This window comes from Kribbella sp. NPDC055071, assembly GCF_053608045.1.
Map to the genome: position 1 here is coordinate 113,278 of NZ_JBSGUS010000001.1, position 56,286 is coordinate 169,563.

Consider the following 56,286-nt stretch of genomic DNA (forward strand, 5'->3'; position numbering starts at 1 on the left):
GTCCCGCGGGGGTGTCTTGTACCTGACAGAATCGGACTTGGTGTACTTCGAGTGACGTGAGGGGAGGGCGTCCTGGCGGGTGAGTGGGTTACAGTTTTGGGCGGACCATGACGGTTACGCTTACGTCGTACTTGCTCAGCCGTTGTGATGCGATGGTGAGTACGTCGCGAATTATCGCTGGAGGATCCTGTGAACAGTCGAGTCTGATTGTGATGGGGCGATCGGCGAGGTGCGGGTGGGCGGCGACGAGTCCGCCGTCGAGAGCGAACTGTGCATAGGTGTTGATCTTCGCCTGCAGTTGCTCGGCTTGGGTTTCGGGTTCTGTCCAAGTGTCCTGTTGGACTATTACCAGCAGGCCGTTCCCATCTTTGTCTTCGGCGATGAGATCAATCACTTCGGGTTCTTGGATGCCGGCCAACTCGGGGCCTCCTGTTGAGTGTGGTTGCGCGATGTTTGTGAACCGAAGGTCGGGGCGCGGCTCGCCTTGTGGCTGGGTCTCACGGCGACAATGCATGATATCGATGTCGATCTGTTGCCTTGGGGGACATGGTGTTCGAACGCTTCAGCGCCGAGTACGCACCTCGCCGTGATGAGGTTGCGGGGGCTGCTCCATGGCTTCCCGAGCGGCTTGTCGCGGTGGATGGGTGTGTCCGGTTCGCCGAGGAGTTTGCCGGAGCGTCGTTCGCTGCCGGCTTGTATCGCGTTCACGACGAGCAGACCGGTCCCGGAGCCCAGGCCTTGATACGCGAGGCCTTTCCTGAGTTGGCCGACAGGATCTGCCCGTTCGGTTACGACTGGCTGGGTCGTCAGTTCGCGGTCGATGCCGGGCGCTGTACTGATGGTGAGCCGCTGGTTCTGCTGTCGATGCAGCGCTGGCTATCGAGTTCTTCGACGACTGGGCCAGGAAGCACCCGGACACGCTGCCTCTACGTCGTGACGCGTGCGTCGGCTACCAAGTGCCGCTCTTCTTGGGCGGCCAAGACGTGACCGAGAACCTCGAGGTGTGCGACCTGGACGTCTATTGGTCGATGCGCGGCCAGCTTCGTCTGGCGGTCCGCGACCTACCGCCCGGGACATCGGTCAACGAGGTATCTGGAGGCAGTTGGTGATGGACGATGATCCGCCGGTTCTTTCGCTGGTCATCGCGATGGTGAAGGAGCTGGGGTGAAGGGGGCATTTCTCGTCTCGAACAATCCCGATGTTTGTCGTGAAGTATGGGCCGCACTTGTTGAGATGGGCGCGGCACCTTTTGAGGGTGCGGTGCAGTTGCGAGACGCTCACGATCGTCTGTTCACGATGTACTCGAGGACGGACCCAGCGAGCGAATGGGAGTGGCGCGAGGGTCCTTTTGTGATCCGTGGTGATGGGCATCCTCCTGACATGGCCGCAGCGACGGCGTGTTTGGTCGAGTGTCGCTGGGAAGGTATGTTTACTCGGATTGTCCATCAGTTGGCGTCAGACGTATCCCAACCCTTATGGGTTCTCGACGGTGATGGAGTTCTGTGGCCGGCATCGGAAGTCGACGAGCGGGAGATCCGGCTTTAGATCGAGATGGAAGACTCAGCGACCAGCTTGTTGACACCCGTAGGCGACCTGAACGGTACTTCCGGATAGCAGATGGTTGGTCGTGGCGGATTCTGAATCTGGGATCGACGACATCGTTGGTCTCTCCTTGGACCAAGGGCGCTCAATGGTTGGCCAGAGGCTGCGGTGTGTTGGGTACAAAGGCTTGGCCGACGTGCGTGAGCTGGTAGTGATCCATGAGGTGGATCAGGCTGTCGTCTTGTCCACTGCCTCGACGACGGTGGTGCTGGAGTGGCGCATTCGCAGCTACGACGAGTTTCTCGGTGTCGTGGATTCTCCTGACGAGGCTGCGACTGCGTCGATCGATGCCGTCGATGTGACTGCTCTGGAGCCGTGGAGTTCCTTGGTCGGATCATCAATCGTTGGGCTTGGTGTGGCAAACGCGGCAGTCTGAGACAGGAAGACTGTTGGTTTGGGCCGTTCGGATCGATTTCGATGGTGGCGGCAGCGTCGTCGTGGCGCTGGGGTGACCTGCGAGATGCTGAACCCAACTATCAGCCGGATGGTCTGCTGGTGATATCGGATCCGGACGTTGCACAGGCCTACCAAGTCCTCGGGTCACCCGAATCCGGCCTGGGGGAGGGATCTTCATCTGCAGGCTTGGAGGGATGGATAACCCTCTTCGGACTGGTCCCTGGTGGTGCGTGGAGGTCTGTGGTGGACGTTGTTGGGGCCGTTCGTGATGCCTACAGGGCTCGGTGGGGTGAGCCTTCTCGGCGAGCCGTGTTCCGTACAGGCTCGTACGAGATGACAGTCCTGAAGTGGGATGCCGCGGTGAACGGAGAAGGTATAGATCTTTACGCGACGCTCGGTGGCAGCGGCGAGGACATGCCGGGCGCCGAGCCGGGTCATCGAGTTGAGTATTTCGTCGGGCTGCAACCCGGTCGGGATGAGATCGCCTCGGCCTTGGCTGCGTTGGGGTTGTTTGCTCGTCGTGAGGGTGTCCTCGTGGATCACGGGCACACGATCCCGGCAGACGGACCGCTGTGGCCGGGAAGCGTCATGAAGACATTCCTTGTCCTGCGTCAGATCAGCGACGTTATGCCCGCGCTGTCGCTGCCCGGCCACCTTCACGTCGACTTCCTCCAGGCTGTTCCGATTTTCGACTCCGAGCGCAGCTTCAAGATCGCCAACGGCCTTGAGGCGTTGCTGCGGCGCTGGGAGCAGCGCAAAACCCCGTTTTGGGACCCGACTCGTCGAGATGGGCGCCTGGATGGTTGAAAGCGTGTCGGACCACCTCGGCCGAGGCGAAGTACGTCGCAGACCACGACTGGGGACGTGTTCGAGGATCGATTGGTTGAGCAGGACCCAGACCTGACCACAGTCGTTCGCAAGCCAATGGTTCTGTAGCCACGGGCGTGGTGTGGTGTGAGGGGTCGACGCGGGCGGTAGCCCGCAGGGGATGTACCGGCGATGAGCCGGGGGGTGGGCGGGAGCGCGCGTAGTGGGCGCGACGGAGGAGCGACCGCTGTAGCACGCGGGGGAGGGCTACAGGGAGCGGATTTGTTCTAGGTAGGGCTTGTAGGCGGTGGTGAAGGGTTCGGTGGTGGTGATTGTGGCGGCTAGGTGGGCGCAGACGGCTTCGGCGGTGGCTACTACCTGGGGTGGGTAGTTGTATTTGAGTTGGTGGGTTTGGAACTCGTCCTCGTCCATGACTCGGATGGTGCCGTCTCGCATCAGGCGGATGTCCAGGTCGAGGTCGATCGTGGTGACGGTGTCTACGCCGAATTCGGCGGGCATGGTGATGTCGCAGTAGATGGCGGTCTGGTGGGGGTCGTCGTTGAACAGGGCGCTCCACCACTGGCCGCGGGGGAAGAGGCGGACTCGGTGGTGGTCGATCGTGGTCCAGCTGCCGTCGGCGCGTTGGCCTTTGGTGCCGGGCAGGGATCCGACCCACAGGCCGTGTTCGTCCTCGCCGAGCCGGATGGCCTCTACCAGGCGATGGGGCTGTCCGTCGTACTTCCGGAACAGCGTGGTCACCAGCTCCATGAGGTCACTCTAAGGCTGACCACGAACAAATTACGCTCAGTGAGCGTCCCAGCGTGTGAGATTTCTCCGGGCAGTGTCTCCGGGTTCGGTATCCGGGGTCGGCGTGAATAGACTCAAGTGTTCGAGGACGACCTGCGGGAGGAGCTCGATGCGCGTGCTGGAGACGGTCGGAGGGCCGGCGGACCTCAAGAAGCTGACCGGTCAGCAGCTCACCGATCTCGCCGCCGAGATCCGGGACGTGCTGGTCGAGACGGTGTCACGCACCGGCGGCCACCTCGGGCCGAACCTCGGGATGGTCGAGATCACGCTCGCCATGCACCGGGTCTTCGACTCACCCACGGACCGGCTCATCTTCGACACCGGCCACCAGACGTACGTCCACAAGCTGCTCACCGGCCGGGCGCCGAAGTTCGACACGCTGCGTCAGCAGGGTGGCCTGTCCGGTTACCCGAGCCAGGCCGAGTCCGAGCACGACATCGTCGAGAACAGCCACGCGAGCACGAGCCTCTCGTACGCCGACGGCCTGGCCAAGGCCTACCGCCTCCGCAAGGAGGACCGGCACGTGGTCGCGCTGATCGGCGACGGCGGCCTCACCGGTGGCATGGCCTGGGAAGCGCTGAACAACATCGCCGCGGCCAAGGACCTCAAGCTCGTCATCATCGTCAACGACAACGGCCGCTCCTACAGCCCGACCGTCGGTGGCCTGGCCACGCACCTGACCAGCCTGCGCACGAACCCGCGGTACGAGAAGATCCTCGACCTGATCAAGAAGAACCTCGGACGTACGCCGTACGTCGGCCCGCCGATGTATGAGGTCCTCCACGGGGTGAAGAAGGGCCTGAAGGACATGCTCGCCCCGCAGGGCATGTTCGAGGACCTCGGCCTCAAGTACGTCGGTCCCGTCGACGGTCACGACCGTCAGGCGATGGAGGACGCGCTGCGCAACGCGAAGGCGTTCGGCGGCCCGGTGATCGTGCACGCGGTGACCCAGAAGGGCTTCGGGTACGCCGCTGCCGAGCAGGACGAGGAGGACAACTTCCACCAGATCCGCCCGGCGAACAAGCCCCGCGGCTGGACCGATGTCTTCGCCGACGAGCTGATCCGGATCGGTCATCGCCGTCCGGATGTGGTCGCGATCACTGCCGCGATGCTGCACCCGACCGGCCTGGCCCGGTTCGCGGAGGAGTTCCCGGACCGCACCTTCGACGTCGGTATCGCCGAGCAGCACGCGGTGACGAGCGCGGCCGGCCTCGCGATGGGCGGCATGCACCCCGTCGTCGGCCTCTACGCCACGTTCCTCAACCGGGCCTTCGACCAGTTGCTCCTCGACGTCGCGTTGCACAAGTGTGGCGTCACGTTTGTGCTCGACCGGGCCGGCGTCACTGGTGATGACGGCGCGAGCCACAACGGCATGTGGGACATGTCGATCCTCCAGGTCGTCCCCGGCCTCCGGCTCGCCGCGCCGCGCGACGGCAAACGTCTGGAGGAGCTGCTGGACGAGGCAGTGGACGTGTCGGACGCCCCGACCGTCCTGCGGTTCGCCAAGGGCGAGGTGTTCCCGGACATCGACGCGATCGACCGGATCGGCACGATGGATGTGCTGAAGCGGTCGGGCACCGACGTCCTCGTGGTCGGCATCGGCGCGATGGCCGCGACCGCGATGGAGGTCGCGCAGCGGCTGGAGGCGCAAGGCATTGGCGTCACCGTCGTGGATCCGCGGTGGATCAAGCCGGTCGACCCGAAGCTGGTCGAGCTGGCGCCGGAGTTCAAGCTCGTGGTCACGATCGAGGACAACGGTCGTGCCGGTGGCTGCGGGTCGATGATCGCGCAAGCGCTCCGGGACGCCGACGTGACGACGCCGGTCCGCGACTTCGGGATCCCGCAGAAGTTCCTCGAGCACGCCAAGCGGGCCGCCGTACTGCAGGAGATCGGGCTGACCGGGCAGCAGGTGGCGCGTGACATCACCGAGCTGATCGCCCGGCACCAGAGCGATGCCTTCAGCGAACCGGATCCGGCCGGCGGCCGCGGCAACGGCTAGTCCAGCACCAGAGCGCCGATCCCGTGACCGAGGCAGGACGTCACAGTGCGCCGCCGCGCAGCAGGCACTCTGCGGCACGACGGCCTAGCCGGCTGTGGCCGTTGCTGCTGTCGCTCGCGCTCGTGGCCGCCGCGGTCGGCGGGGGACTGGCCCTGCACCAGTCCAGCGAGCGTGCCGACGGCGCCGCCACGACAGCGCCCAGTACGCCGGCCATCGACCTCGCAGCCCGTGCCGCAGCCGTCGACAAGCTCTTGAAGAAACGCGCCCAGGCAGTACTCACCGACAACGCGAAAGAGTTCATCGCCGACGTCGACCCGAGCAACAAGGCGCTCGTCGCCCGGCAGCGGACCCTGTTCACGAACCTGCGCCAGTTCGGCTTCGCCAGCCTCGCCTACGAGCAGTTGTCCCAGCAGTACGACGACACGATCACCCGCAAATACGGCCCGTCGACGTACCTGGTCGCGGTCGTGATGGCCTACCAGATCCGCGGCATCGACATGGGCCCGGTCCGCGCGATGCTCGGCTACACGTTCACCGAACGGCCCAACGGCCAATGGATCCTGGTCTCCGACACCGATCTGGACAAGCGGCTGCCGCGCGGATCACACCAAGAGGCGTGGGACACGGGCGAGGTGCTGGTCAAGCGCGCGCCGAGGGTCCTCGTGGTGGTCGAGAAGGGTCAGGAGGCGCTCGCGGCCAGGCTGGTCGGCATGGCGAGCAGTGCGGTGAAGGCGGTCACCAAGAGCTGGCCCGGCAACTGGAACGGCGCCGGCGTGGTGATCGCGCTCGACGACAAGATCGTCCGCGGGGCCGACTACACCCAACCCAAGAACGCCGAGGACGCGCTGGCGATGGCGACCTGGGTCTATCGCACCCTCCCCGGCGAGGCGACCAGCGAAGGCCAACGGGCGGATTCGTACGTCGTCATCAATCCGCACAACCGGGACAAGGTCGACGCTCGGACGCTGGCCCACGAGTTCACTCACGTCGCGACCGCGCCGTACGGGCCGTATGCCCCGCGCTGGATGGTCGAGGGTGCGGCGACGTACATCGAGTTCCTGCCGATGGACGGTGCGAAGCCGCTGGCGCTGGAGCAGTACAAGCGCGACATCCAGGCGAAGTACCTGAGCAAGGCCAAGACTCTGCCCGCCGACGCGACCTTCTTCGCGCACGCCGACAGCTCCTATCCGCTGTCCTGGCTGGCCGTCGAGTACCTCTTCAACCGGTACGGCGACATCGAGGTCAGCACGCTCTACCAAGAGCTCGCGTACTCCGGCTCGACCCAGGCCGAGCGGGACCGGATCATGCTCGAACACATCAACATGACCGAGGCAGGACTGCTCCGAGCCCTCAAGGCCGCAGCGGCGGCGTGAGCCCGTGTAGGGTAGCCGGGCGATTGTCGGGTACTCGGAGGGGAACGACCCGAAGTGAGTGCGAGCACGCCCAAACCCGGACCGCCCAGCGCCGGAGGGGCTAGCGCAGGACCACGCCGTTGGCTGGGCTTGCTGGTGGCGGTAGCGCTGGTCTCCGGCGGCGTTGTGTACACCGTTGAAGAGCGGGAACGCGACGCCCGGGACAGACCGGTCGCCGCGCTGACCCCGAGCATTACCCCCGGGCCGTCCCGCAGCGCGACCGCGATCACCGCGCGGCGGGTCGCGATCGACACGATCCTGCTCCGCCGCGCCCAGGCCGTGCAGACCGGGAACGAGCCGCTGTTCCTGGCCGACGTCGATCCGGTCAACAAGAGGCTGATGGCCGCGCAGAAGATCCTCTTCGCGAACCTGGTCGAGCTCGGCTTCAGCGAGATCGGCTACAGCCAGGCCGAGGAGCGGTTCGACCCCGCGGTCCTGAAGGCTCACGGGCGTACGACGTACCTCGTCCGCGTCCTGATGCGCTACCAGATCCCGAAGGTCGACCAGACGCCGGTCACCACCGAGCTCGGCTACACGTTCGTCAACCGGGCCGGCCACTGGGTCCTGACCGACGACGACGATCTCGACCAGGATCTCGGTCCGGGCGCGCATCAGGAGGCGTGGGACCTCGGCCGGATCGAGGTGCACCGCGCGCCACGCGTGCTGGTCGTGGTCGAGAAGGGCGACAGCAAGCGCGGTCGTGCGATCGCGACCGCGGCCGGCGAGGGTCTGGCCGAGGTGTCGGCGTACTGGCCGCGGAAGTGGCGTGGCTCGGTGCTGGTCATCTCGCTGAGCAAGACCGATGTCCGCGATGCGCGCTTCGCCGACGAGGACATCGAGTCGGCCGCGAGCTCGGGCGCGACGTTCTCCTCGCTGCCCGGACAGGACACCGCCGACGGTACGGTCGCCGGCGCTTACATCGTGATCAACCCGAACGAGCGTGACCGCGTTGACGAGATCCTGCTCTCGCACGAGATCACCCACGTCGCCACCGCCGACCTGGGCGGCTACGAACCACTCTGGCTCGCCGAGGGCGCCGCCGAGTACGTGTCCTGGCGCGGGATCGAGGCGATCAGCGGGCCGGGCGAGGTCGGCAAATGGGAGCAGGAGGTCATCGACGACGCGCTGCCGACGCTGAGCGCGCTGCCGACCGACGCCGGCTTCTACTCGAACTCCGCCGACGTGTACGGCGTCAGCTGGCTCGCCGTCCGCTATCTCGTCAAACGGATCGGGCTGGCGGGGGTCGAGGACCTGTACGAGGACATGGCGGCGCACGGCTTCGACCAGGCATCCCGGGATCGGATCCTGGTGACGCGGACCGGCCTGACCGAGGCGACATTGTGGACGTCACTTCAGTCGTATCACCCGCAACGCTGAGTGGCGGATTGACCTCAGGTGGTCAGGGAGGCAATCTCGAATGGTTCCGTCCATTCGAGGAGGCGCAGATGAGTCTTGTCCGGAAGAAGACGATCGAGCAGTCCATTGCGGACACCGACGAACCGGAGTACCAGCTCAAGAAACGTCTCACCGCGGTCGACCTGACCGTGTTCGGTATCGGCGTCATCATCGGCGCCGGCATCTTCACCCTGACCGGCCGCGCGGCCAAGCTGTACGCCGGCCCAGGGATCGCGATCTCGTTCGTGTTCGCCGCGATCTGTTGCGGGCTGGCCGCCCTGTGCTACGCCGAGTTCTCGTCCACGGTCCCGGTGTCGGGGTCGGCGTACACGTTCTCGTACTTCTCCCTCGGCGAGATCTTCGCCTGGATCATCGGCTGGGACCTGCTGCTCGAGCTGATGCTCGGTGCGAGCGTGGTCGCCCAGGGCTGGTCGACGTACGCCGTGCTGTTCCTCGATCAGATCGGGTTGGGCTGGCCGTCGTCGATAGGTCCGGACAGTCATGTGAACGTCCTGGCGATGCTCCTGGTTCTGGTGCTGGCCACGTTGGCGACGATCGGCATCAAGGAGTCGCTGCGGGTCAACCTGGTGCTGGTCGGGATCAAGCTGTTCGTTGTGCTGTTCGTGATCGTCGCGGGCCTGTTCTACATCAAGGGCTCGAACCTGTCGCCGTTCGTTCCGCCGGGTGTGCCGTCGCCCGACGCGCACGTCGACCTCACCACTCCGCTGATCCAGGCGATCTTCGGAGTCCCGTCGACGTTCGGAGTGATGGGTCTCGTGTCGGGTGCCTCGCTGGTGTTCTTCGCGTTCATCGGGTTCGACGTGGTCGCGACCACGGCCGAAGAGGCGAAGAACCCGCAGCGCGACCTGCCCCGCGGCATCATCGGCTCGCTGGCCATCTGCACGGTGCTCTATGTGCTGGTCTGCATCGTGATCACCGGCATGGTGAAGTACACCGACATCAACGGCGAGGCCGCGCTGGCCGAAGCGTTCCGCTCGGTCGGTCGTGGCGGGTTCGCGACGCTGATCTCGGCGGGCGCCGTCGCCGGTCTGACCACGGTGGTGCTGACGCTGATGATCGGCGCCGCGCGGGTCGTGTTCGCGATGAGCCGTGACCACCTGATGCCGCGTCAGCTCGGCAAGACGCACCCGAAGTGGGGTACGCCGTACCGCCTGACCATCGGGATCGGCATCGTCGTCGCGATCGTGGCCGGGGTCACGCCGATCGGGAAGCTCGAGGAGATGGTGAACATCGGCACCCTGGCCGCGTTCACGCTGGTCTCGATCGCCGTACCGCTGCTGCGCAAGAGCCGGCCGGACATCCAGCGCTCGTTCCGCGTCCCGTGGAACCCGGTGATCCCGATTCTGGCCGCGGTCATCTGCATCTACCTGATGCTCAACCTGTCGCTGGAGACCTGGATCCGCTTCCTGGTCTGGATGGTGCTGGGCTTCCTCATCTACGCCCTCTACGGCTACCGCAGGAGCCGGGTTGGCATCGAGGAGCGCACCGGCGAGGTCACCAAGGCCTGATGCGATCGGCCCTCGGGATGGTCGGCAGACGATAAGATCGGCCGACCATCTCGAGGGAGCTCCATGAACCACCCGAAACGCCTGTACGCGGGCGTTGCCGTGCTCGCGCTTGCCGTGACGGCGGGTGTGGTCGCCGTCCGGTCGGACCACGGCGGGGCTCGTGGTGGGAGTGCCGCGGCGGCCGGGGTCGCGACTCCTGGGGTGCTTACCGATGCGCAGAAGAAGGCCCGCAAGGCCCAGATCGATCTGGTGCTGGCCGGGCGGGCGACGGCCGTACTGAAAGGCGATCTGCGCGGGTTTCTCGCGGCGGTCGATCCGAAGCAGCCGGCGTTGGTTGCGCGGCAGCGGTTGCTGTTCACGAACCTGCGGAAGTTCGGTTTCACGAAGCTGACGTACCTCGCGGCCGACGAGCGTCAGGTGCCGGAGCTGACGAAGTACGGGCCGGGCGCGTTCACAACCCGCGTCATGATGCGGTACCAGCTGGCCGGGCTGGACGCGAAGCCGGTGCAGACCGATCTCGGATACACCTTCGTCCGGCGTGGAGACGCCTGGATCCTGGTCGAGGACAGCGCGATCGACGCCGAGCTGAGTCGCGACGGGCATCGGCAACCGTGGGACTTCGAGGAGGTCGCGGTGGTCCGCCGCGGCAAGGTCGTCGTGGTGGTCGACCAGCGCGAGCGCGCGCTCGGCCAGAAGATCGCGCAGGTCTCGCAGGGTGCGGTCGACGCCGTCCGACGGCACTGGCCGCGACCGTGGAACGGCGCCGTCATGGTGGTCGCGATGGCCGAACCGCGGGTGATGGCAGTCCTGTGGAGCTCGGGCTCCGGGGCCGGATGGACGATCGCCGCGAAGGCCGTCACCTTGTACGACGGAGAGCCCGTCGGGCCCCGCCGTACGACGCCGGTCAGCAGCCGGATCGTGGTGAACCCTGCCGTCCGCAAGCAGCTGGACAAGGATCTGCTGGCGCACGAGATGACGCATGTCGCGACGACCCCGATCGGGAGCTACGTGCCGATCTGGCTGGTCGAGGGGCTCGCAGAGTACGTGCGCTGTGCGTCGATCGAGGACGATCCGCAGTGGACCGTGGATCCTTACCGCAAACAGGTCCGCACCAAGTACCTGCCCGGGATGAAGGTCCTCCCCGCCCAGGCCGAGTTCGACGCAGACGGCGACCGCGCCTACGGCCAGAGCTGGTGGATCACCTCATACCTGGAGTCCAAACTCGGCGAGAAGGGCCTAGCGTCCCTCTACACCGACCTCGCCCAACACAACACGTCAGCCACCGCATACACAACAATCCTGAAGAAGCACACCGGCAAGACCCCAGCCGAGCTGGTCACAGCCGCGAAGAAGTACAAGGGCTGAAACGTGGTGGGCTGGGGGCCGGCGCGAGCTTGGTCTGCGCCGGCCCTCAGCTGTCTCAGAGGCTCGCTACGCCGCGGGGGAGGAAGCGGGAGCCGTTGATCTTCTCGGAGATGCCTGTGCGGTCCAGGTACGGCGTGATGCCGCCCAGGTGGAAGGGCCAGCCGGCGCCGAGGAGGAGGCAGAGGTCGATGTCCTGGGCCTCGGCGACGACGCCCTCGTCGAGCATGATCTTGATTTCCTCGGCCAGAGCCGTGAGGACCCGGGCGCGCAGATCCTCGGCGGTGGAGGGCTTGTCGCCGACGGTGACGAGAGCTTCGACCTCGGGGTCCACCACGGGCTTGCCCTCGGGCCAGACGTAGAACGAACTCTTGCCTGCGGCAACCACCTTGGCGAGGTTCGTCGACACCTCGAACCGGTCCGGGTAGGCACGGTTCATTGTTTCCGCCACGTGCAACGCGACCGGCAGACCGACCAGCTGCAGCAGGACGAACGGCGGCATCGGGAGACCCAGCGCCGACAACGCCTTGTCCGCCGCGGGAATCGGCGTACCTTCGTCCACCGCCGCGCTGACCTCACCGAGGAAGCGCGTCAGCAGCCGGTTCACGACGAACGCCGGCGCGTCCTTCACGAGCACGCACGACTTCTTCAGCGTCTTGCCGACCGCGAACGCCGTCGCCAGCGAAGCGTCGTCGGTCCGGTCGGCCCGGATGATCTCCAGCAGCGGCAACACCGCGACCGGGTTGAAGAAGTGGAACCCGACGACCCGCTCGGGGTGCTCGAGGTCCGCGGCCATCTCGGTCACCGACAACGACGACGTGTTCGTGGCCAGGATCGTGTCCGGCCGGACGATCTTCTCCAGGTCTGCGAAGATCGTCTTCTTCAGCTGCAGCTCCTCGAACACGGCCTCGATCACGAAGTCAGCGTCCGCGAACGCCGCCTTGTCGACCGAACCCGAGACGAGCGCCTTCAGCTGGTTGGCCTTGTCCGGCCGGATCCGCTTCTTGCCCAGCAGCTTGTCGATCTCGGCGTGGACGTAGCCGACGCCACGATCCACCCGCTCCTGGTCGAGGTCCGTGAGTACGACCGGAACCTCGAGCCGCCGGACGAACAGCAGCGCCAGCTGACTCGCCATCAGACCCGCCCCGACCACGCCGACCTTGGTCACCGGGCGAGCCAGCGACTTGTCGGGCGCACCGGCCGGGCGCTTGGCCCGCTTGTTGACCAGGTCGAAGGCGTAGAGACCGCTGCGCAGCTCCTCGCTCATGATCAGGTCCGCGAGCGCATCGTCCTCGGCCGCGAACCCACGGTCGCGATCGTTGTCGCGAGCCGCCGCGATCAGCTCCAGAGCCCGGTACGGCGCGGGAGCCGCGCCACTCACCTTGACATCGGCGAACGCCTTGCCGCGGGCAACGGCCGCGTCCCAGGCCTCACCCCGGTCGATCTCCGGCCGCTCGACCGTGATCTGACCGGTGAGCACCTTCGAGGCCCAGATCAGCGACTGCTCGAGGAAGTCGGCCGAGTCCAGCAGTACGTCGCCGATGCCGAACTGCACCGCCTCCGGCCCGCTCAGCATCTTGTTCTGGTTCAGAGCGTTCTCGACGACGACCTTGACGGCCTTGTCGGCACCGATCAGGTTCGGCAGGAGGAAGTTGCCGCCCCAGCCCGGGATCAGACCGAGGAAGACCTCGGGCGTCGCCAGCATCCCGGCCGCCACCGAGACACTGCGGTAGGTGGCGTGCAGCGCGACCTCCAGGCCGCCGCCGAGGGCGACGCCGTTCACGAAGCCGAACGACGGCTTGCCGCCGTCGACCAGCTTGCGCAGCACGCCGTGACCGATCTTCCCGAGCGCCAGCGCCTGCTCGCGATCGGTCAGCTTCGGCACGCCGGTCAGGTCGGCGCCGGCGGCCAGGATGAACGGCTTCCCGGTGACACCGATCGCGACGATCTCGTCGCGCGCCAACGCCGCGTCCAGAGCAGCGTTCAACGATCCAAGACCCTTGGGCCCGAAGGTGTTCGGCTTGGTGTGGTCGTGCCCGTTGTCGAGCGTGATGAGGGCCATCGTGCCGGCCTTGTTCGGGAGTACGACGTCTCGCGAGTGCGCGAGCGTGACGACCTCGTCGGTCGAAAGCTCCGACGCGCTGTCGATCAGTTCCTGCAGGCTCATGCCGCCGCACCTTCCCAGTTCGGGTTCTCCCAGATGACCGTGCCGCCCATGCCGAGGCCGACGCACATGGTGGTGAGGCCGTAGCGAACCTCGGGGCGCTGCTCGAACTGCTTGGCCAGCTGGTTCATCAGCCGGATGCCGGACGACGCCAGCGGGTGACCGTAGGCGATCGCGCCGCCGTACGGGTTGACCCGCGGGTCGTCGTCGGCGATGCCGTAGTGCTGCAGGAACGCCAGCACCTGAACGGCGAACGCCTCGTTCACCTCGAAGGCCTGGATGTCGTCGATGGTGAGACCGGCCAGCTTCAGCGCCTTCTCGGTCGCGGGGACCGGGCCGATGCCCATCACCTCGGGCTCGACGCCGACGAAGCCGTAGGAGACCAGCTTCATCTTCGGCTTCAGCCCGAGCTCGTCGGCCGCCTCGGCCGACATCAGCAGGGCCGCGGTCGCGCCGTCGTTGATCCCGGCCGAGTTGCCGGCGGTGACCCGGCCGTGCGGACGGAACGGCGTCTTCAGTTTCGCCAGGTCCGCCATCGTCGTGCCCGGGCGCATCGGCTCGTCGGTGGTCGCGTAGCCCCAGCCCTGCTCGGCCGAACGGGTCGCGATCGGGACCAGGTCCGGCTGGATCAGGTCGTTCGCATACGCCTTGGCAGCGCGCTCCTGGGAGGCGACCGCGAAGGCGTCGGTGCGCTCTTTGGTGATCGAGGGGTACCGGTCGTGCAGGTTCTCCGCGGTCGACCCCATCACCAGGGCCGAGGTGTCGACCAGCTTCTCGGAGATGATCCGCGGGTTCGGGTCCACGCCCTCGCCCATCGGGTGCCGGCCCATGTGCTCGACACCGCCGGCGATCGCGATGTCCTGCGAACCGAAGGCGATTCCGGCCGCGAGCGTGGTCACGGCGGTCATCGCGCCGGCGCACATCCGGTCGATCGCATAGCCGGGGGTGGTGTTCGGCAGGCCCGCCAGCAGGGCCGCGGTCCGGCCGATGGTCAGGCCCTGGTCACCGATCTGGGTGGTGGCCGCGATCGCGACCTCCTCGACCCGCTCCGGCGGCAGCGCCGGGTTGCGGCGGAGGATCTCCCGGATGCACTTGATCACCAGGTCGTCGGCGCGGGTTTCGGCGTACTGGCCCTTGGCCTTGCCGAACGGGGTGCGGACGCCGTCGACGAAGACGACATCGCGGATCTCACGGGGCACGAGTGCCCTCCTCTGGAGTCGGAAAACCTACCCCGATGCTACCCGCCAGTAACAGAACCACCAAAGCCCCCCACCCTGTGCGGCGCGTCACGCCACCCGCATCAGCTCCACCACTCGCCGATACCGTCCCAGGCGACCTCGAGTTCGCGGGCGGCGCCGCGCCTGACCAGGTAGCGGGAGACCTCGCGATGGGCGGCGCGCATCTCCCCGACGCCGCCGATGGAGTTCAACTGCACGCCGATCAGTCGCGTGCGCCAGTCAGGCTTCCCGCCGGCCTTGAGGAACGGACGAGTCTCGGCGATCTCGATCAGCTCGCTGATCAGCGAGAGGACGAGCAAACGGTTCGGATCCGGCGGCGGTTCGGCGGGTTGAGGTCGCGCAGGCCTGCGGGCCTCTCGTTCCGCGCGCTCCTTACGCTCCTCTTCCTCCCAGTACTCGCGGATCGCTTTCCGGTCTTGGCGACGTTCCAGGAGGAACGCTTTCCGCTCTTCGAGGCGGCGTTCGCGTCTGGCTTGCAGCTTCTGCCGACAGATCTCCACCCAGCGCAACGCCATCCTGCCTCCCCGGTCGTCGCACCATTATGTTCGAACGGCGGATCACCAGGTTTTCGTAAGGCGTGGCGAAGCGGGGGGAAACGGCGCATGCTGGTGGGAGGTAGCTATGGGGAGCCGTTCAATGAACAACCTTGATCTCACCGTGCCGGTTCTGAGCCGGGGCAAACACCGTAATCCGCGTAAGGGCGCGTGTTTCATGGAGTTCGCGTCGTATCTGGCCGGGGAGCCGTGGTCGGACCACCCCGGCTGCACGGACCCGCTGCTGGCGGGCGTGGCGCGGGACGTCAACGACTGTACGACGGACGCCGGCCGGCCCAGGCTGGCTCCGCTCATCCCATCCGTGATCGGCCTGACGCCCGACGACCCGCATGTCGTGCCACGGGTGACCGCCCGCTGCATCCAGCACGCGCTGCCGGTGGTCTCGCAGGAGCGGCAGTACATCCTGGCCGTGGCTCTGCTCGTGGGTGAGAGGCAGTTGGCCGCCCTCGACGGACGTCCGCTGGACGACATCGAGCCCGAGTCGCTCGCGGTCCTCGAGTCGGTCCCGACGGCGACCAAGTGGGCCCGGTCCTTCACCGCGAAGGCCCGCAGGGGTACGCCGGACTTCGCGCGCCGGACCGCACCCCGGGCCGTGTCCTGCGCGGTCGAGGGCATATCCCAGGCCTGCGTGCCGGATCCGGACGACCGGCTCTACAAGCTGCTGACCGCAGCGATCGCCGAATGCAAGGCCTGGATGCCCGCACCCGTGCCGCAACGCCAACCCAGGGAGCGCGTGGAAGTCCGATAAGCGGCAAGTACTCTTCCCCTGTGACCTTGGAGATCGATACCGGTTCAGGTTTGATGCCGGCGCACGAATGGGGATCCCGGGACAGCACTGCGCCCGGAATTCTGCTCCTGCAGGAGATCTTCGGGGTGTCCGACTACATCCAGCGGCGTGCGACGGACCTGGCTGCCCTCGGGTACTACGTGATCGCTCCGGAGATCGCGTGGCGCCGTACCGAAGACTTTCTTGCCCGTCACCTCCCACCCTCCCAAGGACAAACATGAGCCTGTACGACATCCCTTTGACGACTCTCTCCGGTGGCTCGACCTCGCTCGGTGACTACAAGGGCAAGGCCGTCCTGGTCGTGAACGTCGCGTCGAAGTGTGGTCTGACCCCGCAGTACGAAGGCCTGGAGAACCTGCAGGAGAAGTACGCGGCACGCGGATTCACCGTGCTCGGTGCCCCGTGCAACCAGTTCGGCGGGCAGGAGCCGGGGACGGCCGAGGAGATCGAGACGTTCTGCTCGACGACGTACGGCGTGACCTTCCCGATGCTCGACAAGCTCGAGGTGAACGGCGACGGCCGCCACCCGCTGTACTCCGAGCTCACGCTCACCCCGGACGCCGACGGCGAGGCCGGTGACGTGCAGTGGAACTTCGAGAAGTTCCTGCTCACGCCGGAGGGCACCGTCGCAGCGCGCTTCCGCCCGGGCACCGTGCCCGAGTCCGACGAGATCGTCGGCGCGATCGAGTCACAACTGCCGAGGTAGTCAGTCGAGCGGCTTGGCCGGGGCCTCGGTCGACATCGCGTCGGTCAAGGTCTCGGCCGTGAGCGCGATCTGCCACTCCCGGGCGTGATGCTCACGAAGGAACGCCGTGACCACGTCGAGGTCCAGGTCGGGCGGCGGCGACCAGGCCAGCCGCCGGATCGTGTCGGGGGAGAGCAGGTTCTCGGTCGGTAGCCGGTGAGCTTCGGCGATCTCCGCGACCGCGGCCCGCGCGGCGGACAGCCGGGCGGCCGCATCCGGGTCCCGGTCGGCCCAGGCACGCGCCGGCGGGGGACCGTCGTACCGAGGTCCTTGCTTGGGCAGCTCGGAGTCGGGGAGCCGGCGGGCGTGGTCGATCGCTTCCCACCAGGTCCGCATGTGGCGGTGTGCGCCGCGGCCCTTGAAGGCGGTCAGCTTCTGCAGCGTGTCCCGGTCGGCCGGCATCGCCGACGCGGCCTCGACGATCGCCGCGTCCGGCAGGATGCGGCCGGGGGAGATGTCGGCGGACTCCGCGATCTGGTCGCGGGCCTCCCACAACGCCCGGACGACGGCCAAACTGCGGCGATTACGGACCCGATGCATTCCCGACGTACGACGCCAGGGGTCCGGCCTCGGCTCCCGCGGGGGAGCGTCGAGGATCGCGGCGAACTCCTGCTCGGCCCACTCCCATTTGCCTTCGCGACGCAGCTCCTGCTCGATCGCGTCGCGCAGCTCGATCAGCATCTCGACGTCGAGAGCGGCGTACACGAGCCAGGGCGCCGGCAGCGGTCGCGTGGACCAGTCGGCGGCCGAGTGCTCCTTGCGCATCCGGTAGCCGAGGACTTCGCTGACCAGTGAGGCCAGGCCGACCTTCGGATACCCGAGGAGGCGGCCGGCCAGCTCGGTGTCGAAGACCTCGCGCGGCACCATCCCGACCTCGGCCAGGCAGGCCAGGTCCTGGTTGGCGGCGTGGATGATCCACTCGGTGTCGACGATCGCGTCGCCGAGTGACGACAGGTCACCGAACGGGATCGGGTCGATCAGCGCGGAGCCGGAGCCCACGCGGCGCAACTGCACCAGGTACGCACGGTGTGAGTAGCGATAGCCGGACGCACGCTCGGCGTCGACGGCGACCGGACCGGTGCCGGAGCGGAACGCGTCGACGACCTCGGCGAGCGCGGGGTCGCTGTCGATGACTTCGGAGAGCCCGTCACGAAGCTCCAGCAAAGGGAGCTCCGCCATCGGGTCGGCGGTCGGCCCAGCGGTCGGCCCAGCGGTCGACTCTGGGGGGACAGGCTGCGGCTGCTGGGTCTCTGCTGGGCTCATCGGCCCCGCTGTCCGCGCCGGGTCGGCATCGCGACGACCCCTGGCGGCACCGGCGGAAGTCCGGCCGCTGTGCAGAGCACCTCGCCCCAGGCCTCGGCGTGCCGCGTCACGTCCACGATTCCACCCGGGCCCGGCACCGGGCTCCACGAGGCGCGGATCTCGATCTCCGCGGTCGCGTCGTCGTCAGCCATTCCGCCGAAGCTCTCCGATACCACTCTGGTGACGGTACCGCTCGGCGCCAGGAACTCGGCGCCGCGATCGGCCAGCGCCTCCATCAGCCAGGTCCAGCCCACGCCACCGAGCAGCGCGTCGGTCACCATCTCCGGTTCGACGGCGGCACGCACGTACGCGACACAGCGGAAGGTCGACTGCCAGGCGTCGTTCCCGTCCGGGTCGTAAAGGATGACCAGGCGGCCGGTGGCGACATCGTCACCGTCGACCGTCACGTCGGCGCTGACCGCGGCCGCGTGCGGAGCGATCCGCTGCGGCGCGGGCATCTCCTCGACGAAGACCTCGGGCCGGAACCGAGCTCCGCGCAACTGCTCCACAGCCTCGGTGAACTCCGCGGGTGGCGCGTCGACCTGCTTGCGGGCACCCATGCTTCGCAGCCTACGACTGATTACGCACCGACGCTGCTCTCGACGCGCCGGTAACAACCCGCAGTCAGGTGTTTGCCCCGGGCCCGGGCCTCCCATCACCGCAGTGCGGGGGCCGTGGGATCATCGCTTATGTGCCCTTGACGCAAACCTCGCTCGCTCGGTCCGCCTTTCTGCTCGCTGCGCGGGGTGAGCCTGCGTCGCACACTCCGGTGTGGTTCATGCGCCAGGCCGGGCGCGCGTTGCCCGAGTACCACGCGGTCCGGGCCGGCACCACGATGCTCGAGTCCTGTATGCGTCCCGACCTCGTCGTCGAGATAACGCTGCAGCCGGTACGCCGTTACGGCGTCGATGCCGCGGTCTTCTTCTCCGACATCGTCCTACCGCTCAAGTCGGCCGGATTCGACGTCGAGATCAAGCCGGGGGTCGGCCCGGTGGTCGCCGACCCGATCCGGGACGCGGCCGGGATCGAGCGGGTCCGCCCGGTCACGCGGGCCGACGTCCCCTACACCACCGACTCGGTCCAGCAGCTCGTCTCCGAGCTCGGCGGCATCCCGCTGATCGGGTTCGCGGGCGCTCCGTTCACGGTCGCGTCGTACCTGGTCGAGGGTGGGCCGAGCAAGGACTTCGCGAAGACGAAGGCGCTCATGCACAGCGATCCCAGCCTGTGGCACGCGTTGGCGGACCGGCTGGCCGATGTGGCGATCGCGTATCTGTCCGTCCAGATCGAGGCGGGCGCGTCCGCGATCCAGCTGTTCGACTCGTGGGCGGGCGGTCTCTCACCGCGCGACTACGAGCGGTTCGTGCAGCCGCACTCGGCGAAGGTCTTCGATGCGCTGGCGTCGTACGGCGTGCCCCGGCTGCACTTCGGCGTGAACACCGGCGAGCTGCTCGGCCTGATGAGCGCGGCCGGCGCCGACGTCGTCGGGGTCGACTGGCGGGTGCCGTTGGATGAAGCGGTACGGCGGATCGGTCCCAAGCCGGTCCAGGGCAACCTCGACCCGGCACTGCTGTTCGCCGGCTGGGACGCCCTTCAGCCCGAGATCGACCGCATCCTGGTCGAGGGCAAGGCGGCCCCTGGCCACATCTTCAACCTCGGCCACGGCGTCCCCCCGACCGCCGACCCCGAGGTCCTGCACCGCATCGTCCAGTACATCCACGCCAAGTCGGCCAATGCACCTGCCTGACCACGATCTGACGCTCGAGCTGCTGACTGCCGAGCACGCCGACCCGGTGCTGGCCTTCGAGCTGGCGAACCGGGCGTACTTTGCGACCTGGATCTGGGACCGCGGCGACGACTACTTCACCGAGTTCGCGGTCCGGCATGCGGCCCTGCTTGCCGAGCAGCAGGCCGGAACCTCCCGGTTCCACGCGCTGGTCGACGGGAGCGGCGCGGTGGCCGGCCGGATCAACCTGGTCGACCTCGAGAACGGGTCGGCGGACCTGGGCTACCGGATCGCCGAGAAGTGGGCCGGCCGCGGGCTCGCGACGGCCGCGGTACGGGCGATCATCGGCCTGGCGGCTACGTCGTACGGGCTGACCACACTGACGGCCGGCGCCTCGGATCGGAACCCGGCCTCCCAGACGGTGCTGAGTCGCACCGGGTTCCGGATCGTGGGCACCTCCAGCACTGACCTGGGGCCGGGGAAGCGGTACGAGCTGACGCTGGAGAGCGCGTGAAGCGGGTCGTTGTCGTCGGCGCGGGGATCAGCGGGTTGGCGGCCGCCCAGGCGCTTGCCAGTGGTCCGAATCCGCCGCAGATCACCGTGCTCGAAGGGTCGCCGCGACTCGGCGGGAAGCTCGCGGGCGACGAGATCGAGGGAGTGCCGGTCGATCTGGGCGCCGAGTCGGTGCTGATTCGACGGCCGGAGGCGCTGGACCTGATCCGGGCGGTCGGGCTCGGCGACGACATCGTGCATCCGGAGCCGATCTCCGCCGGACTGTGGGTCGGCGACCGGATCCGGAGGATTCCGCCGACGGTGATGGGTGTCCCGATGGATGCGGCCGCGACTGTCGACGTACTGGGTGCTGAGGCGGCCGAGGCCGTTGCCCGGGAGGCTGAGTTGCCGGCTCCAGGGCTGACCGAGGATGTTGCGATCGGTCGGTTCGTTGCGGAGCGGATGGGATCCGCGGTGACGGACAAGCTGATCGATCCGCTGCTCGGCGGGGTGTACGCAGGTAAGGCCGACGAGATCTCGCTGGCGGCCGCGGTGCCCGAGCTCTACGCCAAGCTCAAGACCGCGCCGGGCCTGCTCGCCGCGACGGGCGAGCTGCGGGAGGCGGGCAAGGCCCGAGCCGGGCAGCCGGTGTTCGCGGGCATCGTCGGTGGCGTCAACCGGGTCATCGCCGCGCTGGAGAAGGATCTGACCGACCGAGGCGTCGAGATCCGACGCAATCTCGCCGTACGACGGATCACGCGCGCCGCACGTGGTTACGAGCTGGTCGCGGGGCCGGTGCCGGCGCCGACCGTCCTGGAGGCGGACGCTGTGATCGTCGCCGTACCCGCCTCGCCCGCTGCGCGGATGCTGGCGGACTTGGTGCCGGCGGCATCGACGGAGCTGGCAAGGATCGAGTACGCGAGCATGGCGATCGTCACGTTGGCCGTGCGGAAGAACGACTGGCCGGAGGGTGCGACCGGATCCGGCTTCCTGGTGCCGTCGGTGGAGGGTCGCACGATCAAGGCGTCGACGTACTCGCATGCGAAGTGGGCGTGGTCGGCCGAGGCCGGGGGAGAGCTGGCGGTGCTGCGTGCCTCGGTCGGGCGACTTGGTGAGGAGTACGTGCTGCAGCGGTCCGACGAGGAGTTGGTGGCGCTGGCGACCTCGGACCTGAGGCTTGCGATGGGCTTGCAAGGGCCCGTGGTCGGGTCGCTCGTGACTCGGTGGGGCGGCGGGCTTCCGCAGTACGCGGTGGGCCATTTGGACCGGATCGATCGGGTGGAGACCGCTGTACTGGCGGAGCCTGGTCTGGCTGTGTGTGGAGCGGCGTACCGGGGTGTTGGTATCGCTGCCTGCGTGGCGTCGGGTGGTCAGGCGGCCACCCGGGTGCAGGATTACCTTGAGACATTGGAGACAATGGAGCAGTGACAGACAAGCCGAAGGCTCGTGAACTGAACAACGTGATCCGGTACACCCTGTGGTCGGTCTTCAAGGTCGAGACCCCGTTGGGTGACGCGGACCGCGACGAGCTGACCGCGGAGCTGTCCGATCTGGTGGCCAAGCTCGCGGCCGAGGACGTCGTGATCCGTGGCTTCTACGACGTCGAAGGCTTCCGCGCCGACGCCGACTTCATGATCTGGTGGCACGCGCCGACCTCGGACGCCTTGCAGCAGGCGTACCACGCGCTGCGCCGGTCGCGGCTCGGGCGGCACCTCGCTCCGATCTGGTCACAGTTCGCGCTGCACCGGCCGGCCGAGTTCAACAAGAGCCACATCCCGGCGTTCCTCGCCGACGAAGAGGCACGGCCGTACATCTGCGTGTATCCGTTCGTCCGGTCCTACGAGTGGTACCTGCTGCCGGACGAGGAGCGGCGGTTCATGCTCGCCGAGCACGGCAAGATGGCGCGCACGTACCCGGATGTCCGCGCGAACACGGTCGCGTCGTTCGCGCTCGGCGACTACGAGTGGATCCTCGCGTTCGAGGCCGACGAGCTGCACCGGATGGTCGACCTGATGCGCGACCTGCGCGCGTCCACGGCCCGGCGGCACGTGCGCGAGGAGGTTCCGTTCTACACGGGGAAGCGGACCGAGTTGGGCGACCTGATCGCCAACCTGGCCTGATTCTCGTGCAGCGGAAGGCGTTCCCGGTGCTGTACGTGACCGACGTACGCCGGTCCGTGGAGTTCTACGGACTGCTCGGGTACGAGCCGACGTACCAGTTCCCGCTGGAAGGCGACCCGCACTACGTCGGCCTCGAACGCGGCGAATCGTCCCTGGGGTTGTCCGACGCCAACTGGCCGGAGGCGCAGCTCGGCATCACCGTCGGCACGGCCCCGCGCTTCGAACTCTTCGTGTACGTCGACGACGTCGATGCCGAGGTGGAAGTCTTCCGCACAGCCGGCCACCCGATCCTGCAGGAGCCGGCCACCATGCCCTGGGGCGAACGCCAGGCCTACCTCTCCGACCCCGAAGGCAACCCCGTCGCCCTCGCCACACCGATCTAACCCTTGAGAGGGTTATTCAGAACCCTCAAAGAAGAAAAGCAGGAAAGAAATAAAGGAAAAGGGAAAGAAAGGATAAGGACGGAGCCGGGTGCCCTGGCTGGGCTGGGCGGGCCGGTGATGCTCGGCGGGTCAGAGTACGTGCCGGCATCGAGTCGTGGATCGCGGTCGGCCAGACACACCCCAGCACGCCACAATCCACGACTCGAACCACCCGGCGGGCACGCAAGGCATCCGCACCCGGGCCGCAGGCCATCACAATCGCCGTCCAGCGGCAGAGTCACGCCTGAGCTGCACCGGAGCCATCGATTGTGATGGCCTGGAGGACGGCTCACTCAGCGACTGGTCCTCGACAGCCCCGATCCCTCGCGCACCGCGGTCGTCGCAGTCCCGACACGCCAACCACAGGCCGCCCGCACCTACGCACCGAGCCCGCCACGCGCCCAGCGACTCTATCTTTCTTTTCCTGTTCTTCCTTTCTCTTGCTTTCTTCTTTGAGGGTTCTGAATAACCCTCAGAACAAGAACAAGAGCAAAGAAGATATAAAGAAAGACGAAGGAAAGAAAGGATAGAGAGGGAGCTGGGTGCCTGGCTGAGGTCGGCGGCCGCAACCGTCAGCGCCTGGACGGCTGCCCTCTCGTCGACGCGTCGCAGCCGACGCTCAGCCGGCTCGTCGACGAGCCGGACGGGCTATCTGAGCGTTCAGAGCATCCGCACCCGGTTCTCCAGGCCATCACAATCGCCGACCAGCGATGGGCTCACGCCTGACCTCCACCCGAACCACAGATTGTGATGGCCTGGAGATCGCTCACTCAGCAACTCATCCTTGTCAGCCCTGATCCCGCACCCACGGCGCGTCGCTGCACTCCGGACACCCCGACCATCAACCGCCCGCACCGACGCACCCAGCCCGCCAAGCACCCGGCCACTCTGTCTTTTCTTTCCCTGTCGTTTTCCTTGTTCTTCGTCGGTTTTGTTGTTTAAGTTCCTGGTTTCTGGAACAAGTAGTCTTCTGCGCGCATCGAGGTGGGCGGCTTGACGTCTTCGGGTAGGAGTTCGCGGAGGTCGCGCTCGGTCAGGCTGTCTGCGTCGCGGGCCGAGAGTCGCGTGGCCTGGTTGGAGATGGCTTCTTCGAGCACGTTGCGGATGAACCGCCCGTTGCCGAAGTTGTGTGCGCGCGGCGACGGCGGGATGACGCTGCGAACCACATCCAGCACCGCATCCGTGTAGAGCATGCCCTTCTGTCGCGCCTGGAGCTCGAAGATCGCCACGAGCTGCTTGTTGTCGTACTCGCTGAACGACAGCAGCTTCGGGAACCGCGAGGCCAGACCCGTGTTCGACTCCATGAACCGCTGCATCTCGCGGTGGTACCCGGCCACGATCACGATGCAGTCGTCGCGATGGTCTTCCATCATCTTCAGGATCGTGGTGACCGCTTCGAGGCCGAAGTCACCGGGGCTGTTGTCCGGGACCAGCGTGTAGGCCTCGTCGACGAACAGCACGCCACCCAGCGCCTCACGGAACTTGGCCGCCGTGATCGGCGCCGTCGTACCGACGCTGGAACCGACCAGATCGGAACGGTCGATCTCGACCACATGGCCCTTCTCGAGGACGCCGAGCTCCTTGTAGATCCGGCCGAGCAGCCGCGCGATGGTCGTCTTCGCCGTACCGGGCTTGCCGACGAACACCATGTGCCGCGCGCGCTCGTGACTCGGCAGCCCGAGCTCCTTGCGGCGCAGGTTGGTCCTGATCTCGGCCACCATCCGCTTGACCGAGTCCTTGATCCCGTCCAGTCCGATCAGCGCGTCCAGCTCGGCGAGCGCGTCGCTGGCATACAACACGGGCTCAGGCAAAGGCGCATTTGCGGTCGGCTCTGGTTCGATAACGCGCTCTGGCTCTGGCTGGACGGTCACGACAGGCTCGTCGGTCCGGCTGGACAGGGCGTGGGCGTCGACGACCTGCCACCGCTCGCGGTCGAGGAGCCGGAAGAGTGCGGCGAGGTCCGGCACCTCCGGCTCCGGCCACGGCGCGTCCGCCAGCACGCCAGACAGGTGAACCGCCACCCGTGTAGCCGCGGCCGCCCAAGACCGTGCGAGCTCCGGCTGGTCATGACGTACGGCGTGAGCCAGCCAGCCGGTGTTGTCCGCCAGCCACGCGTGCACATCGAATCCGGGGCGCAGGTCGACAAGCGCCTTCTCGACATCGGCTGCACTACTGCCCAGGATCTTGGCTACTGCCGGCGGGAGAGCCGTCAGCCGAGTAGCAAGGGTCAAGCCGGCCAGCAGATCCGCGAAGTCGCCGGCGGTCTCGTCCGGAATCACCATCAACAGTTGGGCGTGCGCCTCGCGCAACGTCCGTAGTGAGTAGTGGAGTGCCGACGTACGGCCGGGCAGCTCGGGGAGGACAGCTCGCTCTTCGTTGTTCAGGGCCTCGGACCGCCAGTACTTGGCGATCGTCTCGTAGTCCGCCGTCGTGTGCAGCTGCGTGATCTCGCGGTTGGCCAGCACCCGGTCGAAGGCGGCCGTCAGCGCTGTCGCGCGGGCCGCCATCGGAGGCGCGCCGACGAAGAGGCTCAGCACGTCACGCGTGAGCTGCAGCGCCTGGCGGCGGCCGGGCTCGCGAAAGCCGCGGGCACCGGAGATCATCTGCAGCGGCCAGTCCGCAGCGGCTGTCCACATCAGGTGTCCGGCGCCGCCGAGCCGCGCCGGCGCCCGGTAGAAGTCACGGGTGAGCTCGGCCGAGACATCGGCGTACTCGCCGTGCAGGACCGGGATCCAGCCGGTCAGCAGCGGTGCCACCTGATGGGTGAACCACACCGCCGCCGGAGTGCCTTTGACGAAGTCGGGGAACGCGTCCGACCGGAGTGGTCGCAGTACGTTCGGGTCGTCGGCCCACGCCCTCAGCTGGGCGCGAATACCGTCCAACCAGCCGTCCGGCACTTCCCATGGCGCCTCAGCCGCAAGCACATCCAGAACGCGCGGTCTGCGGACGTCGTCAGCCACTGAGATCCTCTCCGCCGGTAGGCCCAACTGGTCTTTCCGGCGGTTCAGTCTAGTGGCTGGACGGTTTGACTTGGCTTCCTACTCGGCTGCGGCGGGCTCGAGGGTCAGGCTGATGCTGTTGATGCAGTAGCGCTGATCGGTGGGGGTGTCGTAGCCCTCGCCCTCGAAGACGTGCCCGAGGTGGGAGCCGCAGTTGGCGCAGCGGACCTCGACCCGCTTCATGCCCAGCGTGCTGTCCTCGATGTACTGGACCCGGTCCTCGGCCAGCGGCGCGAAGAACGACGGCCAACCGCAGTGCGAGTCGAACTTGGTGTCGCTGCGGAACAGCTCCGCGTTGCACGCCCGGCACTTGTAGACACCGGTGGTCTTGGTGTCGGTGTACTCACCCGTGTACGGCCGCTCGGTGCCGGCCTTGCGCAGGACGTGGAACTCCGCGGGGGACAGCTGCGCCTTCCACTCCGCGTCGGACTTCTGTACGGCGTATTCCTTGATCTGGTCTGTCACACCCCCAGTATCGGTGGTCCGGGCAAGCGATTCACGTTTTTGGCCCGCCCGGACCACCCCGTAATACTCCCGTGAGCGTGCGGCTAGCGGATCCAGGACGGGAGGGGGATCACCCGGACGACCTGGGGGTCGTGGTCGCTGATCTGGTCGGGGAACTCCGCGTTCATGTGGACCACGTCGTACGACGAGGCCGGCTGGATGTTCTTCGAGATCAGGATCTGGTCGAGGATCTGGCTGTTGCCCTCGAACACGTAGCTGTAGCGCTCCTTCAGCGGCAGCGTCTGCGGCATGTCGATCAGGGCGGTCTTGCCCGCGCCGATCAGGATGTTCGTGGTGTCGGACCAGTCGAAGTCGTTCAGGTCGCCGAGCACGATCACGTTCGCGCCCTTGTCCTTGGCGAAGATCTGGTCCACGAAACCGCGGACCGCCTGGGCCTGCTGGTGCCGCTTGGCCGCGGTCACCTGGACGGGCGGCTGGTAGCGGCCCCACAGCGGGTCGTCACCGATCTTGGAGCTGAAGTGGTTGACGACCACGAACAGGCTCTGGCCGAGCCAGGTGAACTCGCCCGCCAACGGTACGCGGGTCGCGGCCCAGGCCGGGTTCGCCGGGTCGACGCGGCCGGGGGACGCGCTCAGGTGCGGCCGGCCGAACCGGTCGGTGGTGATCGTGGTCGCGGTCGTCGAGCCGCCACCCGCGAGGTCGACGAACTTGACCGGCCGGTCGGTGCGGTACATGAACGCGACCCGGATGTTTCCGCCCGGCTCGCCACCCTCGGCGTTGTTCACCGGGTCGATCTCGCGCCACGCGTACTTCGGTCCGCCGGCCTTCTCGATGGCCGCGGCCAGGGTGTTGAGCGTGACGTCGGCCTGGGTGGTGCCGGAATTCGTGGCGCCGTCGTTGTCCTGGACCTCCTCGAGACCGAGGATGTCGGGCGAGGCGAGGTTCTTCACGACCGCCTGGGCGAGCCCGTCGAACTTCGCCGGGCCGTCGGACGGGTCGAGGTTCTCCACGTTGAACGTCGCCACCGACACCTGCAACAGGGACGAGGCCTTGGTGGTCTCGCGCTTCACGCCGCCGTCGACCACCTTCGGCGTTGCCGTCGGCAAGAACTTGAAGTTGCCGAACGAGTAGTCCAGAACACCCGGTACGACGCCGGAGCCGTCGGCAGCCGTCAGTGTGTCGCCCGTCTTCGCGTCCGGGATCGGCGTCAGCACATCGTCGAGGAGGACGCGCTCAGGGTTGCTGTCGGTCTTCTGGATCAGGATGCCGCCGCGCGCGGTCCGCAGTCCGGAGCCCGCCGGTACGACGGAGAGCTCGCGGAACGAGCTGGTCGGGCCGGTGACCTCGGGCTGGTTGATCCCGATCCACATGCTTTCCAGGGACTCCCAGAAGTCGATACCGTCCTGGGCCGGGTCGAACGCCGTACTGGTCGTCTCGACGTCGCCGGACGAGTCGTTGTCGATGATGGTCGACGGCGGTACGCGGCCACCCGGGCCGACGATCGTCGCCGCCGGGACCGGGGCGGTTCCGGTGACGGTGATCTTCGGCTTGGTGATCTCCGTGGTGGTCAGGTTGGTCACGCCGGCGGCGCCGCCTGGACGGAACTCGGAGACGGTGCCCTCGACGGTCAGTGCGTCACCGACGGAGACGGTCGGCGCGGAGTTGGTGAAGACGAACACGCCCTCACTGGTCGCCGGGTCGTTGTCGGGCTGCGGGTCCTGGAACCAGAAGCCGTTGGTGCTCTTCGCCGTGACCACACCGGTGACGTTGCCGACCAGCTTGCCCGCCAGCGGAGACCGCTGGGCGGCGCCCTGGATGTCGTGGATCTTCGCGTCGACCGGCGGGTCGGTCGGGGGCTGGCCCCCGCCCGCGGCCGGGGTCGGATCGCCGACGGTGAAGTCCGCGCTGTTGTTGTCGGTGTCCACGCTGCTGGTGCGCGAGGCCGAGGTGCTGTTGGACAGCGTCCCCGTCGGGGCGGTCTCGAAGTCGTTCGCGGCCGAGCCGTAGCCGACGAAGTCCCTGACGCCATCGGCGGCGTGACAGGCCGATGCGCAGGCCAGAGCCGTCTGGCGGGTGACGAGGGCAACCTTGCCACCCGTCGCGGACAGCGCGATCGTGCCGTCCACGTCTGGGGTCGGCAGCGGTGTGGTCGGCGTGGTGCCCGCACCCTCCGCGACCAGGTAGATGCCGCCCGCGGGGATGCTGCCGGTGAGCTTCGTGACCTGCCACGAGTTCCCGGCCGATGCGGCGTACTGGACCGACCAACCGCTCACGTCCACCGCGGACGAACTGGTGTTCGTCAACTCGATGAAGTCTCGCGAGTACGGCGCGCCACTGTTGCCACCGCCCCCGTAGACCTCGTTGATGACGACATCGGTCGAGGTCGCGTTGGCCGGTGCGGCTGTGAGCGCCACCCCCAGACCGGAAACCACGACACTGGAGGTGATCACCAGGACGCCCAGGCGGCGCCGTGATCGTTTCAGGGCAGACATGAGCCGGATTCTCACACCCGGACGACCCCGAACCAACGCCCAACGCATGAACACCAGAGGTCTGCCCCAAAGGACACGGGTGATCCTTCGAAACCGGCCGGTCCTGTCCCCACTTGGCCGGTCCTGCCCGCCCCAGTGGGACAGGACCGGCACGCGGGTGGGGTCAGCTGACGCTTACTGCGGACCAGGCGGCTGCTACGGCGGCGCGCTCCTGGCTGGCGGCGCCGTAGAGGTCGGTGGCGGCGTTGAGGGTGGCGGTGCGGGCTTGGGCGTACGTCGTACCGGACGTCATGTAGGTGGTCAGCGCGCGGTACCAGATCTTGCCGACCTTGTCGTGGCCGATGCCGGTGACGGTGGTGCCGTTGCAGGTGGGCGAGTCGTGTTGCAGGCCGCCGATGACCTTCGGGCCGCTGCCTTCGGAGGCCAGGTAGACGAAGTGGTTGGCCACGCCGGAGGAGTAGTGGACGTCCAGGTTGCCGATGCCGGAGGAGTAGCAGTCAGGGGAGTTGCCGTCCTTGCTCGGCTTGTCCATGTACCGCAGGGCCGGCCGGTCCTTCATGATCTCTTCGCCGATGAAGTAGTCACCCGGGTCGGCGGCCTTGTTCGAGTAGAACTCGACCATGGTGCCGAAGATGTCGCTGGTGGCCTCGTTCAGGCCGCCGGACTCACCGGAGTAGGTCAGGTTCGCGGTCGCCGAGGTGACGCCGTGGGACATCTCGTGGCCGGCCACGTCGATCGAGACGAGCGGACCCGCGACCACACCGTCGCCGTCGCCGTACGTCATCTGCTTGCCGTCCCAGAACGCGTTCACATAGTTGGTGCCGTAGTGAACGCGGCTCGGGACACCCTTGCCGTCGTTGAAGATCCCGTTCCGGCCGTGCGTGTTCTTGTAGTAGTCGAACGTCGTCGCCGCGCCGTAGTGCGCGTCGACCGCCGCACTGGTCCGGTCGGACGTGGTGCCGTTACCCCAGTGGTTGTCCGCGTCGGTGTAGCGCGTCGGCACCGGGCAACCCAGGCCGAGCAGTGTGCAGAGGATCGAGTCGGTCTTGTTGTTCGCGTCGGCGGTGAAGCCGTTGCCACGGACCGGATCGGTCAACGTGAACCCGCCGGTGGCCGGAGTGGTGTCGAGCGGGACGAGTCCGCTGTACAGGCTCTGCCCGTCACCGGTCGCGGTCTCGATGTGCTGCTCGCTGATCAGCTTGGCGCCGGTCACCGCGTCGATGGTGGTGGTGACGTTGCTCGGCGTTCCGTCCGCCTGCGTGCCGACGGTGGTGACGAGGTACGCCAGCCGCGGTGCACCCTTGCGGGCCTCGATCACCAGCGTGGGCTTGCCTTCGGCCTTCTGACCGCGGGTGAGCGCCTTGGCGGTGGCGGTCGCGATGCTGAGCTTCGGCGTACGGTCGATGTTCGCGCTCCGGCCCAGGGTCAGGCTGGCACCCTGGAAGGCGCCGTCCTTGGCCTGATGTACGACGACGTCGCCGCCGAGCACCTGGAGCCCGCCAATGGTTCGGTCCATCCGGACGTGGGTGGCGCCGTTCGAGTCGACGATGACGTCCTTGACCGTGAACGCGTCGGCGGTCGTGGCGCGCAATGCGGCGAGGTTGTCGCCGATCGCGGCCTTCGCGCGGGCGATCGCGGCGGACGGGCTGGGGACGGGGTCTTGGGTCGGTGCACCGATGGCGGTGGTGGCACTGGACAGACCGAGGGCGGTGGTGGTCGCCACTGCGACAGCAGCGGCGAACAGGGCGGATCTGTTCATCCTCGTGCTCCTTATCAGGCGTCCCGGGGGCCTCACGCCCCAGGAACGAGGTGCAGGAACGTTACCGCCCGGTCACCTACCGTGGCTATGGGTTGGGAAAAGTTGCCTTTCCCGCAATCTGGCGGGCAATTCCAGGTTTTCGTCCGACGGGGGCGATACGGTCGCGGCATGGCGAAGAGCACAGCCGTGGTGGTCACCGTGGGAGGCCGTGAGGTCAAGGTCTCCAGCCCGGAGCGGGTCGTCTACGAGGCGACCGACTGGGCTCCGGAGGTCACCAAGCTGCAGGTCTGCGAGTACTTCATCGGCGTGACCGACGCGTTCATGCACGCCTCGGGCGACCGTCCGGTCGCCCTGGAGCGCTGGCCGGGCGGCTGGCGCGAGGGCATGAAGCTGTCGGTGGACGCGGTCGGCCGGCAGACCGGGGACGGCTTCTACTCCAAGCGCCTGCCCAAGGGCGCGCCCGACTGGCTGGAGACCTGCCGCATCCTGACGCCGAACGGACGTCCGATCGACGAGCTGTGCCTGACCGAGATCGCGGCGGTCGTGTGGGCGGCCCAGATGGGCACACTGACCTTCCACCCCTGGGCCGTGCGCAAGGGCGATCTCGAGCACCCCGACGAGCTGCGCCTCGATCTCGATCCGCAGCCGGGCGCGACGTTCGCCGATGCCCGCAGGGTGGCCGGCGTCGCCCGTGAGCTCCTCGAGGAGCTCGGCCTCAGGGGGTATCCGAAGACCAGCGGCAACCGGGGGATCCACATCTACGTGCGGATCCGGCCGGAGTGGACGTTCGACGAGGTCCGGCACGCCGCGATCGGCCTCGGCCGTGAGTTGGAGCGCCGCGACGACGGTGTGACGACAGCATGGTGGAAGGAGGAGCGCGGCGAGGCCTCGATCTTCCTGGACTTCAACCAGAACCTCCGCGACCGCACGGTCGCAGGTGCGTGGTCGCTGCGGCCGCGGCCGGGTGCACCGGTCAGTACGCCGATGACCTGGGACCGGCTCGCGGAGGTGGACGACCCGCGCGCCTTCAACCTGCACACGGTTCCGGAGTATCTCGCCGATGGCGACCCGTGGGCCGACATGGACGAGACGGCGTACCCGCTGGATGCGTTGCTGCGCTTGTGGGAGGAGCTTCCGGGTGGAGAGCTGAACTTCCCACCCGACTACCCGAAGATGCCGGGAGAACCGCCGCGGGTCCAGCCGAGCAAGAAGGTTGCCGAGCACTGGGACGAGCAGGGCAACCGCATCGCCCCGGACTGAATACTGGGCTGAACAACTGGACTGAGCGCTGGGCTGATCGTCGAGTCACATCTCGAAGGGCTATCTCGTCGTAGTGGTGTCGAAAGAGTTCATCCGCTAAGGAGAAACACCACCATGGACGCCCGTTTGGACCTGTTCACCAACCCCGTCGCGGCCAAGTTCATCAAGCACGTCAACGCGGCCAGCATGTCGGTGCGGTCGGTCGGAGTACCGCTCGAGACGCTGGAGTTGATGGCGTTGCGGGTCAGCCAGATCAATGGCTGCTCGGTCTGCATCGACATGCACACCAAGGACGCGATCGAGCACGGCGAAAGCGCCGTACGGCTCAATCTGGTCGTGGCCTGGCGTGAGGCAACCGTCTTCACCGAGGCCGAACGCGCCGCGCTCGCGCTGGCCGAGGAAGGCACCCGACTCGCCGACGCCGCACCGGGGGTGAGCGACGACGTCTGGGCCAATGCGACCAAGCACTACACCGAAGAGCAACTCGCGGCGCTGGTCGCCACCATCGCGATCATGAACACCTGGAACCGTCTCAACATCATCACCCAGCAGCCCGCCGGCGACTACGTGCCGGGTCAGTGGGGCTGACCTACCACGATCGCCCTGCAGCGAGCCCCTACAACGAGCGGAGGGCCCCGCCGTCGACGGCGATGATCGTCCCGGTCACGTAGGAGGCGGCGGGGGAGAGGATGAAGGCGGCGACCCGGCCGAACTCCTCGGGGTCGCCGTACCGGCGGAGCGGGATCGTCTTCTCGGACGCGCGCCGCGCCGCGTCCGGGTCGCCGCCCTTGGAGTCGAGCTCGCGCAGGCGGTCGGTGGCGATCCGGCCGGGCAGCAGCCCGTTCACCCGGGTGCCGTTCGGGCCGAGCTCGTCGGCGAGGGTCTTGGCGACCATCGCCAGGCCGGGGCGCAGACCGTTCGAGATGGCGAGGCCGGCGATCGGCGACTTCACCGAGGACGAGAGGACGAAGGCGATCGACGTACCCTCCGCGCCGGCCCGGGCGACCGAGCGCGCGATCCGCAAGCCGCCGAGGAACACGCTGTCGAACGCGGCCCGCCAGTCGTCCTCGTCGGTGTCGAGGGCGGTGCCCGGTCGCGGGCCGCCGACGCTGATCAGGGCGCCGTGCAACGCACCCCACTTGGCGATCGCGGTCGCGGCCAGCCGCTCGGCGCTCTCGGGATCGGCGTTGTCGACGGGGATGCCGACCACGTTCGCACCGAGCTCGTTCGCGGCGCGCGTGATCGATTCCTGGCTGCGGCTGGAGATGACGAGGCGCGCGCCTTCGGCGGCAAGGGCTTTCGCCGTGGCGAAGCCGAGCCCGGCGCTGGCGCCGGTGACGATGTAGGTGCGATCGCGCAGTCCTAGGTCCACGCCACCCATCCTGCCTCACCACACTCCGGACCGCATCTCGACAGTTCGTAGCCGAAGGCAAGAACCCGCCGACCCGCATCGTTGCGTGAGGCAACAGGAATCAGTCCGGCGCTCCGGCGTGCGCTTCCGGTCGGGATCCCGCTTCGGCCGCCGTAGTGGATCCTGGGTCAGCTCCCTGACCGGCTTTCGGGTCGTATTTCGGGGGCTTGTCGTCGCGGGCCTGCTGCCGGGAGAAGTAGACCAGGCCACCGAGCGCGAGCAGTGCGAAGAAGAACCACTGCAGCGCGTAGAAGAAGTGTGGCCCGTCGTCGATCTCCGGCCCGGGGAACGTGCCGAACGACGCATCGTTGGCCGGATCCTGCTTGTCCAGCATCAGGTATCCGTCGTACAGGTTCAGCCCGAGGACCTTGGCGAAGTCGGGTCCGTTGATCAGGCGCGCCGTACCGTTGTCCGGCGTACCGCCGGTGGTGTTTCCACCCCGCTCGCTGCGTTGCAGCCGCCCGGTGACGGTCACCTGGCCGGTCGGCACGGCCGGGATGTTGAGCGGCGCCAGCTCAGCCCCTTGCCGAGCCAGGAAGCCACGGTCGACCAGCAGGGCCTTGCCGTCGGACAGAACCAGCGGCGTAACGATCTCGAACCCGGGCCGGTCGCTGACGTTGCGGTACCGCATCACGATCTGCTTGGAGGCGTCGAAGTGCCCGGTGACGACCGCGGTCCGCCAGGCGTGCTGGTCGCCGATCACGCCCTGCGGGCCGACGATCGCCTCGATCGGAGCCGGTGGTGCGGCCAGGTTCGACCTGGTGACCTCGTTGCGGGCCTTGCGTGCGTCCAGCCGGTGCAACTGCCATCGCCCGAGCTCGACGCAGACCCCGGCGAGCACGATGACCGCCAGCGCGGCGGCGATCCAGCGGACATTCAGGTAACGACCCACATCTCGAACTTAAGCCATGCCCCGAAACTGTCTGCGCCCGGCACGTACGCTGGAGCGATGACAGCGATCGAAGAGGTGACCCAGGTAGGCCTCGCGGACCGGTTCGGCCGGGTCGCCACGGACCTGCGCGTGTCCCTCACGGACCGTTGCAACCTTCGCTGCACGTACTGCATGCCCGAGGAGGGCCTCGACTGGCTGGCGAAGCCTGAGCTGCTGACCGATGACGAGGTCGTCCGGCTGGTGTCGATCGCGGTGACGCGCCTCGGCGTACGGGAGATCCGGTTCACCGGCGGCGAGCCGCTGCTGCGCCGCGGCCTGGTCGGGATCGTTGCCCGGACGACGGAGCTCGCACCACGCCCGGAGGTGTCGCTGACAACCAACGGGATCGGCCTGGCCCGGCAGGCCCAGGCGCTCAAGGACGCCGGTCTGGATCGGGTGAATGTGAGCCTGGACACGATTCGACCGGACACCTTTGTCCAACTCACCCGCCGGGACCGCCTGAAAGACGTCCTGGCCGGGCTCGACGCCGCACACACGGCCGGATTGACGCCCGTCAAGGTGAACGCCGTACTGATGCGCGGGGTGAATGACCGGCAAGCGCCCGAGTTGCTCGAGTATTGTCTCGAACGCGGCTACGAACTGCGTTTTATCGAGCAGATGCCGCTCGACGCTCAGCACGGGTGGAGCCGCGACACCATGATCACCGCCGACGAGATCCTCGAGCAGCTCGGCGATCGGTTCGGCCTGACGCCGGCCGACGCGGCGGCCCGGGGGAGTGCGCCCGCGGAGGAGTTCCTGGTCCGGGGCGGGCCGCAGACCGTGGGCATCATCGCGTCGGTCACCCGGCCGTTCTGCGGTGACTGCGACCGGGTCCGGTTGACCGCCGACGGACAGGTCCGCGACTGTCTCTTCGCCCGGACCGAATCCGACCTGCGGACGGCGTTGCGGGCGGGTGCCGACGACGACGAACTCGCGGACCGCTGGCGGCGCGCGCAGTGGCAGAAACTCCCCGGCCACGGCATCAACGACCCGAGCTTCCTGCAACCGACCCGGCCGATGTCCGCGATCGGTGGCTGACCGCCATACCGGCCCAATCCGGAAATGTGTTTTTTCGCTACGGATTGACGGCCGGCAACTCGGCGGCCGGGAACGGATTGACCGCTAGGAGAAAGGTTCGACCTCGCGCAGGAATGACCGGCGCGCCAGGAAGTCCGACAAGCTGTCCTTGTGCTCGTCGCACGCCAGCCACGTCTTGCGGCGCTCCGGGGTGTGGATCTTCGGGTTGTTCCACAACAGCGCCCAGGCGGCCGGTTTCCCGCATCCCCTGGCAGAGCAGGTCGACGGGAGCACCTCGTCGGTCATCCAGCGACTCCCTCATTGCATCCCGGCCCTGCCGCCGCGGTGATTCTGTCCATGAAGGCAATTGTCCCTGACCACTCAATAATCAAAAGAGTGGGGAAAATGAAGCGACGTCGGACAGCCACGGGGGGAGCCGTCCGACGCCGCATCAAGTCCCTGAATTTCACTGTGAACTTCAGAGCACGCGGGAGATTCTGACACGGATCCCGCCAAAGTTTCCAGTCCCGGCGAAGATCACTTTTCGGTGTCGGCCGGACCGCCTTGATTCGGGTCCTGATCAGAGGGTACGACGACCGTCGGGCCTGGCCCGATCGAGGTCCGACCGGGGGCGATGTAGGGGTCGGCCGGCGGGGTGCTCGAGGACCGATGGGCATTGGCCAGCACGACCGCGAAGTACGGCAGCGCGATCGCCCCGACGACGAACAGCCACCGCCACGGCGACGGGGTCACCACGGCCAGCACGAAGCAGACGATCCGGATCGACATCATCCACGCGTATTTGGCGATGCGGCTGTCCAGATCCTCGGATCGGCCCGGCTGTGCACTCGTCACCGAAATGACGGGCTCGCCGCTCCGCTCATGGCGCCTCGACATCTATCCTCCTCAACACAACCCACGGTACGCCGCGCCCGACGCCCAAGCGCAGCCAGGATGGAAAGGCACGTGTCATGACCGATCGCACGTATCGAGTGACAGAGATCGTCGGGACCTCGAAGGACGGCGTCGACGCCGCGATCACCAACGCGATCGCCCGGGCCGGCGAGACACTGCGGCACCTGGACTGGTTCGAGGTGACGCAGGTGCGGGGTCATATCGTCGACAACCAGATCGACCACTACCAGGTCGGTCTCAAGGTCGGCTTCCGCCTCGAGGACTCCTGAATCCGCTGATTCCAGACCCCTCATCCGTGGGTACGGCCCCTCGGATGGGGGTGGCGTGGGCGCCGCGATAGCGTTCGTTCGACTCGTGACGTGAGGAGAGCTTGTGAGTAGGTCTGTGTTGGTGACCGGCGGCAACCGGGGGATCGGGCTGTCGATCGCGACGGCGTTCCGGGAGGCCGGTGACCAGGTCGCGGTCACGTATCGCAGTGGCGAACCGCCGGAGGGTTTCCTCGGCGTCAAGTGCGACATCACCGACCAGGAGCAGGTCGACGCCGCGTTCGAGACGATCCAGGATCAGCACGGTCCGGTCGAGGTGCTGGTGGCCAACGCCGGGATCACCCGGGACACGTTGCTGCTGCGGATGTCCGACGAGGACTGGGACTCCGTCATCGACACCAACCTGACCGGGTCCTTCCGGGTCGCCCGCCGGGCCGCGAAGGGGATGCTGCGGCTGCGCAAGGGCCGCATCGTCTTCATCTCGTCCGTGGTCGGCGTGATGGGCTCGCCCGGTCAGGTCAATTACGCCGCCAGTAAGTCCGGCATGATCGGGATGGCCCGGTCGATCGCCCGCGAGCTCGGCAGCCGTGGCATCACCGCGAACGTCGTCGCCCCCGGTTTCATCGACACCGACATGACCGCGGTCCTGCCGGAGGAGACCCAGAAGCAGTACCTCAGCCAGATCCCGCTCGGCCGCTTCGGCCGGACCGAGGAGATCGCGCAGGCGGTCCGCTGGCTCGCCTCCGAGGAGGCCGGCTACATCACCGGTGCGGTGATCCCGGTCGACGGCGGCATCGGCATGGGCAACTAGGCCCCTACCCCTCGTACCTCCATCCAGAAAGGGCATGCCGGTGGGCATCCTCGACGGCAAACGCATCCTGGTCGCGGGCGTCACGCTCGACTCCTCGATCGGTTTCGCGACCGCCAAGGTGGCGCAGGAGCAGGGCGCCACCGTCCTGATCTCCAACTTCGGCCGCGCGCTCAGCATCACCAAACGGATCGCGAAACGCCTGCCGGTCGAGCCTCCGGTGCTGGAGCTCGACGTCACGAACGCCGAGCACCTGGCCGCGCTCCCCGACGCGATCCGGGAGCACGTGGACGGACTGGACGGCGTCGTCCACTCGATCGCCTACGGCAACCCCGAGACGATCCTCGGCGGCAAGTTCCTCGAGGGACCCTGGGAGGACGTGGCCCAGGCCGTCCAGGTTTCGGCGTACTCGCTGAAGTCTCTGGCCGTGACCTGCGCGCCGCTGATGACCCGCGGCGGCAGTGTCGTCGGCATGACCTTCGACGCGACCGTCGCCTGGCCCGGATACGACTGGATGGGTGTGGCCAAGGCCGCCCTGGAGTCCACGAGCCGGTACCTGGCCCGCGACCTGGGTGCCCAGGGCATCCGTTGCAACCTCGTCTCGGCCGGCCCGCTCAAGACCCTGGCCGCGAAGGCGATCCCGGGCTTCGAGAAGTTCGAGGAGCCGTGGCTGACCCGCGCGCCCCTGGGCTGGGATCCGTCCGACCTCGAGCCCACCGGCCGGACCATCGTCGGCCTGCTCAGCGACTTCTTCCCTTCGACCACCGGCGAGATCATCCACGTCGACGGCGGCTTCCACGCGATGGGGGCGTAGGTGCCAACCTCTTTGGTCGAGCTCCGGGTTCTCGACGGCGCCAACCTCTACTTCAGTCGTGCCGCGGTCAAGCTCACGCTCGACGTGTCGGCGCTCGTCGACGCACCGGCGCCGGCCGCGAAGGCGTACGGGCAGGCGATCGGTCTCGGGGCGACCCGGCCTGGGCGGATCGGCTCTGGGTTCCGGCAGCGGTTCGCGATCCGCGTCGTGGGTCACGTCGTCCGACGGATCGCCCGCGAGGCGGGCATCGGCCGGATCGGCGTGCGGGTTCGTCCGGAGTCCGACGTACGGCGTCTGGTGGTGGCGTTCCCGTGGGCCCACGAGGGCCGCGCGCGGGCGCTGGGTGCCGCGATCGTCGAGGTCCTCGACGCGTTCGGGGCCGATGACCTGACCGAGCTGATCACGACCGTCGGCGACCGGGTCCGCAACGAGCCACCCGGGAACCCACCGGCGACCCTGCGCCCGACCGTGCCGTTGGTGGCGGTGACCGGCACGAACGGCAAGACCACGACCTCGCGGATGATCGCGCACATCGGTCGCGCCGCCGGGCTGCACGTCGGTTGGTCCAGCACCGACGGCGTGTACTTCGACGGTGAACTGGTGAAGTACGGCGACTTCTCCGGGCCGAGTGGCGCCGCTCAGGTCCTCTCCCAGCCAGGGATCCAGCTAGCCGTCACCGAGACCGCTCGCGGCGGCATCCTCCGCCGCGGGGTCGGCGTGGTCTCCAACGACGTCTCCGTCGTCACGAACGTCACCGCCGACCACCTCGGCCTGGGCGGGATCGACACGGTCGACCAGCTGGCCGAGGTCAAGGCGGTCATCACCCACATCACCCGACCGCGGGGCTGGTGCGTCGTGAACGGCGACGACCCACGGACGTTCGCGATGCGGCTCGGTTCGCCCGCCAAGTGCTGGGTGTTCTCGCGCGAGCCCGATTCGCCGTCGATCCGGACCGTGCTGGACGAGGGTGGCCGGGCGACGACCGTACTGGACGGCTTCGTCACCGTGCTCGACCAGGCGAGCGACCCCGAGCCGTTGCTCAAAGTCGTCGACATCCCGATGACGTTGTCCGGCCTCTCGCACTACAACGTCGAGAACGCGCTGGCCGCGGCATCGGCCGCGCTGGGGCTCGGGCTGCCGCGGGCAGCGGTGATCGAAGGACTGAGCACGTTCGCGCCGAACGAGAACAACCCCGGCCGGATGAACATGTACTCGCTGCGCGACTTCACCGTTGTGATCGACCTCGCCCACAACGAGGCCGGGCTGGAGGCACTGCTCGAGATCATGAACGGCGTCCGCCCGCCGGAGGGTCGGTTGCTGCTGGCACTCGGTTCGCCGGGCGACCGCGCCGACGACATGGTCGCTGCGCTGGGCGCGATCGGCGCGCGGGCCACCGACCGGGTGATGATCGGCCACAAGACCGAGTACCTGCGCGGACGGCCGCCGGCTGAGCTCGAAGCGGTGTTCCGGGAAGGTGCTGCCTCGGTCGGTGTCGACGACGTACCGGCGTACCCGAGCGAGCTGGAGGCGGCGCAGGCGCTGGTCGCGGAGGCGAAGCCGGGGGACGTGGTCGCGGTGATGTCTCTGCAGGATCGGGCGAGTCTTGACGGCTGGTTGCGGTCCGAGGGAGCTACCGTCGACACACCGGAGATCTTGAAAGGCAAGGTCGAAAGAGCCCAGCACTAGCCCCGTCCGCCGTGGTTGGGGCGGGGAACGGGGTTGTGATGCGGTACTTGTGGTCGATTCCGTCCGCGGTGCTCGCCTGGTTCATCGGCGGGTTCGCGACGACGTACCTGAAGGGGCTGCCGGACGGCGCGACGCGGTTCGTCCCGCCGCGGATCGACCTGTTGGTGCTGGGCGGATTCGCCGGGGGAGTGCTGGCCGGGCTCCTGATCGCGCGCGTGCGGATCGCCGTACCGGTGGTCCTGATCGTTGCCGTGGGCATGTGGTGGCTCAGTGACAACGGATGGTCGGATCGATCGCTGCTGATCACGTTGCTGCTGGCAAGCGCCTTCGGTGCGCTGTTCGGTGCCTTGGGCACCAGAAACACGGTCGTCGCGGCGTTCGCACTCGCGCTGCCGATCGCCTGGTACGCCCTGCGTCCGTCGGAGCAGCTGACCGATTGGAAGTGGCTCTGGCAGTTGAACGGCCTGCTCGTCGCCATCGGCCTCGCCCTCCTCCTGTACGTCGCGTGCTGGGGGCGCGGCTGGCGATCGGCGTACTCCTGGATCCCCTTGATCGGCGTGTATCTGACGTCGTTCGGGATCGTCGACGCAGTCCAGGTGATCAGTCGCTCGACCGGTACGCCGATGGACGCCGTCGGCGACTCCGCCACCGAGGCCTTCTTCGAGTCCTACCAGCCGCTGCTGCGCGAGTACTGGCCGTGGCTCGTCGTCGCGGTCCTGATCGCGATCCCGATGGTCACGCTCAAACTCCGCGCCCTCCCACCGCCACCGCCCGCACCCGACCCGTACTCCGACAGGTCGAACGACGCCGTACTCTCCGACGACCTCGACTGGATCGACCAGGAGGAGCCGCGCCGCCGACTCCTCCCGCGCCGAGAGCCAATGACCGAGCCGGAGTAGCCCGGCCTCACTCCGCGTCGGCGGCCGCTTCCTCGTCCGGTTGGACGAAGTCGGGGTCGCCGCCCTCGTCGCCGGAGCGCGTGCCGGCCTGGGCCAGGTGTGAGACCGACTCGAGCTCGGTCAGCACTGTCTGGTGCTGATCGACGCACAGGATGACCAGATCGCCTGGGTTGGACCGCGACAGCGCATGTCGTACGGCGGTCAGCTCGTCCAGCACGATGTCGACCTGGCGGCAGCGGGCGCCGCTCTCCATCGCGGACCGGACGCCCTCCACCACCAGCCCGGCGGACTCGCCGCGCTTGCGGCCACGCAGCCGCGCGTCCTCGCGGACGATCACCACGTCGAAGTGGTGCGCGGCGACCTCACCCAGCTCGCGGATGTCGTCGTCGCGCCGGTCGCCCGCGGTCGCGATCACGCCGATCCGCGACGGCCGCCCGAGCTCCGACGAGGCGCTCAGGCTCTCGCCGAGCTTGTCGACGAAGTCGCCGAGCATCCGCATCGCGGGCGCGTTGTGGCAGTAGTCGACGATGACCGTCCGGCCGTCCACGTCGATCTCGTTCAACCGGCCGGGGGACAGGTAGTACGACGTGCTGAAGGTCCGCAGCCCCTGCCGGATGTCGTGCAGCGGCGCCCCGGCCGCGAACGCCGCCGCCGCGGCGGCCATCGAGTTCTGCACGTTCATCATCGCGCGCCCGCCGAAGGTTGCCGGTAGCAAGTGTGTCCACGCCAGCTGCATCGACCGCCGGCCGTGCTTCACCACGATCATGTCGCCGAGCTCCGACCGTTCGAGCACCACGGCCCGGCCGCCGCGCCGGCAGTGGCCCTCGATGTATTCGCGCACCTCGCTGCCCGGCTCGGCCATGCTGAACCACACGACCTGCCCGGAACACCGTCGCCGCATCTTGCGGACCAGCGGGTCGTCGGCGTTCAGTACGGCGTACCCGGTCCGCGGCACGGCCTCGACCAGAACCGCCTTCACGTCCGCGAGCTGCTCGAGCGTGTCCACGCCACGCAGACCCAGGTGATCCGGCTGGACATTCAGGACGACGGCGACGTCGTTCCGCTCGTATCCGAGTCCTTCGCGCAAGATGCCGCCACGCGCCACCTCGAAGACCGCGAAGTCGACGCGTGGGTTCTGCAACACCATTCGCGCGGACTTCGGGCCGGACGCGTCGGACCGGATCACCAGCCGCTCGTCGATCACGATGCCGTCGGTCGACGTCATCCCGACCTTGCGGCCGATGCCCTTGAAAACATGGCCGATCATCCGTGCGGTCGTGGTCTTGCCGTTCGTCCCGGTCACCGCGACGATCGGGATCCGGCTGGTCGCGCCGGGCGGGAACAGCATGTCCACCACGGGTTTCGCGATGTACTGCGGTTCGCCGATCGTGGGGTTCGTGTGCATCCGGAACCCGGGCGCCGCGTTCACCTCGCAGATCGCGCCGCCGGTCTCGCGGACCGGCTCGGTGATGTCGGGGCAGATGAAGTCGATCCCGGCGATGTCGAGCCCGATCATCCGGGCCGCCTCCTCGGCGATCTCGACGTTCTCCGGATGGGCCTCGAAGGTGCGGTCGATGGAGATGCCGCCGGTGGACATGTTGCCGGTCAGCGTGAGCTTCACCATCACGTCTTCGGGCGGTACCTCGTCCAGCTCGAAACCCTGGCTGCGGACGAGGTCCCGGGCGGCGGCGTTCACGGTGATCCTGGTCAGGATCTTCTCGTGGCCGACGCCGCGCCGCGGGTCGGCGTTGGTGATGTCGACGAGCTCGGCGACGGTGTGGATGCCGTCACCGACGACGTGCGCGGGCACGCGCTCGGCGATCGCCTCCATCCGGCCGTTGATGATGAGGCAGCGGTAGTCCTTGCCGGTGACGAAGTTCTCCACGATCACCCACCCGCGGCGGGACTGCTCGGTCGCGATCGGGAAGGCAGCCCGCAACTCGTCGGCGTCCTGGAGGTTCAGGCAGACGCCGCGGCCGTGGTTGCCGTCGAGCGGCTTGCACACGACCGGATAGCCGATCTTGGCCGCGACGACAACGGCGTCCTCGACCGTACGCACGGACTCCGAGCGCGGCACCGGGAGACCGGCCGAGGCGAGCAGACGGGTGGTCAGGTCCTTGTCGCTCGCGACGTCGACCGCGATCGAACCGGTCTCGGACGTCATCGTGGCCCGGATCCGCTTGGCGTGCACGCCCTGGCCGAGCTGGACCAGGCTCGCCTTGTTCAGCCGGATCCACGGGATGTCGCGCGAAACGGCTTCGTCCACGATCGCCTGCGTCGACGGACCGAACGCAGTCCGCTCGGCCTGCTTGATGAACTTCTCCAGCTCGGTGGTGAAGTCGAACTCGGGATCCGGCTGGACCAGGTGATTCACGAACCGTACGGCGAGCTCACCCGCCGCGAGCCCGACGGCCTCGTCGGCGTACGCGTAGGTGATGTTGTAGTGGCCGGGCGATCCCTTGACCTGCCGGGTCTTGCCGCGGCGCATGTCGTGGCCGGCCTCCTGCTGGAGCTGCAGCGCGACGTGCTCGGCGATGTGACCGAGCCAGGTGCCCTCGTGCAGGCGCTCGATGAAGCCGCCGCGGCGACCGCGCGAGCAGTGGTGCTGATCCAGGCGCGGGAGGTACTCGAGCAGCTTCTCGGTGAACCCGGGGATCGTGTTCGACGGAAAGTTCTCCAGTGACCCGAGATCGACGACCAGATGGATCGCCGGTTCGTAACTCCACACGTTCGGCCCGCGATACACGCGGGTCTCGATGATCTTCAGGTCAGGGGCGGGGGCACCGAGGGTCGGTACCGCGGTCTCGGTCATGTGGATCCATTGTCTGTCGGCACGCTGTCGGGGTGGCTGAGTTCGGCGCCGGCCGTGATCGGCTCGGTCGCCTCCGGTCTGGACTCACCCGCTGCCGCGGCCGTCTTCTTGGACTTCGTCGCCGTGCGCTTCCCGGCTCGGCGCTTGCGGTCGGCGTAGTACTTCGGTGACACGCCTTCGGCGGCGATCTCCTTGGCCAGCTTCCGCAGGTCTGCCTCGGCCGCCTCCATCTGGGCGATCTCGGTGGCCGGCGGCTGCTTGCCGTACGACAGCAGCACTCGGGCCTGCAGATCGAACGTCGACGTCGCGGGCAGCACATGCAGGACGACGCCGGACGCGAGGATGGGCTCCGACCGGCCGGCGTAGTGCGCGTTCGAGGTCAACTGGCTGCCGTCGAAGATCGTCACCGCGCCACGGCCGACGACCTCCAGGTGGGTCCCGCGGAAGACGGCCGCGGTGTCCTCGTCGATGCCGATGCCGAGCAGGCCGGGAGACTGGGCGACCAGGGACAGCAGCCGGCCGTACCGGTTCCGCTGGGCGAAATGCTGGTCGACGATCGCGCCCTGGACCAGGCCGAGACCGCCGGCGAGCTGACTCATCCGCTGCCGCGGGGTCGCGCCGGACCGGCCGAACGCGATCATGTGCTCGGCCAGGATGCTCGCGCCGGCCGACGTACCGCCGACCGCGGCACCGCGCGCGTGAGCTGCGGTGACCGCCTTCCCGAATGCCGTCCCGGTGACCACCCCGGCCAGCTTGAGCTGGTTGCCGCCGGTCATAAAGATCCCGGTCGCGTCGTTCAGCGGGTCGAGGAAGGCCGGGTCGTCGGCGTCCTCCCGGTTCTCCGGGCGGACGCCGACCACGCTCGCGGCACCCAGCGCGGCGAAGAGCGCGCGGTACACGTCGATGACGTCGGGCCCGAGCGCGGATGCGGTCGGCACGACCACGATCCGCGCCTTGGCCCCACCCGCGGCTTCGACGAACTCCTGCAGCACTGTCCGCTTCTTCAGCTTGTCCTCGGCGCCGCCGATCGCGAACAGCGCCCCAGCCGCACCCCGCACTTCTTCTGACATACCCGAACAATAGGTGGTCACCCCCCCAACCCCCGACCGCGCGCCCACCCATCCCCACCCATCCCCACCCATCCCCTCCCGCCTCTCACGCGTGCGCGCCCAACCTCTCGACTTTGAGAAGCCACCGACCGATTCCGGGGCCGATTTGTGGTTGGTGGGTTCTCAAGGTCGACGCGGACGGGGGTTTGTCCACAGGACGGGGTTCGGGTGCGAGCGGGCGGGTGGGGCTTTGGGAGATGATTCGCTGGTGGATCGGCTGTCCGACGGCGTTCGCCAGCGGCTGGCGGTGCTCGTTCGGAGGCCGCAGCCGCGGCGAGCCCTGCTCGACGCCGGCCTACGAGACTCAGACCTGCGGCGGCTGGTGCGCAGGCACGTGTTGCAGCAGTACCACGGACACTACGTCGATGGCCGGCTGGACGAGGTGTTTGCGCGTATCGCCTGTGCGCAAGCCCTGCACCCGGGGTCTGCCGTGAGTCACTTCAGTGCGGCCAAGCTCTCCGGGCTGAGCACCTGGACAGACAGTCGGCGTCCGTCCCGCCCGCCGCTCGATGCTGCGTGGCTGACCAGGCCGCCGGAGGCCAAGCGAAATCAGCGCCGCACAGACATCGTCGTACGACGTGCCACTCTGGCGCCGGCCGATCTGTCGATGCTCCGGTGGTTACCGGTGACGAGTACAGCCAGAACAGTCGTGGATATCGCTCGTGCGCTGCCGTTCCGCGAGGCGATCGTGACGGTCGACCACGCACTGCGCAGCGGTGTCTGTGCCGCTGATCTCGCGGCGGTCGCCGAGCGGCAGTTCCAGTGGCCAGGCATTCGCCGGGCTCGGACCACGATCGGTTTCGGGGATCCGAGGGCGGAATCGGTGTTGGAGTCGATCACGCGAGCGGTCTTCGCGGCCGCGGGACTGCCTGCGCCGATCCTCCAGGCCCAGTTCTGGGACGGCGCCGGGTGGATGCTCGAGCGTGTCGACTTCTGGTGGCCGTGGTTCCGGACGGTCGGTGAGGCCGACGGCCTGGCGAAGTACGACGGTGATACCCCCGAGGAACGGCGCCGGCAGTTGCGGCGCAGTCATCGACGTGACCAACGACTGAGCGATCGGGCCGTGGAGCTCGTCCACTTCGGCTGGGAGGACGTTCTTGATCCCCACTCCGACGTGATCCGCCGCCTCCGGGCTGCCTTCGCCAGAGGTAGCGCACGTCCCGGCGACTGCCCACCGTGGCGCGCTCCCGACCCCCACAACCCGACCGCCTGGCTCCAAACCGCCTGACCCCCTCACCCCATCTCTCACGAGAGCGCGCCCAACCTCTCGACTTTGAGAAGCCACCGACCGCTTCCGAGGCCTATTCGTGGTTGGTGGGTTCTCAAAGTCGGAGAGGTTGGGGGATTCGTCAGTGGGTGAAGGTGAACCAGTTGAGGTTGACGTAGTCGGAGGGTTGGCCGCTGGTGAAGGTCAGGTAGACGTCGTGGACGCCGGTGACCGCGCTGATGTTGGCAGGCACCGATCGCCAGGACTGCCAGCCGCCGGTGTTGGCGACCGCGAAGCTGCCGATGGGTGCATTCGACCGGCTGTCCAGCCGGACCTCCACCAGACCGCTGACGCCACCGGCCGCGCCGGATGCGACCCTGCCGACGAACTGATGCGCTGCCGAGCTGCTGAAGTCGACGCCTTGGTAGAGCGCCCAGTCGCCGTTGCCGATCTGCATCAGGTTCTGGCCGCCGCCGGAATCGGTGGTCGTCTCGACGCCCAGGCCGGACTGCTGCTGGAAGGACTCGGCCTGCACCGTGCTGTACGCGCTACCGCCACCGCCGGGCGGGGGAGAGGTCGGCGGCGGGGAGGTCGGCGGAGTGCTGCCGCCACCCTTCGACGACACAGCCACGTAGTCCACGATCATCGGCTTGTCGGGCACGGTCGAGGTGCGCGGCGTCGGACCGTTGAGCGCATCCGGGAACGCACCGCCGATGGCGACGTTCAAGAGCACGAAGTAGCCCGCGTGTGAGGTCATGTTCGCCCAGGTGTCGGCCGGCAGTTGGCCCTGACTCACGGAGTGGAACTGCTGCCCGTCGACGTACCAGCGCAGTTGGTTGGGCGACACGCTCGTGTCCCACTCGAAGCGGTAGGTGTGGAATCCGGCCTGGCAGGTCGCGCCCGGGCAGGCGCGGTTGTTGGCGATGCCGCTGGTCTCGTTGCACGGTCCACCCGGGTTCACGCCGCAGTGCAGCACGCCCCAGACGGAGTTGATCCCGTTGACGTTCTCCATGATGTCGAACTCGCCGATACCCGGCCAGTTCCAGTAGTTGCCGCGGTAGGGCTGCCCCAACGCCCAGAACGCGGGCCAGTATCCGAGGGCGGCGTCGCCGGTGACGTTCGGCATCTGGATCCGGCTCTCGATCGCCAGTACGCCGCCGGCCGGTGGCTTGAAGTCGCTTCGCTGGGTCTCGACCCGGCCGGACGTCCAGTTGCCGGCGCTGTCGCGACGTGGCGTGATGCGCAGGTTCCCGGTGCCGTCGAGGGCGAGGTTGTTGGTGCTGTTCGTGTAGTTCTGGATCTCGCCGGTGCCCCAGTTGCCCGGGCCGCCCGGGTACGCGTGACCGGTGTCGATGATCCAGTTGGCGCCGGACGGGAGGGTGCCGTTCGGGCCGTCGAAGTCGTCACTCCAGACGGTGCTCCAGCCGCCGGTGGGCGGAGGGACGCTCGCCTGGGCGGCGACCGCGAGGCTGCCGGCAATCAGGACGGGTACGGCGAGTGCCGCGACGAGGGCTGTGACAGGGGTACGGCGACGTGATCGGTTCGGGCGGGAACGCATGGTCGACCTCCACAGTCGAGGCCGGCGCCTCACCAGACCGCCGGCCGGGGGATTGACCCAATGGGAGCGCTCTCATACCCCAGTGTCAACAGCTCGTCACAGCTTGATGCGGTAGACCGTCGTACTGCGGCGTACCCGCATGCCGAGGCGCTCGTACATCGCCAGCGCGCCGGTCCCGGAATGGGTCCACAGGATGCACATGGTCCGACCTGTGCGCAGGAACTCGGCGCACGTCCGGTCGAGCATGGCCCGGGCGATGCCCTTGGTCTGGTGATCGGCCCGTACGGCGAGCTGTTCGACGTACCCCTCGTCACCGTCCAGCGCGATCACCGCACCGACCAGCTCGTCACCGTCGTACGCCAGCGTCGACGCGTCCGGAAGGAACGTGTCGCGCTCGACCGTCAGCGCGACCCATTCGTCGTACGGCTTCCGGCGTGGCTGGAAGGCAGCGAAGGCGCCCTCGATCAGCTCGTGAACGTCCTGCGATCGGGCCGGATCGTAGGCGTCGAGCCGGATCCCAGCGGGCAGCTCGCCCGGCTCAGCCGCCGTGATCGGCCGCTCGAGCAGCCAGTTCGTGGCGAGGACGTCGGCGCCGCGCGACTTCAGCAGCTCGGTCCCGGCCTTGTCCGCGTCGTCCACGGCCTGCGCGAACCAATCGCTGTCGACCGCACGAGCCCGCTGCTCAGCCCAGTCGAGCAGTCGCGTCCCGATCCCTTGACCCCGGTACGACGGATGCACGTCGATCTGGGCCCGCTTGCCCAGGTGCAACCACGCCCACCCGGCCAGGTCCCCGGCAGGTGTGTGCAGCAGCACAGTGTCCCGCGCGAGATCCAGCTCGGGTCGCCGCAGATCCGCCGCGACCTGATCCGGAACCACCTCGGCCTGCCCGTGCCAACCGATCTCCGCCGCGGCAATCAGCCGGTAGATCGCCTCCGCGTCCGCCGCCGCGGCCGCCCGCTCCGAGAGCTCCATGCCCTGATAGTGCCGCAACCGACCGGCATCCGCCCGGATTGACCGCCAATCCGGTGGGGTCAGGCCGGTGTGCTCGCGTCGGCGGCTTCGACTTCCTCGCGGCTGATGCCGAGGAGGTAGAGGATCGTGTCCAGGTAGGGGACGCTCAGGTGGGTGTCAGCGGCCGCACGGACGACCGGTTTGGCGTTGAAGGCGACGCCCAGGCCGGCCGCCGCGAGCATGTCGAGATCGTTGGCGCCGTCACCGATCGCGACCGTCTGGGTCAGCGGCGTACCGGACCGGGCGGCGAACTCGCGCAGCGCGGTCGCCTTGCCGGGCCGGTCGACGATCTCGCCGACCACGCGTCCGGTGAGCTTGCCGTCAACGATCTCCAGCTCGTTCGCCTTGGCGTAGTCGATGCCGAGCTCGGCGGCCAGCTTGTCGGTGATCTGGCTGAACCCACCGCTCACGATCGCGAACTGGTACCCGAGCCGCTTCAGCGTCCGCACCAATGTCCGTGCCCCGGGCGCGAACTGGATCGCGTCGTACACCTCGTCCAGCGCCGACTCCGGCAGACCTTCGAGCGCGGCGACCCGGTGGCGCAGGGACTCGGCGAAGTCGAGCTCGCCGCGCATCGCCTGTTCGGTGACCGCGGCAACCTCCTCGAGGCGGCCGGCATGCCCGGCGAGCATCTCGATGACCTCGCCCTGGATCAGCGTCGAGTCGACGTCCATCACGATCAGCCGCTTGGCCCGGCGGTACAACCCACCGTCCTGTACGGCGACATCGAGCCCTTGCCGCACTCCCTCGAGCGCGAGCACGGTCCGCAGCGCGTCCGGATCGGCACCGGAGACGGCGAACTCCATCGCGGTGACGGGATAGCGCGCCATCCGGCTGATCCGGTCGATGTTCGCGCCCGTGTCGGAGATCCGGCCGGCGATCGCGGCCAGCCCGGCCGCGCTCAGCGGTCGCCCGATCACGGTCACCTGGCTGCGACCCTTGCGACGGGGTTCGTTGTCGCCGACACCCTTCTTCACCGAGATGTCGACGTCGAGGACATCGGCCAGTGCCTTGAGTTCTTCCTTCAGCTGCTTGTGGTCGCGCGGTGCCGACAACAGGACACCGAGGATCAGCCGGCCCCGCAGGACGACCTGTTCGGCGTCGATGACCTCGAGCCCGCGCGTGGCGATCGTCGAGAGCACAGCGGACGTGAGGCCGGGCCGGTCGGTGCCGGTCAACGTGACCAGGACCGTCGGGCGATCGGACGAGTGCATCTCGAGCTCAGCCTGTTCATTCATGGCAGCACAGACGCTACCCACCTCAGCTGTCCGTCCGCTGTCCGGTCCACATCTCAATCCTGAACAGGTGGCGCGCAGGCCGCGACGAGCGCGCGGCGCGCGGCTGCCGCGAGGGCGAGGAGAGTGCGCCGGCGCGCATCGGCCTCGGCTCCGGTGACCGCGGCGCCGTCGTCGTCGAGCGCGGCGTCGGCGATCGCGAGGCAACGCCGGGCCGTCGCCGCGGCCTTGACCGCTCGTGGTTGGTAGCCGGGGGCAAGGTCGTCGTTGCGACCACTGCCGATCTTGCGGATGTCGATCAGCGCGTCGGCGATGTCGGGGTTCCACCGCGCGACATCCAGGTCCGCCAGCGAATCCGCCGCCTCGATCAAGGCCAGCCGCAGCCCGCGATCCGCCTCACCGAAATCGGTCGGCAGCGGGTTCGCCGCCGGCATCACGCTCCACTGCACAGCAGGCCCGACGTACGCCGGGATCAGGCCGAGCTCCGCGCCCGTGAGGACCACGGCCTCGCCCGTCTCCAACGCGGCCTCGTTGAACGGCGGCGGCCCGGCCAACCCGATCGGGTCACCCGGCACGGGCAGCGCGAGGTGGGCTTGCGTCGTACCGGCTGCTCGCAGCAGATTCAGTGCCACCGGCAACGTGGCCGGCTCCGGATGCGCGGCCAGCCCGGCGACGTGATGGCCGACGTCGTCGCCGCGGATCCGCTCCGCGGCCGTGTCGGGGTCGCAGGCACCGGCGAGCATCGCGTTCGTCCACACCGTGAATCGGACCGAGGCGGAGGTGGTCAGCACGCCCGACAGTCTCCCACCACGATCTCGCCGCGACGACTCCGGCAGGGCGGACGTCGAATCGCCGGGACCCACCCCGTAGGTTTTGAGCATGACTGCTGTGGTGGAGCTGGCCGGTGTCTCGATCGTTCGTGGTGGCGCGGTGCTGCTCGACGGAATCGACTGGACCATCGACGAGGCCGACCGGTGGGTGGTGATCGGCCCGAACGGCGCCGGCAAGACGACCATGCTGCAGATCCTCGCGGCGCAGATCCACCCGACCACCGGGGTCGTCGGGCTGCTCGGTGAAGTGCTCGGCGCCGTCGACGTCTTCGAGCTGCGGCCGCGGATCGGACTGACGAGTGCCGCATTGGCTGACCGGCTCCCCAAGAGCGAACGCGTCGCCGACGTTGTCGTCTCCGCGTCGTACGCCGTCCTCGGCCGGTGGCGCGAGGAGTACGACGAGCTGGACCACCAACGGGCCAAGGAGTTGCTGGCCGAGCTCGGGATCGCACACCTCGCCGACCGCACGTTCGGCACGCTGTCGGAGGGGGAGCGCAAGCGGGTCCAGATCGCCCGTGCCCTGATGACGGATCCCGAACTGATGCTGATGGACGAGCCCGCGGCCGGTCTGGACCTTACGGGTCGCGAACAGCTCGTGCGGTCCCTCAGCTCGATCGCGACCGCGGTCGGCGCACCCGCGATGGTCCTCGTCACCCATCACGTCGAGGAGATCCCGCCCGGCTTCACGCACGCCTTGCTCTTGAAGCAGGGCCGGGTGGTTGCGGCCGGCCCGATCGAGCAGGCGTTGACCGCGCAGACCCTGAGTGACACCTTCGATCTGGCCCTCTCGCTGAAGCAGGAAGACGGCCGCTACACCGCCCGCGCCCTCTAGCTCGGGAGCTGCCCAGATATCCGGCGAGGGATCCTTGAGGTAACGAGACGCGTCGAACCTGCGCCTGAGGCTCCCGAACGTGGATAGAGTTGGGAAATGATGGATTGGCTGCGGGACAACATGTGGGCTGCATGGCTGACGATCGCCGCCGTCCTTGGTCTGGCCGAGCTCGCGTCGCTCGACTTCACCTTGCTGATGCTGGCCGCCGGCGCGCTGACGGCAGCTGGGGTGGCGGCCTTCTTCCCAGGACTGCTCTGGCTGCAGATCGTCATCGCCTTGATCACGGCGGGCGCGATGCTCGGAGCGATCCGTCCGCTGCTGGTGCGCAAGATGCACCACGGTGGTGAGCTCAAGACCGGTTCAGCTCACGTGATCGGCCGGACCGGCACTGTGGTCAAGGAGATCCATCCCGACGGCGGTGGCTCGATCCGGCTGAACGGCGAGCTCTGGACCGCCCGTCCGTACGACGAAGTCTCGACGATCGAGCCGGGCACGCGCGTCGAGGTGATGTCGATCGACGGCGCGACAGCCGTGGTCTATCCGGTCGGAGACCCGCTGCACCACCAGCTCGGCACCCCCGAACCGAAGCAGAATCCAGGCTCGACTCCGGGCCAGAATCCGAACCCCTCGGATCCACCTCAGGCCTGACCCGGTTCGGAGTACTGTCGACTGTAGGGACAGCGGAAACTACCTGCTCGATCAGGCAGCCGACGCGCCGGGAACCGGCTGGTCGGCCGGCCCGTCGATAGGAAAGACTGTCCGTCCGAGGATTGTGTCGAGTGGAGGCTGCAGTGGCGTTCCTCATTGTGCTGGCGTTGGTTGCCTTGTTGGTGATCGTGACGCTGATCAAGTCCGTCCGGGTGGTGCAGCAGCAGACCGTCGGGATCGTCGAGCGGTTCGGTAAGTTCAAGACCGGCCTGCAGCCGGGCCTGAACCTGCTGACCCCGTTCATCGACAAGGTCCGCTACACCATCGACATGCGCGAGCAGGTCGTCGCGTTCCCGCCCCAAGGTGTCATCACCGAGGACAACCTGATGGTGTCGATCGACTCCGTCATCTACTTCCAGGTGAACGACCCGGTCCGGGCGACGTACGAGATCTCGAACTACATCCAGGCCATCGAGCAGCTGACCATGACGACGCTGCGAAACATCATCGGTGGCATGGACCTGGAGCAGACGCTGACCTCTCGTGAGGAGATCAACGAGAAGCTCCGCTACGTGCTGGACGAGGCGACCGGCAAGTGGGGCATTCGGGTCAACCGGGTCGAGCTCCGCTCGATCGACCCGCCTCCGTCGATCCAGGACTCGATGGAGAAGCAGATGCGCGCCGACCGTGACAAGCGCGCCGCGATCCTCACCGCGGAAGGTATGCGGCAGTCCGCCGTCCTGTCGGCCGAGGGTCAGAAGCAGTCCGCGATCCTCACCGCCGAAGGTGACAAGCAGTCCCGGATCCTGCGGGCGCAGGCCGAGCGGGAAGCGCGGATCCTGAAGGCGCAAGGTGAGGCGCAGGCCATCACCACGGTCTTCAACGCGATCCACGCCGGCAAGCCCGACCAGGGTCTGCTCGCCTACCAGTACCTGCAGATGCTGCCGTCGATCGCTCAGGGCGACGCGAACAAGCTGTGGATCGTGCCGAGCGAGATCGGCGACGCGCTCAAGGGTCTGGGCAGCGCGGTCGGCCAGGTGGCCGGCATCACCCAGAAGGCCGAGGGCAACTGGCAAGCGCCGGAGCTCTCGAACGGCTCCGCACCTGAGCTGGACCCGGCCGCCGCGGGAGTTGGTGCCCCGGCCGCTGCAGTAGCCGAGGCCGACAACGCAGTCCGCGAAGCCATCGCCGCCGCCGAAAGCGCCGCCGTAGGCAACCGGGGTCAGGTCCCCACCACCCCCTCCGCCACCCCAGTCCAAGACACCCCATCCCAAGAACCACCTCAACGCTGAACACCTTCATCACAAGACCTCCCCGGCTCCGTCGGGGAGGTCTTGTGCGTTCTGGTGGGGGTGGTTGTTTGTTCAATGGTCGGACTGGGGAGCGGGGGTGGGGGGTGGGTGCGTAGAGTCGGGCAGCGATGACATGGTTCGAGGCGGTGTTCGTCCTGGTGGCGGGGATGGGCGCGGGGACGATCAACGCCGTGGTGGGGTCGGGGACGCTCCTGACGTTTCCGGCGTTGCTTGCGGTCGGTATTCCGCCGGTGCTGGCGAACGTGACCAACACGGTCGGTCTGGCGCCTGGCACGGCTGCGGGGGCCATCGGTTACCGGCGGGAGCTGGAAGGTCAGCGCGGCCGGATGATTCGATTGATCCCGGCGTCGCTGCTCGGGGGCATTGTCGGCGCGGTCCTGCTGTTGACGTTGCCCGACTCCGCGTTCCACGCCGTCGTACCGGTGCTGATCCTGCTCGGCTGCCTGCTGGTCGCGTTCCAGCCGTGGTTGTCGAAGTGGATCAGCACCCCGTCACATCTGCACCGAGGCGCGTGGTGGGTCATCCCCGCAGTCTTCGCCACCGGCATCTACGGCGGGTACTTCGGTGCTGCGCAAGGCGTCCTGCTGATGGCGATCCTCGGCCTCGGCCTGGACACCAACCTGCAGCGGATGAACGGCCTGAAGAACGTGCTCGCCACAGTGGTGAACAGCGTCGCCGCCGTGCTGTTCATCGTCGTCCACGACGTCGACTGGCTCGCCGCCGCGCTGATCGCGGTCGGCTCCACCATCGGCGGTTTCCTCGGCGCCCGCTACGGCCGCAAGCTCCCGCCGATCGCGCTGCGCGTACTCATCGTCTGCATAGGCATCGTGGCCATCGTCACGATGGTGTTCTGACGCTCAGGCCGGCAAGCAACAGATCCAGCCCGTAGTCGAACTGCTCGTCCCCACCCGTGGTCCGGGCCAGCTCCGGCGCGAGCTCGACCACCGACGGGAAGTCGCGCGCGGACAGCGACTCCATCGTGATCCGCAGCCGCCGCCACCCTTCCGGATCACGCCGCTCGGCAGCCATCTGGATCTCCCAGGACGTCGCCCCGAGCACGTAGGTGAACAGCGTCGTATGCGTCCGCGCCGCCGTCTCCGGATCGAACCCGGCACCCCGCAGTACGCCGAGCAAACCCTCGGCCACCCGCGCAGTCTCGTGCCCACTCAACGGCCGGCTGGCAAGTAGTTGCGCAAGGCAAGGATGCTGCAACATCAATACCCGCAGCGACCGGCAGACCGCCCGCACCTGATCAGGCCACGGCACCTCACCAGGTACGGCGGGAAGCAGGCCCATCAGGTGATCCCGGACAGCGTCGTACAGCTCGTCCTTGTTACGGAAATAGGTGTAGAGCGCCATCGGACCGACACCGAGCTCGGCGGCCACCCCGCGCAGACTGAACGCGTCGGCGCCGTTGGACTCCATCAGCTCCAGCGCGGTCCGCACGATGAGCTCGGGGCTCAGCGTATTCCGCGGCGTGCGGGCCATGTGACCCAGCTCCCTTCGAACCAGTTAACGTACGGTGTATAGTACAGCGTATAGAGACCGGAACGAAAGCCAGAACGAGAGGCGGGACGAGACGTGCGAGCGGTACAGATCACCGAGTTCGGTGGGCCCGAGGTGCTGAAGGTCAGCGAGGTCGAGGAGCCGGTCGCCGGTGACGGCCAGGTCCTGATCGCCGTCGATCGGGCCGGCATCAACTACGCCGACACCCACCAGGTCGAGAACAGCTATCTGTCCAAGTCCGCGCTCCCGATGATCCCGGGTGGTGAGGTGGTCGGCCACACCGCCGACGGCCGCCGTGTGGTCGCACTCGTCGGCTCCGGAGGGTACGCCGAGAAGGCCCTGATCCGCGACGTCGCCGCGTGGGACGTACCGGCAGGCGTGACCGACGGCCAGGCGCTCGCGCTGATCGTGCAGGGCACGACCGCGTGGTACATGCTGAAGCACTCGTCGCACCTGCAGCCCGGCGAGTCCGTCCTGGTTCACGCAGGCGCCGGGGGCGTCGGCCACCTCTCGATCCAGCTCGCGAAGCTCTGGGGCGCGGGCCGGGTGATCGCGACCGCGTCCTCGGAGGAGAAGCGCCGGAAGACCCTCGAGCTCGGCGCCGACGTAGCCATCGACGGTACGCCGGAGGGCCTGAAAGACCGGATCCTGGCTGCGAACGACGGTCAGCCGGTCGACATCGTGCTGGAGATGGTCGGCGGACCGACGTTCGACGAGTCGTTCGACGCGCTCGCGCCGTTCGGCCGTCTGGTCACGTTCGGCTCGGCCTCCCGGCAGTCTGCGCAGCCGATCGCGCCCGCCCGGTTGATGAAGGGCTCCAAGACCGTGGCCGGCTTCTGGCTGGTCGACAGCCTGCGGGACCCGAAGCGCTTCGCCGGCGCGCTGTCGGAGCTGTTCGAGCTCACCGCGAACGGCGAGCTCCGACCGATCGTCGGCGCCGAGTACGGCCTGTCCGAGGTCGCCCAGGCACACCAGGACATGCGCGACCGCAAGACGGTCGGCAAGCTCCTGCTCGACCCCTCCCGCTAAATCGCCAACTCATTGAGGAGAGACGTATGACCATCGCAGTCGAGAAGGTTCTGTACACCGCCCACGCCACCGCCCAGGGCGGCCGGGACGGCAAGGTCGCGACCGACGACGGCAAGCTCGACGTCACCGTCGCGCCGCCGGTCGAGATGGGCGGCAACGGCAACGGCACCAACCCCGAGCAGCTGTTCGCGGCCGGGTACGCGGCCTGCTTCCACAGCGCGCTGAAGCTGGTCGCCCGCAAGGCGCGCCAGGACGCCGACGGCTCGACCGTCACCGCCGAGGTCGGCATCGGCCCGATCAACGGTGGCGCCGGCTTCGGCCTCGAGGTCGCACTCGTCGTCAGCCTGCCCGGCGTCGGTGACCGCGCGACCGCCGAGGAGCTCATCGCGAAGGCGCACGAGGTGTGCCCCTACTCCAACGCCACCCGCGGCAACATCAAGGTCGACCTAACGGTCGCCTAACCCCTCTGGCACCCCCCATTTCAGGGGCCGACCCCGGAAATGGGGGGTGGACACCGTGGATACTGCCGGGACCACCCGCAAGCTCGGGGGCCGGCCCCCGAAATGGGGGGTGGACACCGTGGATACTGCCGGGACCACCCGCAAGCTCGGGGGCCGG

At 67.9% G+C, this 56,286-nt stretch carries 54 protein-coding genes; 32 read left to right on the forward strand and 22 right to left on the reverse strand.

Annotation, left to right across the window (positions count from 1 at the left end):
* Positions 1-88 precede the first annotated feature (88 nt).
* Positions 89-514 carry a DUF6572 domain-containing protein gene (locus tag ACWF4Z_RS00560; RefSeq protein ID WP_452240758.1) on the reverse strand — a complete coding sequence of 142 codons (426 nt, stop codon included), beginning with the start codon at positions 512-514 and terminating at the stop codon, positions 89-91.
* Between the two features lie 32 nt (positions 515-546).
* Here ACWF4Z_RS00560 and ACWF4Z_RS00565 point away from each other — a divergent pair, with 32 nt between their 5' ends.
* The 4 genes from ACWF4Z_RS00565 (at position 547) to ACWF4Z_RS00580 (ending at position 2,805) form a co-directional block, all read left to right on the forward strand.
* A complete protein-coding gene (locus tag ACWF4Z_RS00565) occupies positions 547-987 on the forward strand; it encodes a hypothetical protein (RefSeq protein ID WP_452240759.1) in 441 nt (146 codons plus the stop codon).
* Positions 957-1,109: a hypothetical protein gene (locus tag ACWF4Z_RS00570; protein WP_452240760.1), complete on the forward strand. Its 153-nt coding sequence runs from the start codon at positions 957-959 to the stop codon at positions 1,107-1,109. The genes ACWF4Z_RS00565 and ACWF4Z_RS00570 overlap by 31 nt, the downstream gene beginning before the upstream one ends.
* A gap of 620 nt (positions 1,110-1,729) precedes the next feature.
* Entirely contained in the window at positions 1,730-1,978 is a 249-nt protein-coding gene (locus tag ACWF4Z_RS00575; protein WP_452240761.1) for a hypothetical protein, read from the forward strand.
* Between the two features lie 353 nt (positions 1,979-2,331).
* Positions 2,332-2,805, forward strand: coding sequence for a suppressor of fused domain protein (locus ACWF4Z_RS00580; RefSeq protein WP_452240762.1), 474 nt, complete (start codon positions 2,332-2,334; stop codon positions 2,803-2,805).
* Between the two features lie 267 nt (positions 2,806-3,072).
* Here the strand turns inward: ACWF4Z_RS00580 and ACWF4Z_RS00585 are convergent, their stop codons facing one another.
* Positions 3,073-3,573, reverse strand: a complete 501-nt coding sequence (locus ACWF4Z_RS00585; protein ID WP_452240763.1) for a DUF402 domain-containing protein — start codon at positions 3,571-3,573, stop codon at positions 3,073-3,075.
* A 148-nt stretch (positions 3,574-3,721) separates the two neighbouring features.
* Here ACWF4Z_RS00585 and dxs point away from each other — a divergent pair, with 148 nt between their 5' ends.
* The 5 genes from dxs to ACWF4Z_RS00610 all read left to right on the forward strand — a co-directional run bounded on the left by dxs (position 3,722) and on the right by ACWF4Z_RS00610 (position 11,312).
* Positions 3,722-5,611, forward strand: a complete 1,890-nt coding sequence (gene dxs, locus ACWF4Z_RS00590; protein WP_452240764.1) for a 1-deoxy-D-xylulose-5-phosphate synthase — start codon at positions 3,722-3,724, stop codon at positions 5,609-5,611.
* A 101-nt stretch (positions 5,612-5,712) separates the two neighbouring features.
* Positions 5,713-6,984 carry a hypothetical protein gene (locus tag ACWF4Z_RS00595; RefSeq protein WP_452240765.1) on the forward strand — a complete coding sequence of 424 codons (1,272 nt, stop codon included), beginning with the start codon at positions 5,713-5,715 and terminating at the stop codon, positions 6,982-6,984.
* Between the two features lie 135 nt (positions 6,985-7,119).
* Positions 7,120-8,400, forward strand: coding sequence for a hypothetical protein (locus ACWF4Z_RS00600; RefSeq protein ID WP_452240766.1), 1,281 nt, complete (start codon positions 7,120-7,122; stop codon positions 8,398-8,400).
* 68 nt (positions 8,401-8,468) lie between these two features.
* Positions 8,469-9,947, forward strand: coding sequence for an APC family permease (locus ACWF4Z_RS00605; protein WP_452240767.1), 1,479 nt, complete (start codon positions 8,469-8,471; stop codon positions 9,945-9,947).
* Between the two features lie 63 nt (positions 9,948-10,010).
* A complete protein-coding gene (locus tag ACWF4Z_RS00610; RefSeq protein ID WP_452240768.1) occupies positions 10,011-11,312 on the forward strand; it encodes a hypothetical protein in 1,302 nt (433 codons plus the stop codon).
* Positions 11,313-11,367: 55 nt separating this feature from the next.
* Here the strand turns inward: ACWF4Z_RS00610 and ACWF4Z_RS00615 are convergent, their stop codons facing one another.
* The 3 genes from ACWF4Z_RS00615 to ACWF4Z_RS00625 all read right to left on the reverse strand — a co-directional run bounded on the left by ACWF4Z_RS00615 (position 11,368) and on the right by ACWF4Z_RS00625 (position 15,226).
* Positions 11,368-13,476, reverse strand: coding sequence for a 3-hydroxyacyl-CoA dehydrogenase NAD-binding domain-containing protein (locus ACWF4Z_RS00615; protein ID WP_452240769.1), 2,109 nt, complete (start codon positions 13,474-13,476; stop codon positions 11,368-11,370).
* Positions 13,473-14,672 carry a thiolase family protein gene (locus ACWF4Z_RS00620; protein ID WP_452240770.1) on the reverse strand — a complete coding sequence of 400 codons (1,200 nt, stop codon included), beginning with the start codon at positions 14,670-14,672 and terminating at the stop codon, positions 13,473-13,475. The genes ACWF4Z_RS00615 and ACWF4Z_RS00620 overlap by 4 nt, the downstream gene beginning before the upstream one ends.
* Positions 14,673-14,773: 101 nt before the next feature.
* Positions 14,774-15,226 carry a hypothetical protein gene (locus ACWF4Z_RS00625; protein WP_452240771.1) on the reverse strand — a complete coding sequence of 151 codons (453 nt, stop codon included), beginning with the start codon at positions 15,224-15,226 and terminating at the stop codon, positions 14,774-14,776.
* 121 nt (positions 15,227-15,347) lie between these two features.
* Here ACWF4Z_RS00625 and ACWF4Z_RS00630 point away from each other — a divergent pair, with 121 nt between their 5' ends.
* From ACWF4Z_RS00630 to ACWF4Z_RS00640, 3 genes are read left to right on the forward strand one after another with little or no spacing between them, the layout of a single operon-like run.
* The gene (locus ACWF4Z_RS00630) at positions 15,348-16,013 is read left to right on the forward strand and encodes a hypothetical protein (protein ID WP_452240772.1); all 666 of its coding nucleotides are present in this window, start codon (positions 15,348-15,350) and stop codon (positions 16,011-16,013) included.
* A gap of 20 nt (positions 16,014-16,033) precedes the next feature.
* Positions 16,034-16,273: a dienelactone hydrolase family protein gene (locus ACWF4Z_RS00635; protein WP_452240773.1), complete on the forward strand. Its 240-nt coding sequence runs from the start codon at positions 16,034-16,036 to the stop codon at positions 16,271-16,273.
* Entirely contained in the window at positions 16,270-16,758 is a 489-nt protein-coding gene (locus ACWF4Z_RS00640; protein ID WP_452240774.1) for a glutathione peroxidase, read from the forward strand. The genes ACWF4Z_RS00635 and ACWF4Z_RS00640 overlap by 4 nt, the downstream gene beginning before the upstream one ends.
* Here the strand turns inward: ACWF4Z_RS00640 and ACWF4Z_RS00645 are convergent, their stop codons facing one another.
* Both ACWF4Z_RS00645 and ACWF4Z_RS00650 read right to left on the reverse strand, forming a co-directional pair.
* On the reverse strand, positions 16,759-18,060 hold the full coding sequence (locus ACWF4Z_RS00645; RefSeq protein ID WP_452240775.1) for an HRDC domain-containing protein: 1,302 nt from the start codon (positions 18,058-18,060) through the stop codon (positions 16,759-16,761).
* A complete protein-coding gene (locus tag ACWF4Z_RS00650) occupies positions 18,057-18,659 on the reverse strand; it encodes a DUF3000 domain-containing protein (protein WP_452240776.1) in 603 nt (200 codons plus the stop codon). Before ACWF4Z_RS00650 ends, ACWF4Z_RS00645 begins: the two co-directional genes overlap by 4 nt.
* 131 nt (positions 18,660-18,790) lie before the next feature.
* On the opposite strand from ACWF4Z_RS00650, the gene hemE reads away from it, so the two are divergent.
* From hemE to ACWF4Z_RS00675, 5 genes are read left to right on the forward strand one after another with little or no spacing between them, the layout of a single operon-like run.
* A complete protein-coding gene (gene hemE / locus ACWF4Z_RS00655) occupies positions 18,791-19,843 on the forward strand; it encodes a uroporphyrinogen decarboxylase (protein WP_452240777.1) in 1,053 nt (350 codons plus the stop codon).
* Positions 19,830-20,336: a GNAT family N-acetyltransferase gene (locus ACWF4Z_RS00660; RefSeq protein ID WP_452240778.1), complete on the forward strand. Its 507-nt coding sequence runs from the start codon at positions 19,830-19,832 to the stop codon at positions 20,334-20,336. Before hemE ends, ACWF4Z_RS00660 begins: the two co-directional genes overlap by 14 nt.
* A complete protein-coding gene (gene hemG, locus ACWF4Z_RS00665; protein ID WP_452240779.1) occupies positions 20,333-21,742 on the forward strand; it encodes a protoporphyrinogen oxidase in 1,410 nt (469 codons plus the stop codon). Before ACWF4Z_RS00660 ends, hemG begins: the two co-directional genes overlap by 4 nt.
* On the forward strand, positions 21,739-22,434 hold the full coding sequence (gene hemQ / locus ACWF4Z_RS00670; RefSeq protein ID WP_452240780.1) for a hydrogen peroxide-dependent heme synthase: 696 nt from the start codon (positions 21,739-21,741) through the stop codon (positions 22,432-22,434). Before hemG ends, hemQ begins: the two co-directional genes overlap by 4 nt.
* Before the next feature lie 5 nt (positions 22,435-22,439).
* Entirely contained in the window at positions 22,440-22,817 is a 378-nt protein-coding gene (locus tag ACWF4Z_RS00675) for a VOC family protein (RefSeq protein ID WP_452240781.1), read from the forward strand.
* A 977-nt stretch (positions 22,818-23,794) separates the two neighbouring features.
* Here the strand turns inward: ACWF4Z_RS00675 and ACWF4Z_RS00680 are convergent.
* The 4 genes from ACWF4Z_RS00680 to ACWF4Z_RS00695 all read right to left on the reverse strand — a co-directional run bounded on the left by ACWF4Z_RS00680 (position 23,795) and on the right by ACWF4Z_RS00695 (position 30,571).
* Complete coding sequence (locus ACWF4Z_RS00680; RefSeq protein WP_452240782.1) at positions 23,795-25,816, reverse strand: AAA family ATPase; 2,022 nt, start codon at positions 25,814-25,816, stop codon at positions 23,795-23,797.
* Between the two features lie 78 nt (positions 25,817-25,894).
* On the reverse strand, positions 25,895-26,320 hold the full coding sequence (gene msrB / locus ACWF4Z_RS00685) for a peptide-methionine (R)-S-oxide reductase MsrB (RefSeq protein WP_452240783.1): 426 nt from the start codon (positions 26,318-26,320) through the stop codon (positions 25,895-25,897).
* 83 nt (positions 26,321-26,403) lie between these two features.
* A complete protein-coding gene (locus ACWF4Z_RS00690) occupies positions 26,404-28,812 on the reverse strand; it encodes a lamin tail domain-containing protein (protein WP_452240784.1) in 2,409 nt (802 codons plus the stop codon).
* A 163-nt stretch (positions 28,813-28,975) separates the two neighbouring features.
* Positions 28,976-30,571 carry a M4 family metallopeptidase gene (locus ACWF4Z_RS00695; RefSeq protein WP_452240785.1) on the reverse strand — a complete coding sequence of 532 codons (1,596 nt, stop codon included), beginning with the start codon at positions 30,569-30,571 and terminating at the stop codon, positions 28,976-28,978.
* A 168-nt stretch (positions 30,572-30,739) separates the two neighbouring features.
* On the opposite strand from ACWF4Z_RS00695, the gene ACWF4Z_RS00700 reads away from it, so the two are divergent.
* Positions 30,740-31,831: a DNA polymerase domain-containing protein gene (locus tag ACWF4Z_RS00700; protein ID WP_452240786.1), complete on the forward strand. Its 1,092-nt coding sequence runs from the start codon at positions 30,740-30,742 to the stop codon at positions 31,829-31,831.
* A 114-nt stretch (positions 31,832-31,945) separates the two neighbouring features.
* Complete coding sequence (locus tag ACWF4Z_RS00705; RefSeq protein ID WP_452240787.1) at positions 31,946-32,419, forward strand: carboxymuconolactone decarboxylase family protein; 474 nt, start codon at positions 31,946-31,948, stop codon at positions 32,417-32,419.
* Positions 32,420-32,447: 28 nt separating this feature from the next.
* Here ACWF4Z_RS00705 and ACWF4Z_RS00710 read toward each other — a convergent pair whose 3' ends face one another.
* Together ACWF4Z_RS00710 and ACWF4Z_RS00715 are read right to left on the reverse strand one after the other, a co-directional pair.
* Entirely contained in the window at positions 32,448-33,212 is a 765-nt protein-coding gene (locus ACWF4Z_RS00710; protein ID WP_452240788.1) for an SDR family oxidoreductase, read from the reverse strand.
* Positions 33,213-33,303: 91 nt separating this feature from the next.
* Entirely contained in the window at positions 33,304-34,134 is an 831-nt protein-coding gene (locus ACWF4Z_RS00715; protein WP_452240789.1) for an SURF1 family cytochrome oxidase biogenesis protein, read from the reverse strand.
* 57 nt (positions 34,135-34,191) lie between these two features.
* Here ACWF4Z_RS00715 and moaA point away from each other — a divergent pair, with 57 nt between their 5' ends.
* Positions 34,192-35,211: a GTP 3',8-cyclase MoaA gene (gene moaA, locus ACWF4Z_RS00720; RefSeq protein WP_452240790.1), complete on the forward strand. Its 1,020-nt coding sequence runs from the start codon at positions 34,192-34,194 to the stop codon at positions 35,209-35,211.
* A gap of 84 nt (positions 35,212-35,295) precedes the next feature.
* Here the strand turns inward: moaA and ACWF4Z_RS00725 are convergent, their stop codons facing one another.
* Together ACWF4Z_RS00725 and ACWF4Z_RS00730 are read right to left on the reverse strand one after the other, a co-directional pair.
* A complete protein-coding gene (locus ACWF4Z_RS00725; protein WP_452240791.1) occupies positions 35,296-35,496 on the reverse strand; it encodes a hypothetical protein in 201 nt (66 codons plus the stop codon).
* A gap of 231 nt (positions 35,497-35,727) precedes the next feature.
* Positions 35,728-36,087 (reverse strand): DUF3099 domain-containing protein, encoded by a 360-nt coding sequence (locus tag ACWF4Z_RS00730; RefSeq protein WP_452240792.1) that lies wholly within the window; start codon positions 36,085-36,087, stop codon positions 35,728-35,730.
* Positions 36,088-36,161: 74 nt separating this feature from the next.
* Here ACWF4Z_RS00730 and ACWF4Z_RS00735 point away from each other — a divergent pair, with 74 nt between their 5' ends.
* From ACWF4Z_RS00735 to ACWF4Z_RS00755, 5 genes are all read left to right on the forward strand, one after another.
* Entirely contained in the window at positions 36,162-36,374 is a 213-nt protein-coding gene (locus ACWF4Z_RS00735) for a dodecin (protein ID WP_452240793.1), read from the forward strand.
* A 103-nt stretch (positions 36,375-36,477) separates the two neighbouring features.
* Positions 36,478-37,182, forward strand: a complete 705-nt coding sequence (gene fabG, locus ACWF4Z_RS00740) for a 3-oxoacyl-[acyl-carrier-protein] reductase (RefSeq protein ID WP_452240794.1) — start codon at positions 36,478-36,480, stop codon at positions 37,180-37,182.
* Between the two features lie 34 nt (positions 37,183-37,216).
* Positions 37,217-37,993 (forward strand): enoyl-ACP reductase FabI, encoded by a 777-nt coding sequence (gene fabI, locus ACWF4Z_RS00745; RefSeq protein ID WP_452240795.1) that lies wholly within the window; start codon positions 37,217-37,219, stop codon positions 37,991-37,993.
* On the forward strand, positions 37,994-39,679 hold the full coding sequence (locus ACWF4Z_RS00750; protein WP_452240796.1) for a Mur ligase family protein: 1,686 nt from the start codon (positions 37,994-37,996) through the stop codon (positions 39,677-39,679).
* 38 nt (positions 39,680-39,717) lie between these two features.
* The gene (locus tag ACWF4Z_RS00755) at positions 39,718-40,578 is read left to right on the forward strand and encodes a hypothetical protein (RefSeq protein ID WP_452241300.1); all 861 of its coding nucleotides are present in this window, start codon (positions 39,718-39,720) and stop codon (positions 40,576-40,578) included.
* Positions 40,579-40,585: 7 nt separating this feature from the next.
* On the opposite strand, the gene cphA is transcribed toward ACWF4Z_RS00755, so the two are convergent.
* Positions 40,586-43,390, reverse strand: coding sequence for a cyanophycin synthetase (gene cphA / locus ACWF4Z_RS00760; protein WP_452240797.1), 2,805 nt, complete (start codon positions 43,388-43,390; stop codon positions 40,586-40,588).
* A complete protein-coding gene (locus ACWF4Z_RS00765; RefSeq protein WP_452240798.1) occupies positions 43,387-44,460 on the reverse strand; it encodes a cyanophycinase in 1,074 nt (357 codons plus the stop codon). The genes cphA and ACWF4Z_RS00765 overlap by 4 nt, the downstream gene beginning before the upstream one ends.
* A gap of 247 nt (positions 44,461-44,707) precedes the next feature.
* Between ACWF4Z_RS00765 and ACWF4Z_RS00770 the strand changes: the two genes are divergently transcribed.
* The gene (locus tag ACWF4Z_RS00770; protein ID WP_452240799.1) at positions 44,708-45,727 is read left to right on the forward strand and encodes a hypothetical protein; all 1,020 of its coding nucleotides are present in this window, start codon (positions 44,708-44,710) and stop codon (positions 45,725-45,727) included.
* A 121-nt stretch (positions 45,728-45,848) separates the two neighbouring features.
* Here ACWF4Z_RS00770 and ACWF4Z_RS00775 read toward each other — a convergent pair whose 3' ends face one another.
* From ACWF4Z_RS00775 to ACWF4Z_RS00790, 4 genes are all read right to left on the reverse strand, one after another.
* A complete protein-coding gene (locus tag ACWF4Z_RS00775) occupies positions 45,849-47,264 on the reverse strand; it encodes a glycoside hydrolase family 16 protein (RefSeq protein WP_452240800.1) in 1,416 nt (471 codons plus the stop codon).
* Positions 47,265-47,360: 96 nt separating this feature from the next.
* A complete protein-coding gene (locus ACWF4Z_RS00780; RefSeq protein ID WP_452240801.1) occupies positions 47,361-48,236 on the reverse strand; it encodes a GNAT family N-acetyltransferase in 876 nt (291 codons plus the stop codon).
* Between the two features lie 59 nt (positions 48,237-48,295).
* Complete coding sequence (gene serB, locus ACWF4Z_RS00785) at positions 48,296-49,513, reverse strand: phosphoserine phosphatase SerB (protein ID WP_452240802.1); 1,218 nt, start codon at positions 49,511-49,513, stop codon at positions 48,296-48,298.
* Positions 49,514-49,566: 53 nt separating this feature from the next.
* Positions 49,567-50,301, reverse strand: a complete 735-nt coding sequence (locus ACWF4Z_RS00790; protein WP_452240803.1) for a hypothetical protein — start codon at positions 50,299-50,301, stop codon at positions 49,567-49,569.
* Between the two features lie 88 nt (positions 50,302-50,389).
* Here ACWF4Z_RS00790 and ACWF4Z_RS00795 point away from each other — a divergent pair, with 88 nt between their 5' ends.
* The 4 genes from ACWF4Z_RS00795 (at position 50,390) to ACWF4Z_RS00810 (ending at position 53,987) form a co-directional block, all read left to right on the forward strand.
* The gene (locus ACWF4Z_RS00795; RefSeq protein WP_452240804.1) at positions 50,390-51,172 is read left to right on the forward strand and encodes an ABC transporter ATP-binding protein; all 783 of its coding nucleotides are present in this window, start codon (positions 50,390-50,392) and stop codon (positions 51,170-51,172) included.
* Positions 51,173-51,268: 96 nt separating this feature from the next.
* The gene (locus ACWF4Z_RS00800; RefSeq protein WP_452240805.1) at positions 51,269-51,820 is read left to right on the forward strand and encodes an NfeD family protein; all 552 of its coding nucleotides are present in this window, start codon (positions 51,269-51,271) and stop codon (positions 51,818-51,820) included.
* Between the two features lie 143 nt (positions 51,821-51,963).
* A complete protein-coding gene (locus ACWF4Z_RS00805; RefSeq protein WP_452240806.1) occupies positions 51,964-53,112 on the forward strand; it encodes an SPFH domain-containing protein in 1,149 nt (382 codons plus the stop codon).
* 128 nt (positions 53,113-53,240) lie between these two features.
* Positions 53,241-53,987, forward strand: coding sequence for a sulfite exporter TauE/SafE family protein (locus tag ACWF4Z_RS00810; protein WP_452240807.1), 747 nt, complete (start codon positions 53,241-53,243; stop codon positions 53,985-53,987).
* Here ACWF4Z_RS00810 and ACWF4Z_RS00815 read toward each other — a convergent pair.
* Positions 53,971-54,621: a TetR/AcrR family transcriptional regulator gene (locus tag ACWF4Z_RS00815; protein ID WP_452240808.1), complete on the reverse strand. Its 651-nt coding sequence runs from the start codon at positions 54,619-54,621 to the stop codon at positions 53,971-53,973. The two genes, ACWF4Z_RS00810 and ACWF4Z_RS00815, sit on opposite strands and share 17 nt — an antisense overlap.
* Positions 54,622-54,714: 93 nt before the next feature.
* On the opposite strand from ACWF4Z_RS00815, the gene ACWF4Z_RS00820 reads away from it, so the two are divergent.
* Positions 54,715-55,668, forward strand: a complete 954-nt coding sequence (locus ACWF4Z_RS00820; protein WP_452240809.1) for a quinone oxidoreductase family protein — start codon at positions 54,715-54,717, stop codon at positions 55,666-55,668.
* A gap of 26 nt (positions 55,669-55,694) precedes the next feature.
* A complete protein-coding gene (locus ACWF4Z_RS00825) occupies positions 55,695-56,129 on the forward strand; it encodes an organic hydroperoxide resistance protein (RefSeq protein ID WP_452240810.1) in 435 nt (144 codons plus the stop codon).
* Positions 56,130-56,286 lie beyond the last annotated feature (157 nt).

Bases quoted from the DNA above. Each gene is read 5' to 3' on its own strand.
- ACWF4Z_RS00560 (WP_452240758.1), bottom strand. From the start codon at position 514: ATGCATTGTCGCCGTGAGACCCAGCCACAAGGCGAGCCGCGCCCCGAC.
- ACWF4Z_RS00565 (WP_452240759.1), top strand. From the start codon at position 547: ATGGTGTTCGAACGCTTCAGCGCCGAGTACGCACCTCGCCGTGATGAG.
- ACWF4Z_RS00580 (WP_452240762.1), top strand. From the start codon at position 2,332: ATGACAGTCCTGAAGTGGGATGCCGCGGTGAACGGAGAAGGTATAGAT.
- ACWF4Z_RS00585 (WP_452240763.1), bottom strand. From the start codon at position 3,573: ATGGAGCTGGTGACCACGCTGTTCCGGAAGTACGACGGACAGCCCCAT.
- dxs (WP_452240764.1), top strand. From the start codon at position 3,722: ATGCGCGTGCTGGAGACGGTCGGAGGGCCGGCGGACCTCAAGAAGCTG.
- ACWF4Z_RS00605 (WP_452240767.1), top strand. From the start codon at position 8,469: ATGAGTCTTGTCCGGAAGAAGACGATCGAGCAGTCCATTGCGGACACC.
- ACWF4Z_RS00610 (WP_452240768.1), top strand. From the start codon at position 10,011: ATGAACCACCCGAAACGCCTGTACGCGGGCGTTGCCGTGCTCGCGCTT.
- ACWF4Z_RS00615 (WP_452240769.1), bottom strand. From the start codon at position 13,476: ATGAGCCTGCAGGAACTGATCGACAGCGCGTCGGAGCTTTCGACCGAC.
- ACWF4Z_RS00625 (WP_452240771.1), bottom strand. From the start codon at position 15,226: ATGGCGTTGCGCTGGGTGGAGATCTGTCGGCAGAAGCTGCAAGCCAGA.
- ACWF4Z_RS00630 (WP_452240772.1), top strand. From the start codon at position 15,348: ATGAACAACCTTGATCTCACCGTGCCGGTTCTGAGCCGGGGCAAACAC.
- ACWF4Z_RS00640 (WP_452240774.1), top strand. From the start codon at position 16,270: ATGAGCCTGTACGACATCCCTTTGACGACTCTCTCCGGTGGCTCGACC.
- ACWF4Z_RS00645 (WP_452240775.1), bottom strand. From the start codon at position 18,060: ATGAGCCCAGCAGAGACCCAGCAGCCGCAGCCTGTCCCCCCAGAGTCG.
- ACWF4Z_RS00650 (WP_452240776.1), bottom strand. From the start codon at position 18,659: ATGGGTGCCCGCAAGCAGGTCGACGCGCCACCCGCGGAGTTCACCGAG.
- ACWF4Z_RS00660 (WP_452240778.1), top strand. From the start codon at position 19,830: ATGCACCTGCCTGACCACGATCTGACGCTCGAGCTGCTGACTGCCGAG.
- ACWF4Z_RS00690 (WP_452240784.1), bottom strand. From the start codon at position 28,812: ATGTCTGCCCTGAAACGATCACGGCGCCGCCTGGGCGTCCTGGTGATC.
- ACWF4Z_RS00695 (WP_452240785.1), bottom strand. From the start codon at position 30,571: ATGAACAGATCCGCCCTGTTCGCCGCTGCTGTCGCAGTGGCGACCACC.
- ACWF4Z_RS00700 (WP_452240786.1), top strand. From the start codon at position 30,740: ATGGCGAAGAGCACAGCCGTGGTGGTCACCGTGGGAGGCCGTGAGGTC.
- ACWF4Z_RS00705 (WP_452240787.1), top strand. From the start codon at position 31,946: ATGGACGCCCGTTTGGACCTGTTCACCAACCCCGTCGCGGCCAAGTTC.
- ACWF4Z_RS00710 (WP_452240788.1), bottom strand. From the start codon at position 33,212: ATGGGTGGCGTGGACCTAGGACTGCGCGATCGCACCTACATCGTCACC.
- moaA (WP_452240790.1), top strand. From the start codon at position 34,192: ATGACAGCGATCGAAGAGGTGACCCAGGTAGGCCTCGCGGACCGGTTC.
- ACWF4Z_RS00725 (WP_452240791.1), bottom strand. From the start codon at position 35,496: ATGACCGACGAGGTGCTCCCGTCGACCTGCTCTGCCAGGGGATGCGGG.
- ACWF4Z_RS00730 (WP_452240792.1), bottom strand. From the start codon at position 36,087: ATGTCGAGGCGCCATGAGCGGAGCGGCGAGCCCGTCATTTCGGTGACG.
- ACWF4Z_RS00735 (WP_452240793.1), top strand. From the start codon at position 36,162: ATGACCGATCGCACGTATCGAGTGACAGAGATCGTCGGGACCTCGAAG.
- fabI (WP_452240795.1), top strand. From the start codon at position 37,217: ATGCCGGTGGGCATCCTCGACGGCAAACGCATCCTGGTCGCGGGCGTC.
- ACWF4Z_RS00755 (WP_452241300.1), top strand. From the start codon at position 39,718: ATGCGGTACTTGTGGTCGATTCCGTCCGCGGTGCTCGCCTGGTTCATC.
- cphA (WP_452240797.1), bottom strand. From the start codon at position 43,390: ATGACCGAGACCGCGGTACCGACCCTCGGTGCCCCCGCCCCTGACCTG.
- ACWF4Z_RS00765 (WP_452240798.1), bottom strand. From the start codon at position 44,460: ATGTCAGAAGAAGTGCGGGGTGCGGCTGGGGCGCTGTTCGCGATCGGC.
- ACWF4Z_RS00775 (WP_452240800.1), bottom strand. From the start codon at position 47,264: ATGCGTTCCCGCCCGAACCGATCACGTCGCCGTACCCCTGTCACAGCC.
- ACWF4Z_RS00780 (WP_452240801.1), bottom strand. From the start codon at position 48,236: ATGGAGCTCTCGGAGCGGGCGGCCGCGGCGGCGGACGCGGAGGCGATC.
- serB (WP_452240802.1), bottom strand. From the start codon at position 49,513: ATGAATGAACAGGCTGAGCTCGAGATGCACTCGTCCGATCGCCCGACG.
- ACWF4Z_RS00795 (WP_452240804.1), top strand. From the start codon at position 50,390: ATGACTGCTGTGGTGGAGCTGGCCGGTGTCTCGATCGTTCGTGGTGGC.
- ACWF4Z_RS00800 (WP_452240805.1), top strand. From the start codon at position 51,269: ATGATGGATTGGCTGCGGGACAACATGTGGGCTGCATGGCTGACGATC.
- ACWF4Z_RS00810 (WP_452240807.1), top strand. From the start codon at position 53,241: ATGACATGGTTCGAGGCGGTGTTCGTCCTGGTGGCGGGGATGGGCGCG.
- ACWF4Z_RS00815 (WP_452240808.1), bottom strand. From the start codon at position 54,621: ATGGCCCGCACGCCGCGGAATACGCTGAGCCCCGAGCTCATCGTGCGG.
- ACWF4Z_RS00825 (WP_452240810.1), top strand. From the start codon at position 55,695: ATGACCATCGCAGTCGAGAAGGTTCTGTACACCGCCCACGCCACCGCC.